We start from the raw sequence: 55,862 nt of genomic DNA, 5'->3' as shown, positions 1-55,862 counted from the left end.
TTCAAATGCGATCCAGAAAGAGAATTGGTTGTGCCAAAATCGTTATGCGAGTTACAGGTTATTCCGGATGGAACCGGTTATCACAAAAGAATGTTGATTGTCCAGAAATGGTTTTTGGATAAAAACAATGTAAAATATAAATAAAAATGGTAACACTGTATAGAAAGAAACCGGTAGTTATTGAAGCTATTCAATGGAATGGTAACAACGAGATTGAAATAATGAATTTCGTTGGTAAAACGCTAAAAGTGAGTAAGCCTCCTGAAAAAATGCATCATGATGTAGATGTTCCTGCATCAGCTTATTCATTAGTAATTCCAACACTTGAAGGAGACATGACCGCTACGCTATTTGACTTCATAATCAAAGGAGTTAATGGTGAATTCTATCCATGTAAGCCTGATATTTTCGAAAAAACGTATGAAATACCATGGTAGATGCAGCTAAAATAAAAGAAGATGTAGAAAAAGCTTTGGGTTACAAAACTGAATTTTGGTTTGGTTTTGATAACCAAAATAGGCTTTGTTTTAGTAAACATCCAAATAATTATAACGACAACATAATGAATACTCATGGTTTTCATACAGGTATTGGAGCAGAAAAAGACTACTTAAAATGTATAGATCAGATAGCGAACAGAATTAAAACAATAACATGAAATATTACTTAGGCATTGATCCAGGAAAGCAAGGTGCGTTTGTTGTAATCGACGAAAACTCAACTGTTATTGAAAAGATAGGTACACCACTTATTGGTAAGGAATATGACAGACAAGGAATAATTGCTATTCTAACAAAATATCCATATCATAAAATTGGACTTGAAAACCCATCTGTAATTTTTGGTATTGGAAAAAGTGCTGTTGCTTCATTATCACATTGCGTTGGTTTATTGGAAGGAATGATGTTAGGATTAAATTTATCTCATTTAATGATTCAACCAAAAGAATGGCAAAAAGAGTGTTGGAAGCATGTTAAAACGCAGAAAAAACCTGACGGAAAAGCAAATGATACAAAAGCTACTTCAATAATAGCTGCTGTTAATTTGTGGCCAAAAGAAAACTTCAAATTAACGAATAAAGGCGGTGTTTCTATAAACCATAATGAAGGAATGGTTGATGCTGTTTTAGTTGCAGAATATGTACGTAGAATGTTTAAATAATTGAATTTATGTCAAAGCCAACACTACAAGCAGTAAAGAGGCATTTTAAAAATGCCCAGGAAGTCCGATGCGTGAAAACCGGTATTTTGATTGACATTGGACTGGCGGCCGACCCGTATTTCCACAAAGGAATTTACACTATCGGCAATGGAGTGATTGCCTTATGGTTTGAAGATCGTTTCGCCGAAATCACCAAGCGGAAAAAAAGCGCTAAGTGCCAGTGCGAGAACTGTAATTGTGAGGAAAAGAAAAAAATTGTGAAACGCAATTTAAAGAAACAATGAAAAAACTGATTCAAACACGGATACATAATCCACCTATTACCGTTGGGAACTGTTTTCCCACCGTGATTGCTTGCTTTATGGATTTGGATTCTCCGGAAGATGCGTTCCAGGTACAGGAAATTTATAAAACGGATGAAAACTATATTGACAAGCTTCTTGAATGGCTTAACGCCAGAGGGTGGGATTTAGGCTCTTTGGGAGGACATTTGGACACGGACGAGTATTATTTGGTAAGTGGGAAAAGTCCAAGAAACCCAGACGTTTATCACATCTGTATTTATCACAAAGGTAAATTATGGCACGATCCGCATCCTGATGGAACAGGAATAACAACGGAAGAATATTTTGAATACTTAGAAAAAACATCATGAAATACTTTTTAGATACCGAATTTTTAGAAGGGCAGCAAAGAAAAAGAATCTTCGGAGTTCCTGCATTGGAATTACGTTGGGATGAAACCGGTCATGCTGAAATTTATAAGCCATACACAAAACCGACAATTGATTTAATTTCCATCGGAATTGTAGCGGAGGATGGCCGGGAGTATTATGCTATTTCGAAAGACTTCAATTTAAAAGAGGCTTGGAATAGGTTTCAATTAAAGGCAACTATCATTCCTCTTGGTAATATAAAAAAAGAAGGACCGGGAGTTGCAAAAGTCTATTGGCTTCGTGAGAATGTTTTGAAGCCAATTTTCAAAGACATGCTTCATGGTATCAATCCTGCCAAACATGATATATTTAATTCAGAATTGAAAGAATTCAATTATAGAAACTTCAACAAACTTCTTAGTTTGTATGGAAAAACCAACAAACAAATCGCTGAAGAAATTAAAGCCTTTTGTATAGTAAATAGCTGGCATACATCAACATATTCGAGAGAACAGCCGTTTGGGTTTACCAAATCAGTAAAAAAGTATTTCAATTATGAAGAGGCTTTGCAAAAAATGGAAAACATAAAAAATGATTATGTGTCTAATGGAGCTTATGATTTGAGTGCAAGGCTGATAGAAGAAAAAGATTATCCAGAATTCTACGCATACTACGCTGATTATGATTGGGTAGTGTTTTGCTGGTTGTTTGGAAAGATGATTGATTTACCAGCAGGATTCCCTATGTATTGCCGGGACTTAAAACAGGTTTTAGACGAAAAGGCTAAATTGAAAATTCAAGATTATTGTTTTGGAGATACTGAAGAAGAAAAGAATAGGATGATTGACAGAAGTATTCCTGGTCAAGTAGAAAGTTTTAAAACTTTTAAAAATTATCCACAGCAAGAAAACGAGCACAATGCTTTATCAGATGCCCGCTGGAACAAAAAACTTTACGAATTTTTAAATAATTTATAAAATATCATGGAATATACAGAGCACATGAAGAGATTATTCCTTGCAACATCTGGGATTTTGGAAGGGAATGTATTTACTTTAAACGAGAAGCATAGTGCAAAACAAGGCGATCCAATTAAAGTGACGGATGGTAGGGAGGAAACAAGTGGTTTCGTATCCAAAATTATAAGTGACAATATTATTGAAATTAAATTTTCAGGAACTATTGAACTGAATAGGAAATGCTCAATCATTATTGATTATTCTTCACGTTCAGGCAAAACAACCCGTATAGTTGATCGCTGCATCCAAGAGTTCTTCACTGCTGGTGTAACGTACGTTTATGAAGGCCGTGATGAAGAAATTAAGAAAATGAGAAATGACTATGTTTTCAGAATATTCTGCAAGCGTTTAGAAAGCGAACACCAAGGTGTTAAATATAATTTCATCTACGGGATATTCGATGGTATTTCGTGTTACAAAGTAGAGCAACATAACCTTTAAAAATCATAATTATGACACTCATTAAAAAAACAACCTGTATTTTGTCACAGGAGCAGATTGGTGAATCCAATACATCATTTCCTATAGAAAAAACTGTAAGGTATTATTTTCTTGGAATGCTTGTCTTCACTTCAACAATAAAACAACAACAAAATTAAAATCACATGGAAATAAATAAATTAGCAGAGTGTTTTTCTAAATCAGCAACTCCGATCATAATTATTTGTGATATTGAAAACGCCAGAAGAATGTTAGGGGAATTAAATGCCGCTACTATAAACAGCACCAACTATGGTGAATTCAAAAACGATAAAAAACCCGATATCAATTGTATGTCTGTTTTAGTTGACGGTAAAACCATTCATTTCGTGGACACTAAAGACACTGAAAAATTCTGTAAGCTAACATTGGAATCATGAAGGTCATAGGCAAAAGAGTATTGGTTGAGAAAATAGTTCCGGCGGAAAAAACTGCCGCCGGAATATTTATTCCCATTGCCAATCAGAAGCAAAATGAAGGTATTGTGTTGGCTGTTGGAGATAAAACGAAATACATCAAGGTTGGAGACAAAGTACGTTATTACCAGCATGCCGGTGTTTATGTAGAGCATGATGGAAAAGAATGTTTATTTTTACATGAGGAAAATGATATTGAGCTTGTGCTATGATAGAAATTGAACTGGACATACTTTGGAATACGCAGGAAACGCAGAATAAAATTCTGGCGGGTATTGAGAGCGAATTGAAAGATTGTGTTATTAAAAGACATACGTTTTATTTAATTGCCCATATTCGTCCTTTTGACGAGCAATTCTGTGAAGTTGTTTCAGATGGCCAGATATATATCGTAAATGAACCTTACGAATCGGTACAGGCTAAAATACGCGAACGATTACTTTTTAAATGGAATTAACTATGGAAACAGATAAATATTATACTCCGGAAATTGAAGAATTTCATGTTGGTTTTGAATATGAAAATCAACATGACAGGCATCATATTTTTAATTGGGAAGATAAGGTATTTAAAAAATCTTCAAAGCTATCAAAGATAAAACAAAAGCTCCTTGAAAATAAAATCCGAGTGGCATATCTTGACAAAGAAAATATCGAAAGTTTAGGATGGATTCAAAGGGATTACGATACTTATGATATTGAAGGATATGCTTTAGAACTTAACAATGAATACCATACTTATATTTATCAAACAGGACCACATAACGGGACTGTTTTCAAAGGTATAATTAAAAATAAATCGGAACTAAAACGTTTGATGCAGCAATTGAAAATACAAAATGCTTAAAAAAAAAGGATAAACTATCTTACGAAAGATGTCTCGGAGAGTTATAACCAAGAGTTAGAGCTGCTGAGACATGCTTCTGTTACGGTAGAATGTGCTTTCGTCAAGCGTTATTTTTCATCAATTCTTCTGCTTATGAAGCTGTCCAGGTCTGAACGTATTTTTTTGGATTTCGTCAGTGAGGAAATGGACGACAATAATTTAATCACCAATAGCTTTCAGATTCGTGATAGGTTCAATTTTTTACTAAAAAAAGTTGGCCAGGATTCATATTCGGATAGTACTATCCACAAATGTTTTAATGGACTTACCGAGCATCACCTGCTTTACAAAATCAAAGGCCGGGGATTGTACCAGGTAAGTCCATTATTTTTTTACAAAGGCTCGGAGGAAGATCGGGCCAAGCTAATCCGGAAAAATTTGGAATTGATCAACAAGGAGCCAATAAATAAATTCAGGCGTGATTTGATTACAGGAAAAGCTTCTTCTTTGTGGCTGGAACCTCCTGCTGATTCAACTTCTTGATTAAATCCATACTTCTTTTTTCAAGTGAGTTGGCGGTATTTTTTGCCATTGGATTGACCTGGTAACTCTCAGGTATCTTTTTCTCTCCGGATAAACAATGATAGGTGTGTTTTACGATTTCTTGGGCCGACCGGCTAAGTTTATAAAGGTGTTTTCCGCGGTTTTCTCCACTTACAGCAATTACTACATGGCCTAATTCCATTAAATGCTTCACACCACGGTAGCGAAATTGTCGCGGGGCTATTTGGTAATCCTCCCGGGTAAAATATTGCATTGGAAACAGGAATAGCAGCAATTCAAAAAGGTGATAGTCAATTTCATACCGTTTTTGGATATACTGACGGGTTACAATCAGGTTCTGCAGTATATCATACCCGTCATAGAATTGTATATACCGTTGCTTGGTGTATTTTGAAAGTTTAGCGGTACCATTATTGTTTTTATTCAGCACTAAATTTTTCTTTAGTATCAATTCTTTAGCGCCTTCCGGCAGTCTGTCTAAGAATATCGGATTGCTTTTCCTTGTATATTTTTTCGGTGCCATAGTTTATATTTAGTATAATACAAATTTATACTAAAATATAATTACTATAAATTAAAATTATATATTTGTGGTATTGAATAGTTAAAATCTATTTTGTATCCAAAAAATGGCAAAAGTTAGCAATAAAAATGTATATCCAGACGATCCGAATATATCGATGCTCGATTATTTACTCGGAACGAATGCTAATAATTCCAAGAGGACTAATAGTTATCCGGTACAGGGGTTAGCCGATTTAATACTCGCCTATGTTCAGGAAAACGTTGATGCTTTAGACCAAGACAATCACTTTAGATATGTTCGTGAGAGTTTAATCATAGGCAACAATAAGGACGAAGATTTATCTACAGTTGAAGCTATAGAAGCAGCAATATTGGTAGCCATTAACCAATATCTGGAAATTACAGACCTAGAAGTTTCAGAAAAAGATCTGATTGTTTTTGAATTTAGGATTACACAATACGGACCATTCACTACCCACTCCAGAAAATATCTGTTTCCACACATGCTTGGAAAAGGCATTTACGCACCAATGCATGACACTTTTACAGCGGAAATGTTATCACTAGTTTTCGTAGACAATCTTTTCTACCAGGCGTTGCCTGAAGATATAGAATCGAATGTGAACAACGTTGTGTTTGATTTGGGAGATATAACCGGCGAAAACTTCCTTGATTATATAAATACCGTACCCAGTCTTTATCCAGAAGGGTATCCATTGATTGACAACACCAAAATTTACTATTTCAAATGGGTTGATGATGATGTAACGTATATGTACTATTTTGATGAAGAGAACTCATTGAATAGTTACGGTACCTATGGAGTTGGTGGAGATTTTATTTTCGTAATAACTGATCTGGTATTGTTTTACAATAGCGACAACCCGGTTGCGCCGGTACCGGCTATTACTAAAACCTCACAATTGATTAATGATGGTTCAGACGGTTTAGATACTTATGTTGAAAATACAGAATTAACTACGGCTTTATCGCTTAAAGCGGATTTAGTCGGAGGGAAAGTTCCTTCAGCACAATTACCATCTTATGTTGATGATGTAATTGAAGTGGCAAATTTTGCATCGTTACCAGTTACAGGAGAAACCGGTAAAATTTATGTAACCATAGATACAAATAGGCAATATCGTTGGAGCGGGTCAGTATATGTGATTTTCAGTTCAGGAATAACAATAACTTTAAAAACTATTACTTCTGCCAATATAGCTACTCAGGATATAACAGGACTTTTACTCTATGTGAATTCAGCTGCCAGTTATTCAATAGCTTTTAATGAAACTGTTAAATACCACGTTACTGACACCGGACAAATATTTGAATTATTGGTAAATGGAGTTTCGGTTGGAAGCGGCCAACCTGCTTTAACAAGTAGTCAGGTTTTAATAATAAAAAGAGGATTCGTAGGAATTAAACAGGGTGATTTTTCCATTCTTACACACGCGACATATTTTGCTCCAAATAAAATAAATCAACCTATTGGTAATGATGTAACTATTGTTGGTACCGCTGACGATAGCGGAACAGGGCCTAATTATGGTGGAAATACTTATGTCAGATGGGTTAGAAGAAGATATGCTTCGTCTGCGTCTGCAGGATCAAATGTTTCAATTTCTACAGGATCTTATAAACCGGTTGATTTAACTTCTTCTGGACAATTCTTTGTAAGCCTTCATGTTGGAAATGAAGATGCCTCAGCTGTAAGTAATGGAAGAACATTTTTTGGCTGTTACTCTACAGGATCGTCTATTGGAAATGTTGATCCTTCAACAGCAACAGATTTGTTTGGACTTGGGAATGATGGAGCAGATGCAAATATGCAAATAATGCATAATGATAGTTCAGCAGGTTCTACAAAAATAAATCTTGGCGCCAGTTTTCCTGCCAATACAGTGAGTTCAGATCATTATTTGTTTCAATTCTGGAAATATTCAGGAAGCACAACTATAAATTATAGGGTTCTTAATATACATAATAGTGCCGAAGTTTTTGGTTCTGTAAATATAAATATGCCTGTATCCGGATATTATTTTGTTGTGATTCAAAGAAACAATAATTCAACAGCCGCTGCAGTAAGGTTGTCAGCTTCTCATATAATAGTATCAGAAAACAGGTAAGCTATGTATAAGGTAAGTAGATGCTCTAATAAAATATTGAATACTCAAACAAATGAAATTTTTGAGTATGATGATTCCATTCTGGAATATATTGAATATTCTATTTGGTTTAATCAAGGGAATCTTCCTGAATATGTTGATTTTTTTGATGGAGAATCAGATTTTGAAAAAGCCAAAATCAAGATGCAACAACTTCAACAGGTTGTTACAGATTTACGCATAAAAGCAAAAGGCGCAGCCATTGGGAAGAAAGGAACAAATGCTTATATAATTGCGCAGGTTGAGTTTTACGAGATTAAAAATGAGCAATGCTTAAACCCAAATAATTCTGAAGAAGTAGAGGATTTATTACAAAATGAAGCAGATGAATTTGGCATTACGTTAGAGCAATTTAAAGCCCTGGTGATTTACAGATATAATGAGGCTAAAGAAAAATACAACCTTTTTATGAGAATGATTGAGCGTTGCCGAACAAAAATTCAGACGCTTATTGAAAATCATAATTGGGAAAATGTTGAAACAGCATTCGAATTTGTTTCGACATTGAATAATGCCGATCAGGCCCAAGGAATTATGGACGACATTTTAAATTTATAAACCATGTTAGGAAGCCATACAAAAATATTTAATGAACTCACGGATTTACAACTTGATAATCTACGAAGCCGAATGGATATGCTTTTAATAGCCAAAGGATATAATGAGTGTGAAATTGATGTTTATAAAAAAGCTTTTGATTATTTCACTGCATTCAAGCAGAATTTCGATGGTGCCACAATTGTTAAAGATTTGAAAGATGTTGGTCCTCTGGATATTGATGCTATGCTACATGATTACCAATACTTGGTTTACAATGTGTCCTCAAATTTTTACACAAAATGGAAAGCAGACTGGCTATACGCTAAAGGGCAGGAGAGAAAAGGAAAAGGACAATACAGTGCATTCAGCCGGTTCATTGGATTAACTATCATCGGAATAGGCTTTGTTCCTTATTCCAACTTGAAGCACGGGAATGTACAATCAATACAAGAGAATGAATTTTTAAAGGATTATAGAACTTTAATAAACAACTAAACAAAATACAGTCATGAGCCTTAAACAACGTAGAGAAATAGCATATTGGTTTATGCTTTTAGTAGGAATTGTATTAATGACAATACAATTGATAAAGTATTACAACGACGAGCTGCAGTACACAACCGGAGAAATGATAATTAATGTCATTTCTGTTGCATTGATGCTGTTTCCTCGCTTCATTTTAAATATGGCGGAGAAATTTATTAATTCCAAAAAAGATGAAAACGATGCATAATTTATTTCACCTAATAGATTTGAAATTATCCATTTTCGGAGCATTGTTCCTATTGATAAATGTTTCAGGAATGGAAATTTCGCTAAAAATAATAGGGTCGGTGTTATTCATAGGATATACGGCCAGACGTTGGTATTTGATGGAAAGAAAGGTGAAGGAGTTTAAAAATAAAAACGAAGATGATGAATAAGCTGACAGATTTAGAATTCAAGGAAATCGCTGCTGAATTTGGATTGACCTATGCCCAGGTGAAAGCAGTCGATTCAGTTGAGAGCGGAGGTAAAGGTTTCGATGAAACTACTGGTAAAATCCTGATCCAGTTTGAACCATCATGGTTTAAGAGAAAATCTCCGTATACACCTTCTGGGAAGTGGTCGTTGAATGGAGTTGAACGCCAGAAGCAAGAATGGGAAGCTTTCAATGATGCGTTTTCCAAAAATGCAGATGCAGCCATGGAGAGCACTTCCATCGGTCGTATGCAGGTAATGGGATTCCATTGGAAGTTACTTGGATTTGAATCAGTTGGAGCTATGTGGGATTACGCCAAAGAGTCCGAGGCAAATCAATTGCGCCTGGGCTTGATGTTCATCAAATCGAATATCAAAATGTACAAGGCATTGAAAGCAGGTATATGGTGGCAATTCGCTTACTACTACAACGGAGAACAGTATGCGAAATTCAAATACGATAGCCGATTGAAAAAGGCTTATGATTTGAACAACAGAGCTTATATGCAATAGAGATAAGGTGTCGAATTCGACACCTTAAAATATGTTTCCCTTATTCATAAGGTGAACATATTTAAATCACAGTAAAAACAGGAGATTAATCGACTTAAAAATAAAATCATGCAGATCAATTTATCAACATTAAAAGACCGGGCAGTAAGAGTTATCCCTTCCATACTATTGATAGTAGCATTATGCTACCTATTTCAAACCTGTGAAAGCAATAAATCTTACAAGGCAGCTTTGTCAGCTTCCCAGGAAGAAACCAAGCACTTAAAAAATCAATTGGGAAGAATAACCGCTTCACACGAAGTAATTGTTTTCCAGAACAAGGCCCAGCAAAAACAACTTATTGAAAAGGATGCCGAACTAAAGGCAATGGCTAATGAGTTTGCCAACGTAAAATCTACAGTGAAAATAATGACCATTACCAAATTTGACACAATACGTCAAACCTTTGAGGTACCGGTTCCTTTTGATTTTGAACGTATAGGATCAATTGAAAACGAGTGGTACAACCTTGGATATAAAATAAACCAAAACGGACTTGAAATCGAACCGTTTCAAACATGGACTGATATTAATGTGGTTACCGGCTTCAAGAAGAAATGGTTTTTGGGTAAAAAATACTATACAACCGATGTTACTGCCACAAATCCTTTTATAGCAATTCCTGAAGTTAAAAGCACAGAGGTCCAGATACCGGTTAAATGGTACGAAACCACTTTGTTTAAAATCGGTGTTGGAGTTATTGGCGGTTATCTAATTGCAAAGTAATATGAAAGGAATAAACGATTTCATCATCCAGATTAAGGAGCCTTTCAAGGAAAAATTCAAAACCGAAAGCGGGGTTGAATTTTATGGCGATAAACGCTGGATGCCACAGCAGCTGTCAAACCGAATAGGAATTGTAGTAAATGTTCCTTTCGCTTTTAAAACAGAAATAAAGCCGGGCCATGAAGTATTGGTTGATCCTACAATTTTGTATGAGCAGGATTACCATTTGACAGGCGGCGCACAGGAAAGCATATTCCTGGTTGACAAAGCAGAAATGTTGTTCAAAATAAAGCCAAATCTTATTGTGCTGCACCGGGAAAACAACTCGGCTCCATGGAAAGGGCACTTGAATAATGGATTGTTTGAGCAGGTTGAGGCTGCCAAAACAGAACCGGTCAGTTCTTTTTTGATCATTCAGGAAAGCGTTCAAAAGGAATTTGAACATGGAAAAGCCAGAGTAGCTATTGTGAATGATGAATTGAAAGCAGAACCCGGTCAGGTTGTTTTTGTAAAAGAAGAACATGGAATAGAATTTTTCCTTGATGGGAAAAGCTATTGGTGGTACAGAAATGAAGATGTTTTAGCAGCAATAAATTAGGATATGGAACCAAATAAAAGATTACAGGAAACCAGGAGAAAAGAAATTCCTGAAACTATTGCAAAGTACAAGACTTTGATTGATGGTATTTTCACAGAGGTAGCCAAGCCATTTCCGACATTCAAGGATATTAATCTCAAAGACGATGATGGTGATGTTATAAAAGCTATCACTGCAGAGGAACAATTATACAGCTTCATGTTAATGCGGGAAAAAGCAATTGACCATGCCGACAGAATGCTGAATAAGATCAATGAATTGGAATTGGAGCTTTATGCTCCTGAATTATTCCAAGCATTAAAAAATGAAAAGGTTGAGGAAACCACCTTAAAACAAGAGCCTCCTAAAAGAAGAAATATTGCCAAAGAAAAAGCTGAAGCTAATAAACAACAATGATATTTTATTTAGGACATAAGGTAGATGAAGTTATAGACAATAAAACCAGGATTATGCGAAACAAAGCAAAATCTTGGAAGTATGGCTATGACCAATCTATTGACACAGTCATAATTTCCAAAGATGGTACATTAGGAGAAGTGTACTATATGAACGGATTAAATGTAGGGTTACCGGAAAAACCGGACCATAAAGAAATAGTAAATTGGGATAAAACAAGAGTTAATCAAAAGTTCGAAAGAGAGCCTCTTCCAGAAGGATTGAATGAAGACACCCAATATAATGCGGAATACGAAGATTATATTAATCTCCAATGGAAACGAAGAAATGAAGGAATTTGGATTTATTTAAATGGAATTCCTCTTTATATAACCAACACATATTGGTTTTTTATCCAATGGTTTAATGAAACTGGAAGATATCCAAGATTCAGGGTAATCCAGAGTGAATTGATGATTTATTGGGCAGCATGTGTAGCAGATGATCGTTCATACGGAATACAGTATACTAAAAACAGACGTTTTGGATGGTCGGCCCTTTGTATAAATGATGATTTAGAAGAGGGGACTAAAAATGAAAACAAAAATATTGGTATGATTTCCAAGAAAGGAAAGGATGCTAAGAAAATGTTCAACAGAATGGTTCGTGCTTTTAAGAGATTACCGTGCTTTTTTATGCCTGTATTTGACGGACAGACAACTCCAAAAACAGAACTCATACTATCTGAACCTTCCAAAAAGCGTAAAGCCGGAGAAAAAATATCTCAAGGAGAAGGTCTTGATACTGTAATTAGCTGGCACAATACCGAAATGAATGCGATGGATGGGGAAGAAATATTCCGTTCAGATTTGGATGAAACAGGAAAATTTCCGCCAGATGTACCTTTTGATGAATATTGGCCGATTGTAAAAACCTCTCACAGGTTAGGAAGCAATATCGTTGGAAAATCAAAGGTCGGGTCTACTGTCAACGCTATGAAGAAAGGTGGAAAAGGCTTTAAAATGGTATGGGATGATAGTAATCCATTGGAAAGGAATAAAAATGGTCAAACAAAATCAGGACTTTATAGGATTTTTATTGCGGCTAAGTATTGTCTTGAAGGGTTCTTTGATGTTTATGGATTCTCAATTGTGGAAGACCCAATAGAGCCTGTAATTAATGATTTGGGTAAGCCTGTTAAAATTGGAGCTGCTACATTCCTGAAAAATGAATTAGAAGCATTAAAAAACGAACCTGAAAAAGCCTACGAGTTCCAGCGTCAGTTTCCGGAAACAGAGCGTGATGCTTTTAGGGATGAATCAAGTGATTGCTCGTTTAACTTAACGAAGATTACAGAGCAATTGGACCACAACGAAGAAGAATTAGACGACAATGAAATTGAGACAGGAAATTTCACATGGAAAGATGGAATGCAGGATACAGAAGTTATTTGGAGACCAGATCCTAAGGGTCGCTTTTGGATAGCTAAAGGATGCCATCCTTCACCTGATTTTCGAAATAAAAAAGAAATGAAAATGATTAATGGTGTTTTGGCTTGGGCACCTTTAGCTGGAAATATAGGCGCTGGTGGCGTTGACCCTTACAATAGAAGCAAAACGGTAGACGGAAGAGGGTCGCTAGGATCAATACATATTTCAACAAAAACGAATACTAGTCATTTGCCTAATGAAGCGTTTATTGTAGAATATATTGATAGACCTGCAAAGGTTGAATTATTTTATGAAGACGTATTAATGTGCCATGTGTATTTTAGTATGCCTTTTTTACCAGAGTTATCCAGCGAAAAATTTTCTACATTTTTTGTTGAAAGAAAATACAGACACTTTGTTTTGAACAACCCTTTCAAAAGATGGGACGAATTAAGTGACACAGAAAAGACATACGGTGGTGTTCCACCTCAAGACGCTAAAATTGGAGAACAACAGTTTTATGCCATTGAGTCTTATATTGAAGATTATCTTGGCGTTTCTCGCGATGAAAGTAAACGCCCTATTGGAGAAATGGGATATATGGTCTTTTGCAGGACAATAACCCAATGGAAAGACGTAGATCCTCAAGCTAGAACAAAGTTTGATGCTTATATATCTTCTTCATTATCCAGAATTGCTAATCAAAGAAGAGCTTTTACTCCGCCGCCGCCGCCTGCAGAAAAATTAATACCATTTGATACATTTAATAACGAAGGTTCAATTTCATCAAGATAAACACTATGGAAACTACAAAGAAAAAAGTCAGACCAAATCCTTTAGCAACTTTTGAAGAAAAAAAGGAGCCTTCGTATGGGCTACAAATAGCCGAATACATTTCAAGGGAATGGTTCAACGGGACCTTTATTGGCAGCGGATGCCAATTTATGGGCCGAAGAAATTGGGTTGAAAATAAAAGACTGTATGCCCGTGGCGAACAGGATACAAAGCAGTATAAAAATGTTGTGGCCAGACAGCAATCCGACTTAAGTTACTTGAACCTGGATTGGCGGCCAATAAATGTTTGTGAGAAATTCTGTAACATTGTTTCCAATGGTATAAGCGAGGAAAATTATCGTTTGGATATCCGTGCTACTGACCGTTTCTCTTTGTTGGAGAGAAAGAAAAAAGTTGACGAGCATATAAAAAACATGATTTCCATAAATATTGTTGAGAAGGCTAAAAAAGAATTAAATCTTGATATAGCGCCAAAAGGATTTGTTCCGGAAGACGAAGAGGAATTAAAATTTGTCACTGAAATTAAAGACCGGCCAAAAGCGGAAATAGCCGAAGAAATCACAATCGATTATGTAAAAAAAATAAACGACTGGAAAAACATTAAAGACCAATGCGATAAGGATATTGTTGAGGTAGGATTGATGTGTGCCCAGGTTTATACAGATCCGTTAAACGGAATTTCTTTACGATATGTTGACCCGGAAGAAGCTATTCACAGTTATGTAAAGAAAAACGATTTTTCTGATTGTTTCTACTATGGTTATGTTGATTCAATCACATTGTCCGATATCAGACGAGAAGGTAATTATGATGATGTGAAATTGCGTGAAATTGCCAAAGCGTATGGCCCATCAAATAACATGAATGATATTGATTTCGCAAGATGTGTGATGGACGATATTATAGACATAAAGCTCAATGTATTGCGATTTGCTTGGAAAACTACCAAAACATTATCTTATAAAAAATATATGCCGAAGGGTAATCCTGATGGAAAACCAATAAAAGTAGCAAGACGTTCAGATAATTGGGAAGTTCCGGAAGAAGGAGCAAAAAGCAAGTTATCAAAAACATACGATACCTGGTTGGAAGGAGTGCATATTATTGGTACCCAAGAAATATATGGGTATAAGGAATGTGAGAATATCGTAAAAGATGAAATGAATAAGGTAAAGCCACCTTTTGTTTTCAGAGCTTCTGCTATTTATAAAAACAGGCTTCATTCTTTTTTGAGCAATATTGAAGCTTTATGCGACCAAATGCAATATGCCCATTTAAAAATACAACATTTGATGGCTGAGTTAACGCCAGATATGAAGACTGTAGATTTAGACCAATTAGCCGATTTGTCCTCTGATACTAAAGGAGAAGCTAAACAAGAAACATGGAAAACAGCCTTAACAATTATGGCAGTAAAAGGAGTAATATTTACCAAGCGTGTAGATATGGGAGAAATGGGTATAAAAGATGGAACAGCTGCCCGACCTATGCCAATTGCCCAAGGATCTTCTTTGGGAGCATTACTAAATGTTTGGGCCCATTATTACAATCTGCTTCGAGAAACTACAGGTATTAACCCGGCACGTGACGGTTCTCTTCCTGCAGATGCTCTTCTTGGTGTTAATCAAATGGCCCAGCTGGCATCCAATACTGTTACAAAACATATTGTTGATGCCGCAAAAGACTTTGATAAAACCATTTGTGAGATTATATCTATCCGATTGAAATCTATATTCACATACAAAGGCGGTGAAAATATTGTGGAAATGTATAAAAGATCTGTTGGAAAACACAATATCGAAGCTATGGAAACCATGAAAAACCGTCACTTGTATGATTTCGGTTTTACAATTGAAATGGTTCCAACTAAAGAAGAAATGGCAGAGTTCAAAGAAGATTTGGCTCTTGCAATGAAAGAAGGCACAATTGATGTTGAAGATAAAATTGAAGCACAAAGCCTTGCCAAGGTAAATGTTAAATTGGCAACCGAGTACTTGAAGTTTATCAGAAAAATACGCATCAAACGCCAGATGAAGGAAAAACAGGATCTTATTGCTGCACAAACCCAAGCCAATATCCAGTCTTCCGAAGCTAATTCTGTAGGAAAAGTTAAGGCTTACGGCCTTCAAAAACAAATTGATATGGATGTTGAATCAAGAATGTCCCAAATCAGGGTTGCCGAGAAAGCAGCAATGCAACAAATTGAAGCTCCTGTTAAAGATAAAGAGTTCCAGCAAGATGTTTACATAAAGCAATTGGAAACAGCCACTGCGTTTAATTTAAAAAAGTATACTGAAGACGCAAAAGATTTGAGGATTGACCAGCAAAGTACAAATCAAAGTAAAATACTGGATCAGAGAACTAAAGATACTGGACCTATTGACTTTAAAAATCAATTTGAATTTGATGATATCAATGTATAATGTAATTTGTATTTTAGTATAAATTTGTTTATATTTGATTTTTATTAATTAACACTTAATTTTTGTATTATGAAAAAAGCTTTGTTAGCCTTCTTATTGTTGGCGTTTATTTCGGTTGGTTTCTCGGCTACGGTCAAAGCACCTGTTGAAAAACAGGTGAAAAAGGAGTTTGTAAAAGTATCTGAAAACATTGTTTGCCCTGTGGTATTCGTCCAATTCAGCGAAGGTGTTTTTAAGGACAAAAGTCCTGTTTTGTCAAGGTATGTCAAGGAAAAAACCCAGGATAAATTTGATAAAACACTCGCTAAAAATGGGATTTACAAATACGGCCGCTATTGGAACCGGTTTAATCACAACAGTATGTTGCTTAGGAAGAAAAATAGGGTTTCTGTATAAAAATATTGAACCCCAGAAATATGAAAGACCGGACTTAAAATCCGGTCTTTTTTATGCAAAAAATATTATACCAAATTTATACTTAATATAAATAATATTTATACATTTGTACAAATCAATAAATATTATTTATCATGGAGATTGGGGAAAACTATTTATCATTAATCAATTCCGAAGGAAGCGGTGAAGGAGCTGGTGCAGCCAATGAAGGAGGCGATAACAATAATGGCGAAGGCGGAGCTGGTGACAATAATCAAGGTGGAGAAGGAGCCGGAGGTTCCGCGTCAGAAGGCGGTGAAGCCGGTGATGGTTCTGGAACTGGTGGAGAAGGAGGTGCTGCTTCCGGACAAGCTACAGGTGATGATGGCGCTTCTGGTGAAGGAGCAGGTGCTGGTACGGTTGCTTCTGATGATTATGACGATTCCAAAGTATTAGATTTCTTTCTTAAAAAAGGAAAAACAATAGCCTCAATTGATGATTTATTTAAGGAACCTGAACCAAAAACAGTAAATCCTTACGAGAATATTTCTGCTAAAGCAAAAGGATTCTTGGATTACCATACTGAAACCGGCCGGGATATTGAGGACTATCAAAAATTACAGCAAGATATTTCAAAAATATCTGACCTTGATTTAGCCAGAGAACGTGTTAGACAAGATACAGGAAATACTTTCACAAACGAACAGATTGATTCGTATTTGGAGAAAAAACTGCAAATAGATTTATCTGATTTGGAAAATCTTGATATAGCAGATCAAATTGAATTACAAGCTTATGCAAAATCTGTAAGAGAACATAAAATTGCAGAGCAAGAAAAATATAAGGAACCTATTGTTTCAAATAATCCTGGTAAAGAAGCCCCTATCATCGGTGATGATATGATTCGATTAGAATCAGGAGAGGTTATGAAAAAAGAGGTTTATGAAAAAATATTGTCTGACCGACAAAATTATTTGGATGGATTAAAGAATTCTGCGGATAAAATCACGGGTTCTTCATTCGAAATAAAGGTTGATGATAATGGAACTGAAAAAGTGTTGGCTTACAGTTATGATTTTTCGAAAGAAGACAAGCAGGAAATGTTGGCTTCCGCAGAAGATTTGTCAAATACTGTGAAAACGTTGTTTCAGACCGAAGAAGGATTTAACCACCCAGAACTTGTAGAAGGAATGTTTTGGTTGAATCGAGCAAAAAGGGAAAAAGCCATTGCGGCCATAGTTCACAAAGCGTTAGCAGAACGCACAGAAGAACTAATGAAAGTAGAAGGCAACATTAATTTAGGTGCGAATCCGGATCTTCCAAAAGGAAAAGATGGAAAGAAAATTGTACCTATTCTACAAAATGACGGATTTGGTGTTACAGGTAATTTTTAATTAACACTAAATTTTTTTCAAGATGGCTTTTGATTTAAGAACAAACAATCTTACTGGCGTATCTGTTATAGATCAGCCAGGTGGTGTTACTGCCCAGAACGAAAACTTTATCGAGTTATACGACTATGCGCAGCAATACCAGCCGGAATTAATCCCACAGTTACACATGCGTAACGGATTGGGTAAAATTACCGGATTTATACGTTTGACAGGTTCTGAAAGCACTTACAAAGCAGATACTATCAATCACATGGAACAAGGACGTTTACACAACGTACTTAAAAATGTGGTTGTAACAACACCTGCTGGAAGTACTTCAGTATTTACCTCTCCAACGGCTCACGGACTAAGGGTTAAAGACGTTATCAAAATTTCCGATGGAATTGTTGAGCGTCAGGCGACTGTTAGTGCTATTGGTTCAACAACTGTGTTTACAGCAACGAATGATGCTACAGGTAACTACGGATTTGCGGCCAATGTAACAGTATTGGCTAACTTCTCTAACCGTCACGCCAAAGGTAGTGATCAGTTTGATGAAGGAAGAAACTGGAACCCAACACAGTATATCAACTACACTCATATCCTTAAAGAAACATACGATGTTTCTAAATCGAATATGGTGCATAATTCATGGGTAGAGACTCCAAGTGGACCAAGATGGTTCAACTTTGAAATGGAGAGAACTTCTACTTTGTTTGACAACTTAGCCGAGTTGACACATATTTTCCATGAAAGAGCTACTGCTGCTTCTGCTTCTGTAGGTGCCGGTTTCGAAAAAGGTATGAAAGGTGTTGTACAGCAAATTGAGGAAAGAGGTAATATTGGTAATGAGTACATTACTACATTGGATCACTTGTCTTCAATTGCGAGACGTGCAAAACAACAAGGAACCTGTCGTGCCTTTACTGTGTGGTCAGACCACACACAAATGGCATATTTCCGTGTTATGATGGCCGGATTAAATGCAGGATATGTGAATGGTGCCAACTATGGTGTATTCCAGAATTCAGCTGATATGGCGTTGAAACTTGATTTCCACTCTGTTTTGGTTGATGGTGTTACTTTTCACTTCACTCCTTGGGCATTGTTGGAAGATCCAACTCTTATGGGAGCAACAAACTTCTTGTCAACTTCTATCGCTTGTTTGATTGTTCCAACAGGAAACACTTACGCAATGGAAGAAGGAAACACAGTAACTAAACCTTACTTGACTTTCCGTAACAGAAGTGAAGGGCAGCTGAACCGTAAAAAAGAGATTACCATTTATGGTATTCCTGGTACACCACACCCACAGCGTAAAGATAAAATGACTGCGGATTACTTATGTGAAATCACAAATCAGGTAATCGGAGCCAACAATTTCTTTGCTGTAAGAAGAGGGGTTTTCTATACCTAAAATATAGCAGTAGAGGGTCTAACGGCCCTCTACTTTTTTAATTTAATAAAAACAGTTATGCAATCAAAGAATTTAGTTTTTAGAATGACTGAAGGAAGAAAACCAATCTCTTGGCAACTTCCACTCAGTAATGTAATGCTTCCTAGACTTGATGAAAAAACGAATCAATGGATTGATAAATTAGTTCATTATTTACCAGGATCTGCTTCTATTTTTATGGAAGATTACAAAGGAGACAAAAAAGGGGAAGACATTTGGTTTGAAGACGGGGAAATAGAAGTAAGACCAACAGATGCTTTGAAAATTGAAATTTTGAAAAGGCATCCATGGTTTAATATTCATTTTGAATTAGTTGACGATGATTCCAGTGCGGAAAAAGAACTTCAAGGTTTTGAACTTCAGGAGAAAGCATTATCACTTATTGAAGAAAGCGATCCTCTTAAACAACAAGCTATTGCCTTGGTATTGATAGGGCAGCAAGCTTTCACATGGTCGTCAATAAAATGTAAGGCAGAATTGAAGAAAAAAGCTTTTGCCGAGCCAAAAGAAGTTATGTCCGAGTTCAATAAGCCTAATTTTCAGGCCAGATACATTGTTGGATTGGCTATGTTGAAAAAAATCATCACAACAGACCGATCAAACACTGCAGTTGTATGGGCAGACACCCAGCAAACGATTTTACGTATCGCTGTAGGAGAAAGTGCCGTAGACAAACTATCTGATTTCCTTTCTGTAAATACAGAGGAATCAATCATTACTTTCCAGCGCTTAAGCGAATTGGCCGAGAATACTAAAGATAATTTTGATAGTGAACCGGTGGCGGCAAAAGTAATTCAATTAGAAGGTAATTCTGCGACTTTGTTAGCTGATAAGGATAAGGAAATTGAAAATCTTAAAGCTCTGTTAGCATCCAAATCCACACAGGAAGATGCCGTTAAGACATTTGTTATTCCTGACACTTTAAAAGAAGAAGGGAATAATGAAGGTGATGGAGAAGATAATGATCCAGGAGAGCCATTAACTCTTGCACAACTTCAAGAGAAGTATGTAGCTTTATTCGCGAATCCTGTTCCAAATCTTAAAAAGAATGATGCGAAATGGCTCTTAAATAAAATAGAAGAGTTCCAAAACGCTCAAAAATAAACCATATCCGTCGATATGTTTTGACTTTCCCAGTCACAAGAAACCACCTAGCAATAGGTGGTTTTTTAGTTATTATAATATTGTCTTTCTTTAATTCACATTTTTGAATGTAACTGGACTATTTCCATAAAGTGGAGTAGAACCATTCCACTTTTCAATAAATTGCTGTTGAATTAATAAAGGAGTTAAAGACTGTTGTCTAAGTTCATTGGCTTTTTTTTCTGTCTCAGCTTCAACAATTTTAATTTTTGCTTTAGCTTCAGCAAGTCTTAACTTATTTTCCATTGCCATTGCATCTTGAATAGCCTGATTTTTTTTGTTTACTGCCTGGACAATTGTATTTGGATATTTTAATCCGCTAGTCAGCTGCTCTAAAAAGAAACCTTCTTTATCTAAAACCTTTTGAAGAGTACTTTGTACATCTGTCTCAAACTTTTCACGATTACTTACAATTTCATCAGTTGTGTATTTATTCATTTGAAGCCTGAAAGCATCTTTTACATAATTCAAAATAGTTGCAGCCGTAACCTCTTCCAAATCTTTTCTATATTTTTGGAATATTCGTGGTCCATTTCCTCTAACCACTCCAAAAGATAAAGTAGGATCTACTGTGAATGAACTACCATCCTTTGCGTTTACTGTAAATGATGTGTAATCTACCGTTTGCACAAATGTTGGGTACTGTTCGACATCTTCGGTCCACGGATTATACCATACACGGCCAGTTACCAGTGAAACATCTTGTACTCCTTTGTCTGTTCCGTATTGTTTGATAAGGATTCCATCATACCCAGCATCAATTCTTGTGCAGGATACTGGCGCTAAAAACAGTAATACTGTGATGATTACTGGAATTAAAATTTTCTTTTTCATGTTACTTGTTTTTAAATTGTTTGTTAATAAATTGAATTAATAAAGCGTTTATTAAAATTGTAATCCAAATAATGAATACACCGGCGAATACGGCTGTATCATTTGGCTGTCTGATTAAGTCTAAAGCAGCATTCACAATTAATATGTCAATGAATACTATTATGGGTCTACCGAATAAAATTACCTTTTTCATTATTTTGGTTTTCTATATTTTACATCACCAGACATTGTGGATATATTCCCTGAAACTTCTTGGCAATCTACATCACCAGACATTGTTTTAATTGAACCTCCAACATTTCCGGAAACACCTACATCGCCACTTTGTGTTTCAACACTTTTAACATCACCAGTAATTGTAATTTTATTACAGGCATCTACCTTTAGATATTCTATGTTTCCTGTTACAACCACATTGATTTCCTTAGAATCAAATTCATTGGTTACATCTTTTCCGTCTACAAAAACTTTGTTGCCGGAAATTCGAATATTTCCGCCATCTGTTGTAATGGATTTACCATTGATACTTACTGTTACCATAATTATAATTTAGGTTTTATAAAGCCCTCCAAAGGCTGATTTATTATTCTTCAAAATTGCTTGTGAAATTTTCAGGAACTGTTTTTACGTCTTCTGCAGCCTGGCTCATTGTCATACGGTCTATCCTTTGTATTTTAAACCGTATTTCGTTAATTTCGTCAAGAAGTTTTAATTTTTCTTTATTGGTTTCACACAGAGGCAGGAAGCTCATGTATGAATACATTAGCTTCTCGATCCTATTTCTATGTGTTATGAAATTCATTTGCTATTCTTTACTTAAATTATAATAATGGGCCCATGTATTTAATAACGTAGCTAAATTTTCATTTCCAGAAACATTAGAAAAATCAACTCCTTTAATATTGATTTTTTTTAAGGCATTTTTCCAGGCCTCGTTTTTTTCTTCTTCAGATACTAAGGCAACCAATTGATCTAAATTTAAAAAAATAGGAGAAGGATATAAATTGCTTATCAAGTGCCCTATTTTTATTTCCAAATGTCTTAATTGCTGTTTAAAAATAAGCCTCGTTCGAAGTCTATCTATTTTGAATAAAATATTTTTTTCAATATTTTCGGGTCCAAAAAAATGTTCAAATTGTCTAATTAAAATTTTTACATCTGCAAGTTCTTCATGAAGATTATTCAATCTTTTGGCTGTTGGATTACGTTTGTATTTTGAGAAAGCCAAAAGAAGTTCTCCTATTTCCTCATGGATCATATCTTTCTGGTTATCGTAACCATAAAATTCGATAGCTTCTTTTAAAATTGCGTCTTGTTTCGAGCTAAATTCCATGTTCTTTTCGTATTAATTCGTTAATAATTTTCTTGTTGACTTTTGTTGGATTAGCCTGGCCGGACCATTTCTGATAGCCAATTGTATGGGCTATTTTCAAATTGTCCTGGATAAATTTTACATTCGCCTTTTGAGCGGTAACAATCTGGCTTGTTTTCGACAAATCTTTAAATGCCGTTGTGTTCTGGATAGCGTCTCGTATATTCATTATGCTGCGTTTTTATATTTTCGTTTTGATTTTTTATTTATGTAAATCACATCGGAATACTCCGGGGCGTTTAATGCACTGAAAAGGGATTCTACAAGAATTTTTGCCATATCAGGAGGTACCGAATTTCCTATAAACTTTTTAGCTTGGGTGTCTGTAGCTCCCATTACGAAATATTGATCCCCGAAACTTTGAAGCCTTAATTGTTCCGGAACACTTAACATTCGAATAGTAACATCTTTTATTAGGTGTAAAATCATGAACTCTTTAATCTGTCGAACAATTGGAATATCATCATCAGAAATAAAATTCTCAGGATATCCCAATTCAGCCTGAAGAACATAAATAGGTAATTTGTCTTGTCTGGCTATCATTGTGTACATTGGATCATCTACACTATGGCTTGTTCTGGAATATTGAAAATCCATTATCCATTCTAATGTCATTATTTCGTGTTTAGGATTACAAGTCATTGTTCCGACCGGTTCGTTTATAGAGGTTGTATGACTGTTTCCATATTGGTATTGAATGTAGTGTAGAGCATATCTGTCTTTTGTGGTCAGTGTATTTATAGGGTTTTCAATTGAATGATGCCGTCCATTACCATAATAACCAGTCATGAAATGCAATTTTCCCACATTGTCTTTTAAACCTTTGAAAAATCGAACCCATGTGTTATAAGCTCTTGGTTTACAAAAAATAGAATCACCTTTTATATGTAAGTCCAGGAAAGGTCTTGCAGGTTCCCATTTTTTTAATCCATTTCGCCCTAATTTATCATGTGTTTTTTCAGGCCATTTCATAGGTAATCCACATTTTGCAAACAAGCCCCAATATCTTAATCTTGAGGTTCTCAGTCCGAAATCTGCTACATTAAAAAGTTTATAATCGTACTTATACCCAAGAAGCATCATTTTATCCCTCCAAATACGATAATAAAGAGTGTCGTATTTTTTGTCTGGAACTATGATATAAGGATCTTTTCTTCCTTTGGCTAAAACTGAATAGTTTTCACAACTACTTATACCTTCTCTTAATCGAGTAGGACCCCATTTCAAAAATTCTTTTACATTTTCAAGTTGCAAATATGATGGATTTATAGCTTCGGTATATGTTGGAATGAAGTCTGCAAGACAGCGGCTGTCTGGATTTCTTGACTGTCCGCCTTTTGCGCCAGTATGACTTGTACAATCAGGAGATAACCAAAAACAAATGAATGCTTTAGGATATTTCTTTTTCCAGATTTCAACTATCTTTTTAAGTTTTAATACAACAGTATCAACATCTGTTATATCTTCTTGCAAATGGTCACAGTCTGGATGATTTACAGCATGCAGCTGTATAGCCATTTCATCATGATTCACACATGCGATAACTTTTGCATTAGCTTCCGCTCTTCTAATACCTTCAGTGGCTCCACCCCACCCGCAAAAAAAATCAATATAAAGCATCATAGTTCCTAATAGCAAAGCTTTAAATAGAGGAATTTGTTTGTTTTTCATAAATTATCGGGATGATTTAAATATTAGAATTCCGTTTATACCATTTCTGATTTTGATTTTTTTTCCAACGAACATTTCATTTAATGTTGGCTTTAAAGTTTTGTATTCCACACTTAACTCACGCATTATTTCATTCACAGCCAGCCCACAACTTCCGTTTGTTTCTTCGTGGTAGTTTGATACCATTTCCAAAATTTTGTATGTGTAATCCAATTTGTGTTTATATTACGGTACAAACAAATTTATACTAAAATTTATATTAAAGTATAATTATGTTTATACTAAATATCTATTATCTTTGTATTTAGTATAAACAAAACTTATCATGTACATAGATAGAATTTTCCAATCTGTTAAGGCTTTGGCCAATACGGACGGCCGGGGAAACTTTAAGCCATCTACTTTTAATTTGCATCTGTACAACTCAATTCTTGAAAAGTTTGAAGGATACGTGTATGATATAAATCAGGAAGTTAACCGGGAAAATCGGGGTTTAATCAATGGAGGTTTAGAGAACATTCCTGATAAGATACGGCAGAAGGTCGCCCATTTCCTAAAATCTGGAACTATCACACATGCATCCGGATTATATGCGCTTCCAGAAGACTTGAGATATTTTGATACCATTGTTGATGGTACCGACAATATGTTTGAGACGTGCAAGGATATGAATGAGTTCAATATCATTAAGTCAGTGAACGCTGCAGCACAATACCCAATTTATATTAAAATAGGTACCAATATAAAAGTTGCTCCAAGTACCATTACCGGCAATTTGATCATTTACTACTTGCGAAACCCTTTATATCCAAAATGGACATTCACTGTCGTTGATAACGCAGAATTATTCAATCCTTCCGCTGGTGATTTTCAAGATGTTGATATGCATCCAAGCGAGGAAGATGATTTGGTAATAAGGGTTTGCCAGAAATTTGGTATTAGCCTTAAAGAACCTGATTTACAAGCTTCAATGCAGAACCAGGAACAAATAGAGTTTAATCAAAATAAATCTACTTAATCATGGCAGATACTCCCGAACAATATTACGGCGATGAAAATAAGTGGGGTAATTACCAATTTACCTCCTTAAAGGAAATCATGGACCAGATGCTGTTGGAAGCCACGGACGATGATAGTTATTTGAAGAACACCAAGCGTAGCAAGATTCTCATGCACGCAAAACAAGGGATAAAAAAACTTACCAAAGAAGCGGCCAAGAATTATTTGGCAATCGAAATGACTGTTAGCCAGGATCTATTCCTGCCTTTGCCACAAGATTATTCTGATTACGAAATGATTTGTGTGGTTACTCCCGATTTCAAATTAATGCCGTTGAACATTAATAGAAATATGAGCCTTTCTATTGGTTATTTACAGGATAATGATGGTCAAATACTTTTTGATGAAGACGGACTGATTTTAACCTCAGACAGTAGTAATGCCTATGCAAAACCATTCAAGAAATATGATTTCTGTGATGATTACAGGGGAGGCCAGTTCGAAACTGATACTTCTCAGTTGAGCCGTTGGGGGGAAGTTAACATCGATGAAAATAGGGGAACAATGGTATTCAGCTCAAATTTAATGGAGCGTGAAATTGTATTGATTTATTCCTCTGATGGATTGCAAATGGAGAAACTCCTTGAGCAGGAAATCACAATTCATAAAGACCTGGAAGAACCTTTGAAAGACTGGATATATTTTGCGTGTATTGAGCGTAAAAGGGGAGTTCCAGACAGCGAGAAGAACCGCGCATTGAGACGATATAAAACCACATTGCATAAAGCCAAAATACACCGAAGCAATTTCGATCTCAATGAAGTAGTAAAAGTCATGCGTTCAAGCTCTAAAATGCTATAATTATGCCAATATTCAACCTAAATTTTATCAAGGGTTCAATGAACAAAGACATTGACGAAAGAATGCTTGAAAAAGGCAGGTATCGTCATGCGGAAAATGTTATAATTCTCCATTCAGAAGGTTCAGATGTTGGATCGGTTCAAAACTCATACTCAAATAAACAGTTAACTGATTTTGATTTTGGTGAAAATGTACAATGTTTTCTTGGATATCCGGATGAAGCCGAAGACAAGCTGTATTGGTTTGTGAAATCGGATAATGGTTGTTATTTGATGGAGTGGAATGCCGTAAATGAAGTATTATCAGTTGTATTGGCAGATGAAAGACCTGAGGGTTCAAGAGTATTAGAACTTACGGAAGGATTTTTAATAACCGGTATTGAGAAAATAATCAGCGAAGACAATAGGGAAGATCTTCTGCTTTGGACCGATGATAATATGGAGCCTTGCTGCATTAATATTGAACGGGCTAAAACCTGGTTGGTTAACGGTTTTGAAAAAGAGGATATTTTTCTGGTAAAGAAGCCACCAAAATATGCTCCGGTACTAACTCCAACATACAAAAACGACTTAACGAACAACCTGGAAGAAAAATTCATTACGATTTGCTACCGATACAAATATCTCGATGGGGAATACAGTGCGCTTTCTTCTTATACCAACTACTTTTTTACGCCAAAACTGTTTGAGCTTGATTATTACACCTTGGATAATAAGGGAATGATTAATGCTTTCAACGCTGTACGCGTTTCTTTTGATACCGGAGAAAAACAGGTTACAGATATTCAATTATGTGTGAAGGAAAGCAACTCCCTCAACATATATGTTGTTGAAACTTTCAATAAATACAATGAAGGCTGGTCTGATGATCAAATTAAGAATTATACCTTTTCAAACAGTAAACTTTATTCCCTGTTGCCTCCGAAAGAATTATTCAGGGCTTCCGACAATGTTCCGTTAAAAGCTAAAGCTTTGGCTTTAATTGGCAATAGACCAGTTTTCGGAAACTATTTGGAAGGAAGGGATATTGTTGATGAAAAAGGAAATAGGATATTTGTCAATTATGACTTATCACTTATCACTGAACCTATTGAATTTGGTGAGGATTTTGAAAAAGAATTCACACCAACAAATACCATGGGTATTACCAATCCGGATAACTTCCCACTTAAAAAAGGCAGCAAACTTAATTTTTATTTCAATCTGCTGATTAACGTTGACATTCCAACGTATTCGAAGAACTTCTTTTACATATTGCCAGATGATTTTACTTCATTGGATGATATTTTTGTTACTGAAGATTTCATGTTATTCCTGGCAATTGTCAACAACGATTTTGTAAATAGCTATACATGGGATATTCCTGATGGATGGGTAGTTTCTGTAGACCCGAGTATTACCTATTCATTAGTTGGCGGAGTTCCTACATTTACTGTAACTCCTGTTACATTTATTGATACTTTTGATGGTGATGCACCACACACTATAAATTTCAGCTATATCAGCACTTCGTTTGTTGGTATTTCAGAAAGTTCCAATTCCACAAGCTGTAAAACCAATAGGGATTATGAAGTGGGAATTGTGTATGAAGATGATTTTGCCAGAAAAACTACCGTGCTAACAACTCCATACAATACAATTTATGTTCCACAAGCATATTCTATTTTTAAAAATAGGATAAAAGTTGCCATTAACCACAAAGCTCCGTTTTGGGCAAAAAGGTATAAGTTGGTGGTTAAAGCCCAGCCACTGCAATATCAAACGATTTACGTGAACATTTTCTTTAATGAAGATTTCTTTGTTTGGTGTAAGCTTGAGGCAGAGAACAAAGACAAAGTAAAGGTTGGTGATGTTCTTATAGTAAAGAAAGCTGCCGATGCCATTTTATCTACTCCAATAAAGGTAAAGGTACTTGAAATCAAAGAACAGGAAAAAGATTTCATAGACGGCAATGTAGATAGTGAGGGTAACGCAATCAATGAACCAGCCGGGGTTTACATGAAAATACGTCCAGACCAATTCACAATGGACGTTACTAAATTCGATGTGCACCAAAGTAAGATTTCTTCTCAAAGTAATTCCGGAAGACCGGTAGCTCACCTTGATTTGTTTTCTACTGAAGTAGCTGGCCCGGCAATTGAGGAAATTGAAATTCCAGCTGGTTCCTCAATACTACTTTATTTGCATTCAGCCCGGGAGTATAGCGACGGATGGAAAAATAATGATTATACCCATCTATATTATGCCCAGAGAAATTACGATACCATTGAAGAATTTTTCAATGAAAATATAATGAACCGTAACATTCCTGGAAGTGAGGAAAACTATCAGGATAGTATTGAGCTTATCCGTGGTTTTATGGTTCCTGGTCCATTCAATACTCAGGAATTCGAAGAAGATCCGGCTGGCAAATTATTTTTAAAGATTACAGGAACTTATGCTGGGGATGATCGTGGCGGTTTTGGCGGCGCTTCTAAGTTTGGATACCTTGATGCCGAAGTGACTGTTAGGACCAATACCGGTTTTTATGTCTTTGAAACTGAGCCAAAACAAAGAGACAACGATATTTATTATGAAACAGAACAAACTTTTGATATCATAGATGGCAATCACCAAGGGAATTTGGAATCACAGGATTTTGATACCTTCAGCCCGGCAGTGATCGACTTGAATTTTTTCAATTGCTATACTCAAGGAAACGGGGTGGAAAGCTACCGGGTAAAGGATGGTTTCAATAAAAACTATTTAAACGTTGATTTACGTCCTTCAACCACTTCAACAGAAGAATATAAGGCTGTTCGTAGATATGCCGATTTAACGTACGGAGAACCGTTTGTGGAGAGCACAAACATGAATGGATTGAATGAGTTCAATTTGTCTACTGCAAATTATAAGGAGCTGGACAAACAGTATGGTAGCATTCAGAAACTTCATAGCCGTGATGGTGATATCGTTGTGCTGCAGGAGGAAAAAGCGTCAAAGGTTTTATTTGGAAAAGATGCTTTGTATAATGCCGATGGCACGTCTAATATTACCTCTATTCCTGAAGTGCTTGGGCAACAAGAATTTTATTTGGGAGAAAACGGAATCAGTAAAAACCCCGAAAGTTTTTCGGTCGATGATTTCAGATTGTTTTATTCCAACGCCAAAAGGGGAGTAATGCACCGATTATCAATTGATGGAATTACAGACCTGGTTGATGGAATGGTCGATTTCTTCCGGGATTTATCAATAAGAAAACCATTTGCCAAAAGAATTGGTGGTTTTGATCCTTATCATAAGCAATATTTCATATCCGTAAATGAAGAGCCGGACCGTATTTACAATTTAGAATGTGGGAATAGTATAGCCCGGGCAAATCAAACCGAACCATTCACATACACTTTGAACCTGAATGACCTGGTTGGTGATATAGTATTGAATTACAACATCACGGTTGGAAACGCTACAATAACTGCGATATTCGATGGGGATATATTTGTTGCTTCCAATGTAACCGGCATTGGAAATATTACAATTCCAAGGGAAGATTTGGACGTGCATACTGTTGAGGTTACAATTACGCCGGTTTCAGATGTTATTAGCTATGAAATTTCAAATGTTTGTCCGCTGGGGACACCTATGAAAATCGTTTCTATTGTGTTGAATGATACTTCGGATTTGGATAAAAATATCATCAATAGGTACCGTTGGGGGTCCAGTCCATTCTATTCAGAAAATCAATTGTTTGAGGAAGAATATTTAAGCCGATTCAGCGAGGAAATTGGTATAGAAGGACAGGGGCGCTTCCCATACAGAGGCAACATAGTAAATATTCAATCATTCAAGGATGCTTCAAGCACAGCCAATTTCGAACCGGCCCGGGAAAACAAAATTGGTTATTTGGTAACAGATACTGTTTACACGGAATCTGATATAGAAACAATACGATCACTGGCCACATTCTTAACTGTCACCGAAATTATAGATGGCTTGGTGAATAAGATTTATTCCGGAAACTTCCTGTTTAACCGTACTACGGAAGACGAAATATTATACCTTATTTGGGATTATTGCTCAATGCCTTATAATTTCAGGATTGACAACTATTCCAGCGACGAGATATTGGTGAAATGGGATGGAAACAAAAAATGTATTTTAACCATTAAGAACTTGGTTACAATGGTTGAAACCAATATAGCTACAAACTTCAACGAATACTTATTCACAGGTTTGGATGCATATACTGATTACGAAATAACATTGAAACCTCTTTGTTGTGAAAATTTATTAACCTTAAATATTAAAACCATGATAACTAGAAAATATGGTTCATTCGATATTGGTGATGTTTCAACAGCGTCTAATTTCCAAGGAGATATTGCCTCAGTTACAACGACAGCTGTAGCAGATTGGGCTGCCGGGCATTCTAAATATGCTATCACATTTGGTTCTCTTGTTGAAACTGCTGATTATGTGCCGTTGGTGATGGCTGAAAACATTACTACCGATAACAATTCTTCTTTTGCTTATGCTATAGAGAATAAAACAACAGCTGGATTCACTTTAGATGTTAGGGACGTAGCTGTTTCTTCCATTGCCTATGGATTGGTTCAAGATGCCAGGATTCTTGTTCAAATATCTTAATTGAAATGTCAGAAACAATTTCATATAGCGATAAGGCAAAGGGGTGGACTTCTTTCCATTCCTTTATTCCTGATTGGATGGCCAAGTTGAATAACCGCATGTATTCAATTAAGGATGGCCAATTGTGGCTGCACAATGACGAAAGTAATCCTGTGCGCAATAACTTCTATGGAGAGCAATACAATTCCAAAATTATTGCTATTTTCAATGAAGCGCCAAGCGACGATAAAATATTCAAGACAATTAACCTTGAAGGAAATCTTCCTTGGGACGTAACCGTTAGGACAAACTATACCGAAAGCACTATTACCAAAGAGGAATTTAACCACCGGGAAAGCCGATGGTTTGCCTATACCCGTAAAAATGAGAATCAAAACGATCTTACTGGGCACACAGCTCAAGGAATTGGTGTTATTCTTTCTTCAGTTGGTCTTACGATTACGTTTGGTAACATTTCCAACATGATCAGCGAGGGTGATATACTTTACCAGGTCAATGGCTCTGTCAATGAAATAATAGGGACTATTACCTCAATTGCTGGAAATGTAATTACTGTGGATTCCGTAGCTACTCCGCCGGTTCCCGGCTATTTCTCTTTTGCTAAAAAGAACGCCAGAATAGAAGGAAGTGAAATCCGAGGGTACTATATGGAAGTTGAACTTGAAAATGACGATACTGTGCCGGTGGAATTGTTTGCGATTAACACAAACGCTGTAAAATCTTATGTTTAAAGTCAGAAACCTTATAGATAGCGACTACGATAATTTTTTGGTCGGGTGGTGGAAGCAATGGCGATGGACACCACCGCCAAGAGATTTCCTTCCACAAAACGGAACCGGCGGAGTTATGGTTGAGAAAGAAGGAATACCTATTGTAGCCGGGTTTGTTTACCTGACGAACTCCGCCGTGGCATGGAGTGAATTCATTATTTCCAATTTCGAATACAAGGAACCAGACCGGAAGCAAGCTATAAAAATTATAATCCAGGAATTATCTGAAATTTCCAGGCAGTGCGGCGCAAAATATATCTACACAGTAGTAAAAAACCCAAGCCTTCAAAAAATGTATGAAGAAATGGGTTTTACAAATGGCAGTCAAAAAGCTAATGAAATGTTTTTAATCCTCTAAGGAGCATAGATCAATTTCTATGCAACCTTCAGGAACTATGAATTTTAAATGTAATGATTCACAATTATTTACAAATGCTTCTTCTGAATTTTCAAAAGTTTCGTATCCTCTACCTCTTGTACCAATACTTGGAAATTTACTTAATGTTGGTATTTTTACCTCTACAATATCAAATATTGGTTTTTCAAATTTATCTGAATATAATATCCAAGCAGGTATTCTATAGCCTCTTTTTATTAAGTCGTAAAGCTTAACGTAATCCTTTGATAAATTGAATCCTTTCATTTTTTTAGATTTTGATCAATAGTTATTTTAATTTTTATACACTTCCAGCCAACATTTAAATACTGCCACCATTTTTTATTATAGGTTTTTTCGAAATCTCGAACACAGTCAGTTCTTTTAATCCGGATTGTATTCAGATACACATTATCATCTGGATCAATAATTACATAGGCTTTTGTTGCTTTCATATTTAGAATAACGACAGTTGGTCTTTTTCTTGTGGAACTATCTTGGCGCTATCTGTGACCAGGTGGGGAAACATTTCAGCATATTTTTCTATGTAGTCAACAGCTGCCTGAGACAAAACATCATAATCCGGAAATTTCTGGATCAATAATAAAACCGGTTTTCCTTCATGATTACTATCATCAAGACAATGCTCATATACGACATTTTTTAAACGGCTGAAATGGCTGTGGTTTATGTTTTTCTGTAGAATCATGGAATAGATTTAGTAAAAAATCCGGTTCTTACGCGACCGGATTTACGGTAGTCTTTCCCACTGTCCCCTTTCATTAAGTTTGTAGCGTGTCGAGGACTCGAACCTCCCCTTCGAAATATGAACCCGAAATGCAGCCATTTACACCTTCACGCGCTGTGATCTGTCTTTCCAGATTGTCAAGCCACCTAAACCGAATTGGAAGGCTCGCTATCAATGGCTAATGAAGCATAACCTTGTGGAGAAGGAAGGATTCGAACCTCCGGAGCAACGATACTAAACTATTCCTAGATTTCACGCCAACATTACCTCTTTGTTACTTCCCCTGTCTTCAGTCTATTCCTGAAAGTCAAGCTGTCTGGCTAATGATTTCACCCCATTCTGGAAATTTGTTTTTCCGCCATAAACCGTTAGGGCTTGGTACTGACATTTACCTGATTATTGTCAGCGGTCCGCGTAATGCAGGGGACTATGTTTTTAGTGGGGTGTACAGGATTCGAACCTATACGAGGCACCTTAACCGGATCATTTATGTGCACCACCGGTGGCGTAATCCCCATCTGCCTCAAAGCAGACCTGTCTACCGTTTCAGCAACTCCCCTGTTCCTTGTCTTTCCAAGGTGTCATTCGGCTACATCTTTTAAGCTTTCCGACAACTCGCCAAGTCCTTGATGCTAGGTCAGTACATTAAATTCACGTCTATACTGCGTTCTCTTTTTCAATGAGAGGTGAATGAGAAGCTTCTTAAATATTTTTATCTTTTTGTTTCAATGAACTTATACAAAAGTATAAATATTTTTATACTAAATACAAAGTAATTTATACTAAATTTCTATTATATTTGTACTAATAATAGATTTTATTTATACTAACGTAAAATACACTACCATGGCGGCCGTCACCACTACAGCAATTGGCCTTGGAATGTCTGGATATATGGCATACCAAGGTGCACAGAAAAAAAAAGAAGCCCAAGGTTTGTTGGATAATTACGATCGTACTGATTTGACAAATCCTTATGAAGACGTGAAGATTTCTACTATTGGTAGTGATTTGTTGCGTGAGGAAAATCAGCGTACCGCAGCCGGGCTAATTGATGCTTCAAGAGGTGCTGGCATACGGGGCATTATGGGAGCTATCCCAAAAATACAGGCCCAAACAAATTTACAAAACAAAGAAGCTCAGAAATACCTTGATGATCAGGTTAATCGTAGGGAATATGCTATTGCCGGTGACGAAACAAATATCAGGGCCATGAAGGAAAACCGAGATAACGCAAATATTTCGGCATTATCATCACAGGTAGAAGCTGGGAACCAGGATATGTGGAATGGTATTTCAGGAGTAGCCAAAAGCGCTATATACGGAGCCAATAATATTGACTTTACTGGTGATGGTGCCGAAAATCCTGATGTTGAACCTGTTTCAGGTAATTTAATACCAGTTGGAATAAATACAATGGATAGGCTTAAAACTAAAAGTCCATGGGCATTTGATCCTATATTTTCATCTATAAAATAATTCACAATGGCTAATAACACCAATGCTTTTTCAACTGTTTCGCCTATAAAACAAGATATGGCGGGCTTTGTTACTGATGTAGAAAATCAGGATTTCAAGTACCGTGCAGAAAAAGCAGCACAAGAAAAATTAAAACTTGAGCAGAAGGAAAAAGCGGAAGCTAAGCAAGAAAAATTAAGAGAGCGTATTCTTAAAACGCCAACTCTTAATTCTACAGGCGTTCAGTCTTTAGACGAGCTTAACGGCCGTGTTTTAAGACAGGCCATTGACCGAAAATTTGATATTTTCAAAAAGCTTTCGGAAGGCGGATTATCTATTGAGGAACAAACTGCGTTGGAAGTAGAAAACAAAAATATTGACAATCTTCCGGAAAACCTAAAATTAGGTAACGACAATATTCAAAAATGGTTTGCAGATTATGACCAAAAGGTTGGAGCGGGCACTGCTTGGCAAGAGGACAAAATAGACAAACGCAGAAAAAACGGATATGATGCCTTTGTACCTACTCTTGATGAAAGGGGGTTACCGTTGATTGGTTTCCGGGATTTGGATGGTGATGGTAAAATAGATCCTATTCCATGGGAAAACATCAAAGATGGTACCGTATTGGGTAATCTTCAGCCAAAAATAAACTACAACACTACCATGGATAATGCAGCCAAAGCATTAGGTACTGAAGAAACAGCTGATGTCAATGGGTATAAAACCATTACAAAAAAGAAAGTTCCATTAAAAAATATCGAACAATATGCTGATAGTATGATGTTTGAAAACGGTATTGTTTCTCCTTTCACTTTATCCAGGGCCAGAGAATTGGGATTAGGATTTAACAAAGAAGAATTAAGCCCGGAAGAATTACAGAAAATCAGAAAAGATGTAATAAACGATATTTTCATCAGGACTGACAGTATGGAGAAAGAAGATGTAGATTTTGGTGCCGCTAATGCAGATGCTTCATTAAGAGAAAATAAACGTCAGTTTGATGCCAAGCAAAAAGCAGAAAAGCCAAAAACTCCTTCTTCCAAAGATTTCAACAACTATACTGTCATTACTTCTGAAAACAGCAATGACAAAAATGATCCAAGATATGGTCTTCCAAAAGGCACAAAGGGCTATAGTTTTGAAGGCTACAATGTGAGAAGGGTACCTGCAAAAGATGTTGAAGAAATAGTGGAAACTATTTACAAAACTCCTAGCGGCGAAATAGTGTTGGTAGGAAAAAGATATGTGGGCACGGAGGAAAGTGTTGGTGAAGATGGTGTTTCAAAAACGAAAGGAGCCAAAACGGAAAACTTCACGTATCGTTCCGATAAAGATGCCAATGCAGTTGCTGATTTTCTTTCCAAAGTCAAAAATGAGGAAACTGGCGATTATTTCAATTCCATTGGGGAATTTAAAGCGGTAGCTGATAAAAAAGAAAGAGGTACTCCATCCAAACAAAAAATTGACTATTAATCATGCCAGATCCAAGAAATAAATTATACGTAGCCCTATCAGGAAAATTTGATTTAGGTTCTTATGAAGAATTTAATACAAAAATGGATAATCCGCAATCCCGTCAGAAACTTTACAATGCTGTTTCCAAAGATTTTGATTTGGGTTCCTATGAGGAATTTGAAGGTAAAATTTCCCCTCAAAAAAAAAAGGCTGTACCTACTTCGTCTGGACCAAATCAAAAATTGGATTCGAATGGGGATCAGGGAACTTTTTCGGGTGGTGTAGGCAAGAGCCCTCTTAAATACGAATCCCCTTTCAAACAAAAAAAACAAGAGCAAATTCCATCGAATACCGAATCTTCCCAATATGAAGAAGGTACAATGGCATGGAATCTTGACAAACTTTCAAAAACCAAAGATTTTATCGAACTCGATAACCGGGTAAAACAGGCAACCGATATTCCAGAGGAACGCGCCAATGAAATTAAGAAGGAAGTAGAGGATGAAGCCAACAATGTTGGTGTACTGAACAAACTCAATAAGTTCGGTAATGAATTCTTCAATAAGGTTCCTAAAATTTTCGGCGGTTTCGGTGGCGAAAAAGAACTGGACCCGCTGCATAAAGAAAAACGTGAAGCCGTTGATTTGTTGACTAAAAAAGGATACAAGCAAGCGGATATAACCAATGATTTAGTTAAAAGAACAGCTATTGACATTAAAGCACAGAAACGTATAAATTCTGAAAGGGATAGTAAAATGCGTGATTTCTTAAGCGATGCCGAAGATGTGTATGATGGTAACATGCAATCTTCTTTAAAAGACAAGTTAAAATTTCAGGAAAATATAAAAGTTGCCGGGAAAAATCAGCAAAAATCCTTTTTAGAAAAAAAGGTAGATCTTAAAGACCAGGTAATTTTAAGCAGGAGGGAAAACTTGGAAAAATTAAATCAGGAGATTACTGATTTACATAAAAAAGGTGAGGATATCCCACCTGATTTATTAATGCAGCACAATGAAGAATTGAAAAATTTCCAATCTTCCATAAAAGAAGCTATTTCCGCCCGGGAAGAATTTGCCGAGAAAGACACTGATTTGAAGGATGCCCAAAGCAATCTGGATTACTTTAAAAGGGATTACGGAAAAATTAAAAACTTTTTTGGCAACGCCGTTTTGGGATTTGAGAAAATAACCACCGGACTTATGGGTGCGGCTGATTATGGACTTGAACTAAAACAATCGGTTTTAGGGGAAAGCGCTGTAGATGAATCCATGCAAAATATCATCCATGGTGAGATAAAGTCTACGGATAAATTTTACAACGAGAATGTGGCCGATAAGATAATGAAACCAATGGCCGTTGAGGATATCCATTCCATGAATGATTTAGGAAGATGGGTTGGAAATACAGCTGTCGCTTCCCAGGTTCCTATTTATATGGCTATTGCTTCGGGTGCCGGAGGAATAGGTGCAATTGGCGCTGAATCTACTGGGGCCAAATATGAAAGTATGGTTTCTGAAATGAATCCTGAAAATGCAGAGCCAGGTCAAGGTGTCCCTCAATATTCTGAAGCGCAGCTGTTAGGTGTTCCTGCCGGTTATGGTCTGGCAGAAACCGCCAGTGCCATGATTACCCGTATCAATATGGGAAATGCCGCCAAAATTATTAAATCAGCTTCCGGTCCGGAAAGAACAATGATTGCCCAAGGGTTTTGGAAAGAGATAGCCGGTAAGGGTGGCGATGTTGTAAAAGGTGGAGCCATGGAATATGCCGACGAAGCTGCCACGCAAATAATCGAAAACTATTTAGATAAAAACGTTTTGGGAAAAGATGTTTCTCTTCTTGATGGAGTTAATGATGCAGGTATGGCCGGGTTGGTTATGGGAGCAGCTATGCCAGCGGCATCACATATAGTAAATCAGGCTACCAAGCCATTCAGCGTGGATAATAAAGTTCAGAATATATCCAAAGAAATATTGGAACTACAGACACAGTTGGATAAAGCGGCTCCGGAAACAAAAGACATTATCAAAAAACAGATAAAAGATAAAGAGAATCAAGTTTCCTCATTATTGAAAAAACGTATATCAAATATGGAATCGTTGTCAGACCAACAATTTCAGGAAGTTATCCGTTTAGAAAAAGCGCAACAAACCATCAAGAACCAAGCTAAGGAAATCAAATCTGATACCAATATTGATGATGAAATGACTGATAAGATATTGGGTGATTTGGAATCAGAATTCAGGGCCAATGATCAACGTAGGCTTGAATTATTAAACGGTGGTGCCACCGTCGCTTTGGAAAAAATGGTCGATGATGAAAAAGAAGTTTCCAAATTAAAAGAAACTGCAGAAAAACAACTGGTTAAGGAATTAAACCCAGACGGCACTAAAGATGTAAAAATTGAAGAAGAGCAAATTGCAAAAAAAGCAATTCAAATTTTCAATAAAAAAAATACAGAATCTAAAATAAAAGAGGGTTCTAAAGGAGTATTAAATAATAACATTTATACTTTAAAAAATGGTGAAGAATATGCTATTAAAATATTTGATGGAATTAATGGAGAGGTAAAATCTTTTAATGACCGAGAAAACAAAGATAGATTATCTTTTTCAGTGCAAAATAAAAATGGTGAAAATATTGCTAATATAACCTTTTGGCAAGATAAAGATGGTAAGTTTTATTCTAATAATACAAATGTAAACGAACAATATAGAAGAAAAGGAATTGCCACTGCAGTATATAATTTTGCTGAATCATTAGGAATAGATATTAAGCCTTCAAATACTCAAACAAAAATGGGAGAGTCTTTCTATAATACTAGAGAAAAAAGGAAAGATGATGCCACTTACAATCCTACAGATATTATTAAGAAAGAGAATTTTGACTATAAAACAGGGGAATCATCCGTTGTTTTAGAAAATAACCCAACCCCCGATGAAGAAGTACAGAAATCAGATATTTCTCCTGATATAATCCTTCAATCTGAACCAAGTGAGGAAGAAATTCAAGTAGCTGAAAAAGCCAAGATAAAAGCTGAAAACTTCAAGGATTTGTACAATGTCAATAGAAAAGTTTTTGGACAAAACAAGGTAAAATCTTTTGCTTCCGCTGTTGTAATGGATAGAATTGTAGGAACAATGGCTGACAGGGCTAATACCACCAAAGAAGACATTTATAGTAAGCTTGAATTCAAAAAAAGCAGTGAAGATGAAATAAAAAATCTTTCCGACAAGGGTAAAGTATTATACCAAATCGCCGGTAAAAATGCTAAACTTTCCAAAGAAATAAAAGACAATCTATCCATTGCCAGAAAAATGGAAACGTCCGGAGCCGACACTAAAAATATTCGGGTTGCCACCGGATGGGAAAAAGGAGCAGACGGCAAATGGGGTTATGAAATAGATGATTCGAAAACATCTTTGAACCAAGACATTGATGATTTAACCAGAGGTAGTTTGAGTGATTTATTGAATCATAAAGAGCTATTCGAATTATATCCGGATTTGGCAAAAGTTGAAGTTGTTCCAAATTACAATATGGAATCAAGCGCTATCGCTAGCCCAAGTAAAAACAGGATAATGGTAAATCCTGATAATATAAAAGGTAACCAAGATTTACTCACCACCATCCTACATGAAGTTCAGCATTTCATTCAGGAAAAAGAAGGGTTTTCCAAAGGAGGTTCCGAAGAAACTGTACGTCAAATTTTAGAGGAAAATATTTCCAATAAAACTACATTGAAAAGGATAACAGATAAATTGTTTGGGAAAAAGTCAAAGGTAACATTAGGTGCCAGCAAGCAATCTAATCCCCAGGAGATTTTAAATCAGGATGATTATAAATTATACGAAAGCTTGGTAGGAGAGGTTCAGGCAAGAAACGTGGAAACAAGGCAATCCATGAGCCCGGAGGACCGTAAAAATACCCTTTTGTCGGAAACCGAAGATATAAGCCGGGAATCCCAAATAATTTTATTCCAGGATTCCAAAGGAGCTGCCCAAATAGGAGAGGATGGGAAAGCGGTAATTCATGCTTTGACAGATCCCGATGTTTCTACTCCTTTGCATGAGCTCGCCCATGTTTATGAGCATTATCTTACTGATGATGAAAGAAACCATATTTTGGATTTAGCCGGCACAAAAGAATGGAATACGGAAACCAGTGAATTTTTTGCCAGGGGGTTTGAAAAATATTTGGCCGATGGTACCGCGCCGGATCCTAAGATGCAAAAAATATTCGATAAATTCAAAGAATGGCTTACCGATATATACAACGGTATTAAGGATTCTGAAATCGACATCAAGCTGAATAAGGAAATGAATGATATCTATTCCAAAATGCTTGGCGTTGAGCCAAAGTCTGAAAGTAAAAATTCATTCAAGGCTTCTGAAAACGGTAAAGCTTATTCTTCAACATTCAAAGATGGTGTTCTAACATTCAAGGATGAAAAGGGTAATGAGCCATCGGCTCCCACCCGAAGAAAGCTACAGGATGAATGGGCTAATAAATTTGATTTTACTTCCGGAAGGACTATTTCCCAACGGGAAGATGTTGAAGGATTTAATGAATTTGAATATGAAAGCATGGTTGCCGAATATTCAGAAAACCCAGTTGAGGTAGCCGAAGCGCTGCTGAATTTGGATATTCTGGATTATATGGGAGGAATTGGCCACAAAGAAAAAGTCATTGCCGAAAACATTGGTTCAAAATCCATCGATAGACAAAGTTTTATTGACAATTCGGATGCAAATAACATCACTCAAGGAATTGCCATGCAATATTTCGCCAAAAAAGGACAGGGAGCGCCATTGGATACTATGGCACAGGAAATGTCCGAGCAAGCTGGTGTAGATATTACCGAGCAGGATATTGTTGATTTTATTTTGGATAATCCCCGTGGTACCGAAAACTTCATGAACCAGGTCAAGAATGAAAAAACAGGACCACTGAAAGATCGTTTCATGGAACTGACTGGCTTACCGGCAAATGATAAATATCTGGACAAGGCTATAAGCCAAATGCTGGAAAAACAGGAACAACTTGAAAATGCTTCTTCTTTAGACTTTATGTCTGATGAAGATTTCATATCTTTATACAATCAAATTCAACAGTCTGAAAATGAAAGCAATGAACCAACCGAAAAAACAGAAACTGACAAAGATGCAAAAGGAGTTTCTGAAACTAAAAATAACCCAGCACGCAAACCAAAATCCGGAGTACAAGGAAAAAGTGGAAGCAAAGCTGACGGAGATACAAGAAAACCAAAACCAGTAAAGAAAACCGATTCAGAATTTGATAATTCTGATTTGGAGGATGATACTGAGGTCCAACAGCAGGGAATGTTTAGCGGAAACAAGCAAAACCAAAGGGATTTGTTATTGTCAAGTAACGGGCCGGTAAAACTTCGATTTCCATTCCAAAAAATGTTCAAGCGTGTATTCGCCCAAACATTTAAAGCAAATGCCGGGCTTGATACACAAACCGGTGAAGTAGTTCGTTCCAGGAATAGAACTCTTTCTGCGTTCACTGATCACCTGGAACATGAATCAAACGAATTCAATAAAATAATTCGTGATATCAAAAAGAACTTCCCGAAAAAAGTAAACGAAAACTTATTGGCTATAAATGATTATCTATCCGGAGAGAAATCGGCCGATGTTTCATTTTTAAATCCGGACCAAAAAAAACAGTTGGATTATTTCAGGGAAAGAATCGATTCTCTATCGGAGTCTGTTATTCAAAACCTAAAAAACAAGGTTTCTGATTTGGAAGAGAAGGTAAAAAAGCAACCGAAAGGGAGTATTGGCATTGAATCTATAAATGGTGCCATAGAAAGAACGAAAAACCTTATTGACACCATTGAATCAAACAAAGAGAAATATATCAACAGAAGCTACCAAATCTTCTCAGATGATGCTTATCGCGATAATATCACAGGAGATTTTGAGAACTTAAATAAAGAAGGGCAGTTAAGAATCCGAAACGCCATAAATTTCTTGATACGGGAAGATGGAATGACTAAGGCTGAAGCTACAAAAGCAGTGGCTGAATATTTAAGTGAGATCCGCAGAAGCAAATCTGATTTCCCATTTTCTTCAAATGGAAGCGCTGCAGCACCATTCCTTAAAAAAAGGAAAACAATACCAAAAGAATTCCGTGAATTACTTGGAGAATCCAAAGATCCGATTTACAATTATGTGAATACGGTTTACAAGTTGAGTCAATACATCGGGAACCTGGAATATCAATCCAAATTGCGTGAGCATTTATTGGATAATAATATTGGTAAGTTGGAGCCGGCTCTTGGCTACGTAAAATTAACCAGTGATGGAGAAGGTTGGGGAATATTAAGTGATATCTACGTGCCGGTTGATTTTAAGGATGCTATGGATGATATGCAGCCTCTACAGAAAATAGAGAGTGGATTTTACAAAGCCTGGATAAAAACCGCTGGGCTGGTAAAAATCAATAAAACCATATTGTCTCCAACAACCATGGCCAGAAACTTAATAAGCGGGGTATTCCTTGGCGTTAATGCCGGGCATTTCTTTTTGAGTAATCCAAAAGCGATGGCTATTGCCTGGAATAATGCTTGGACCACAAATAAATCCCAAAAAGAATTGTTTGCCGAAAGACAGAAATTATTGAAATCAGGAGTTCTTGGTGACGGTTCTAATTCTGGCGAACTTTTGGCCATCCTTAATGATTTCAGTAAGGAAGTTGATAGGATGATCAGTAAAAATGCCTTTGAGAAGTTTTTTGATATTGCCAAAAAAGCCTATGCTTTCGGGGATGATTTCTATAAGGTAACCGGGTTTTATATTGAGAAAAGTCGATTAATGAGCTATGGATTATCGGAAACCGAAGCCGAAGAAAAAGCTGCTTTCCGGGTAAATAATGGTTATCCAACCTATTCATATTTGCCGAAAAACATGCAGCGCTTGAGAAGATTACCGCTGATTGGTACTTTCGTCTCATTTCCATACGAGTCGATTCGCTCCACCAAAAACAATCTGCTTATCGCCCGGGAAGATTTGAAGGAAGGCCGCACAAAATTAGCTTACCAAAGATTAGCCGGTATGTTGGCGGCCAATGCCACTTTGAATGGATTGAGTGCCTTGACCATGGCCATGGTTGGAATGTCAGACGACGACGACGATGCTATCCGTGATATGCTTCCGGAATGGCAGAGAAATTCCAAATTGATTTACCTGGGCACCAAAAACGGTAAACCTATTTTTGTCGATGGAACGGCATTGTTCCCGTCTGAAACTATTTTCAAACCGATATCCACGTTATTGGAACAACGTGAAGGCAGGAAATTCGATGATAAATTACAGGAATCATTGAACGAGCTGCTGTCTCCTTATATTTCAAAGGATATTACCTTCAAAACATTGATGGAAGTTTCAGAGAATGAGGACCAGTTTAACGATAAAATCTACCTTTCAGATAATCTAATGAGTGGAATCGCCAACGAACCGGCCAAAATCGCCAATTATTTAATGAAACAGGCCGGGCCAGGAGCGTACAATAATGTGACGGAGTTCCTTCGCGCCAATGAAATTGCGCCGCAATATTTTGGCGACAAATTTAGTGCGTATGGAAAAGAGTATACCAATCAGGAGGCCCTTATGGGTTTGCTTGGTATGAGGATTTCCACCATTAATTACAACTCGGCAATGTCCAGCTTCGCTTTTCAGGTAAAAGACGCTGAGAAGTCAGATAAAAGCAGTGCGTCTAAATTGGTTAAGACTTCCAAAGTTCTGTCTGAAAATGAAATTGAAAATATCGTAGAAGATTACAGCAAATATCACGATCAGAATTTTGAGAAGATGATCAACATTGTCAACTCCGGAAAGAAAATGGGAATGAGTGACGGCGATATCAGAAGCAGCTTAAAAGTTTCAAAATTATCCAATAGCGATATCAGTGCTTTGATTCAGGGTAAGGTACCAATATTAAAACCGTTATCCGAACAATCCATTAAAAGTTACAAGGAAAAACTGACCATCAACTACAAAGGAAAGGATATTCAGGAAATCAAGAAAAACTTTGATAAAAATGTACAGATGCTAGCGAAGAAAATCGCAGAATTCAACAAAGAGAACAAAACTAAAAAACGCCCAGAGTAGGGCGTTTTTTTATTGTTTGATGTAATAGTTGGTAACTTGGCTACCAGTCGGTATTATCACTGGTGTGGGGCTTCCAGAAGTCAATGTTGAATATTTTGTAATCCATAAACTTCCTCCGGATTTCTTCAGGTAGTATTTTGTTTCGGTACCGCTTCGTATTAATACCAGCTGGCCGCTGGCAATACTTGCACTACTGTAAGTATAGGACTGGTCCGAGCATCCGGAAACATCGGAAAAGCCTCTGTTTTCCACAACACTTGCGCTAAACACAAACTTACCATATTGCAAATCACATGCTGTGGCCGTATTGGTAGAGCTGCCAGAATTTGTTTTTGCATTAAGTTTCCAGGTGCCGGCTAATTGATCTATGTTAGTTATGGTTTCGTATTCGGTTTCTGAACTTGGATTATCGTCTTTAGAACACGAGGCAAAAAGTGATATCGCCGCTAAAAGTAAAAACAATTTTTTCATACAAAAGGGTTTAAGGTTGAACCAAATGTAATAAAAAAACTACTCTTCCGAGTAGTTTTGTGTTAAATTACGATTTTAGTTGATCTCACTGAATTTCAAAATCTTCTTTTCTTTCAAAAGAATATGGTGCTTTTTCAAAGATTTCCTATAGGCATCAATGCTGACATATTCTGTAGGATAATTCATTTTATAAGCTTTTTCAGTGTCCCAATTGGCCATGATTAAAGCTGAAATAAGCAATCTCCTTTCGTTTAAAATCAGATTTAATTCCGGTTTGCCTCTAAGGTATTCTTGTTTTTGATATCCTTTATATTTAGCCATTTTTGGTCATATTTTTGATTGGGGAATATTTCGATCAACATTTCTTTCTTGCATTTCCCAATTATAATCCAACAGATAGTTATGGCTATTCCCAACTAAATTATATTTATCAGTAGAAAATGAAATTTTTATAAACGCTCTCATTCCGGCTTCAGTAACATCAGCCACCCTATGAACATTATATTGATTTAGTCTAATAAGGGTATTTTCAGGATAAATAAAATTATTCTCTGGATTTGCCTGAATTTCCATTTCTTTAATGGAAATGGAATCATTTTGTGTTAAAATAAATTCAGAAAAATTAAAAACAGTCGGGTTCTTGTCGCTCCAAATGTAATTGATGTCATTTGTCATGAAACCATCACAATGCCAACCTGGTCTATTAAATGGTTCTTTTACAGGTTGAAACAGATGTTTTACAGATAAATAAACATAAGTGTTTATGTATTGCTCTATTCCATATATTTTAATGAAATCATCAATAGCAGCCAATATAATTTCATTAAAAACAGAAATTCTATCTTCATAAAGAGGTGTTGAATACCTTTTCATTTTTATCGGCATATCCTGGTAAAACATCATTTCTGTTGGCTGTACTTGATAAGTCCCTATCGGCTTTGGCAATTGCCCGTATCTGTTTTTCATGATTATTCTACTTTAAATTTTACTTCTTCTCCATGATGGTATAAATGTCCTCTGTGCTCACATACACCTCTGCCGCTTTTTGATTCGTATGATTCACATTGTGATTTTTTACATCTACTTCTTTCTACACATTCTCCATCTGCTGTACACCAAATATGATCAGAAGTATTATTATCAGGAACAGCTTCTATTAATGTTATTTCTGTTAATTCTTCAAGTTTAGCATCATGAATAAAAAAATCTAATTCTTGACACATAGTATCATCTATGCTTTTAAAATATAGTTTTGACTTTTCCATGTTATTTAATTTCTTTGTTGAAATACACCAGGTAGTAATACATTTGTTTTTCCTCGTCCCAACCTTTTTCAATGAATTTTTCGGCGCTTTCCGGGTTGACAAAATCCATTTTTATTTGAATATTGGTATCAAGGTTAATGACGTTTTTGAAAGCCTTCCTCATGTCGTTCACTGCAGTATTGGAAATAGGGAAGGTGGTTAAATCTTCAATACTGTATTTCTCACCTTTGTCTACTTTGTAGCTTTTGAACTCAGAAATCAGATCCGGATTATCGATTACCTCATTCAAGAAATTACTTTCTTCAAACTGATCGTTTTTGGCGAAGTGGTTCACGGCCCGGTTCATAAACATTACTTCCTCTTTTTTGTCTTCGGCCGGCAACACTACTTCCTTGGCAAAGTCCTGGCAGAACTTCAAGTATTTTTTAGTCATGAAGTTTTCGTCCTGAAATGCATCAACAGAAAGGAAGTGCTCCAACCAATAGCGCGCATCGTAGCGGTTGCTGTCAATTGTAAGTATCTTGTAACCTTCTTCTTTTTTGTAATTGAAGATTATACAACCTTTATCAAGCTTATCAAGTGAAATACCTTGCTTCAAAATCATTTCAAGGTTGTTGTCGTGTTCATCAATCTCTAAGAAATCACTTTTGATTTCACTTTTAAAAATTCCGATACCATCAACTACATTGTTGTCGATTGATAGGTTTCTTAAATAAACCATGTAAACTTCACCGTTTTTAATATGCGGGTGGTTTGATTGTTGAAATAGGTGACCTGTAATAAGTCTAGAAATTGCATGAGCTTTCTCTGGATTATCGAAAATATCAGTTGCCCATCTGAACATATCATTATACTCTAAATCTACTTCGTGGGCGAATTGGAAGTAATTTTCTTCTTTATCACGAAATGGTTTAAAGAAAAATTCTTTAATAAGTGGTAGAATTTCATCGTTTAAGCGATATGGTTCATCGCTTAAAACCATATTCTCGTTTCTGGATTTGTTGCCAATTTTGTGAAGTGACAATGTTTCGATGGTAGTATTATATAAATTTATCATATTCGTTTAAAATTTGACTTTCCCAGTCGGTTACTATTGTTTTGAATTTTGCCAGTTTCTAAAATCAGCATCATAAACAGATGTTAATTTTTCTTCTATTGAAATTTTTTCATCTGGATTGTGGCATTCTATAATTCTTCTGGTTCTTTGACCTGAAACCATATAAAACCCAAAATCAGTAAGCTCTTTTTCTGAGTATTTTTTTTCAGCAACATAATCGTCTGATAATACAACCCAATCATTGGATAGCATATCTGTTTGGGAAGCCAGCCAGCCTGGTTGCATTTCCTGTGCAGCGGTGAACATCGTAATACTCGAATTGAATACTACATCTTTCTTCAACGTTGTTAAATGATCTTTTACACTGTCAGGAAGTGATTTAAAATTTGGGATGAAATTTTTGGCAACAGTATTTCCTACTTGCATAAATAAATACATTGCTTTGCCGTTCCAGCCTTCTCTTGCTACTTTATGTCCTTTTTTTAAGGCCTCAATAGCTTGTCCAAAATTTAAGTTATTGTTCATAATAAAAAACGATTAACCTTATAGCATCGTGAGGTTCAAAAATGTGTTTGAATTAAATTTGCGGTTTGAATTTGACTACTGTTTTCGCCGGAATTTCAATCGGTTGACCGGTTTGTGGATTTCTTCCAGTTCTGGCTTTTCGAGTTACTGTATTAAAGGTTCCAAACCCAGCGAACACCGCACGGCCATCTTCCTTAACTCCTTTTTCAATTGCAGCAAAAGTGGCATCGATGATTTCTTTTGCTTGTACCTTTGACACGTTTGTGTTTTCGGAAACTCTACTGATTAAATCTGATTTATTCATAATTGATATTAGCGATTCCCTTTACTTCGCGAGGTTCTGATTATTTTTGAATTTTTTGATGCTCCGATTCGAAGGCGCATAGTTTTTGTATTTTCATTAAACCATTGGCAGAATCGTATACTAAATAATCTCCGATTTGAAGTATGTCTCCACTAATGACGTGAATCAAGTGAGAATAAATGGGAGATTGTTTTAATTGTCCTTTTGAAAAAAGTATAACTTCATCCGCATTTTTTCCAGTGTATTGTATAGCTTCCACCATTATATTTTTAGAATACAGTGCCATAGTTTTATTTTTTAGAGTAGAAAGCAACCAACACCACTCGGCGGCCGTGATCAATGTTTTTTGGCCATTTGGAATGGAAAGTATTACTGTTGTATGTCAATAGCCGGTTTGGTTTTGATTTTACATAGCCGGTTTGTTCCCATAAATCAAGATTATTGGCATCTTCGGTAAGCATTCTGTCAAATTCTTCATTTGTAACATCTTCTGGTAATTCCAGCCCATGAAGAGGGTGTTTCCAAAAAGAGGTCCCGTTTTCAGTAACGCCTTGTGTGTTGTTGATGTATAATACTTTGGCAACAGCACATTTTTTATGGATAACATCATCATCGACAGTAGTGGTGATAATACCGTCAGCATGAATGTTTAAATCATTATCAAAACCATCGTAAGCTTCCCGAATGAAACTTAATATCAATTCGTGACCTTCTTCATGGATACACTCAACTATTTCTTGTGGTGTTTCTAAAACAGAGAAAAATTTATCACCAGCCTGGACAATCCTAAAATCGTTTTTATTGCAGTAGTACTGCAGGCCTTTAAAAAATTCCTCTGGTAAAAAATCATCTTCTATTCTCATAACTGACTATTTAGTTTTTTTGCTGCACTCGCAGAATTCGCAAGTACCGTTACATTCCTTTTTTTCCATTATTTCCTAAAACTTTTTCCTTTAAACTCTATGATGTTGAACATTTTGAAAAGACGATCGTAAATATGCCCGCCGTATTTTTCTCCAAATTCAAGTAGTGCTTTGCTTAAATCATTTGGATGATTTTCTGGATAGTTACACGTTGCGAAGGTTATTTTGTTGCCATCATGTCTTTTCTCAAGTATTGCTTGCATGATATTTATCAAACCATAGTTGCTAGCGATTTTCTCTTTTTTTAAATCATCAAAAGAATATCGGAAGCCGCTGTATTTCTCGAAAAATAATTTCTTAGCTTCCGGATTGGACAGCCCTTCGTATTCTGAAATCAGGTTATGGCAATTTGCTATTGAAAAACGGATTCTTTTCCATTCGTGGGCATTATCCCATTTTTTATCAATTGCTATTTTGAAGTTATGATTGATGAAAATTTCGAAGCATTTCATTGTTGTTGACTTTCCGTTTCCGTAATTACCAACAATCAAAAGGCCTTTATCAAAACTTGGAACCACAGCCACACCATCGATGTTTTTTATCAGGGTTGAACAGTTGAAAAAATCAGGGTCTTTAGCGAAGTATTTTACAACAGCTTCAATATTTTTTAGTGATTCCGGGGTTTCTATGTACTGATATCCGTTCAATTCAAAGAAAACCTGTTTAAAAGCCACGTAAAGTGTTTTTTTATTGATTTCAACACCTTTGGTCGTTTCATATACTTTCGGTTCGTTAGACCTCACGGATTTTAAATACTCGGCCTGTCTGATTATGGCTGCTTCATCAGTTATTGCTTTGTCTTTTTCAAATTCGGTAATTTGATTTTCTTCTTCTTTAGTTAGAAACAGGTGATTTCTTAAATCATTAGTTTCATTATGAAGATCAAACCGTTTTTGTTTTTCTTTCAAGGAAATGTATTTGTGAATTCCAATTCCCCCGGTATTTACAAGAAGTTTATCCTTTACGGTTATAAAATCAATATCCTCTTTGGAAAGATGGCTGTATTTCTCTTTTAACTGTTCTGGTGTCAAGTTTGCAAATTCCTGTTGTTTGACTTGTTTTGCCATAATTACCTGTTTGTTGTGAATGTTTGATCTTTATCAGACGTTTTTTGCACTTTTTTAATTTCCTGGGGCAACCATCTTGAAAAATGGGAAGCATAGTCTTGTTTGGAAAATTTAGTATCTAATTCTGAAATTAATTTCTTATTGAATTCAGAAATCCATGTTGGAACATCTTCAATGGAAATTTTGTTTTGCATAGCAATAGTTTCTATCCAGCTCTGACTTAATAAAACTTCTTTCCCATAAATTTCGTTTTTTGAAATTTTTTGATTTTCCGCTTTAATATCTATATCTATACTTTTATCTATATCTACATCTTTATCTATATATAGGTTAAGCAAATGCTTAACCATTTGCTTTAACAAATGCTTGTTTTTTAATTTTTCAATTTCTTCAGATGAAATATTATATAGATAGTTTTTAAGTTTTTCAATAATAGAATCGTCAATAAAATCAAAGGTTTTAGCCATTTTTATTATCACTCCAATATTTCCGGATTGCGATCTTTTTTCTTTAAAGTCATTTCTGCTTTTCAAGACAGAATTCATGACATCATTCACAAGCCCCACCTCGGTTTGCTTAAACTTTTGCTTAAGCACTTGGTTAAGCATTTGCTTAAACTCTTGGTATTCACTTGGTCGAACTCTGCATATTCCATAAATGGTATCTTCGTCTTCCGGAATGGTACCATGATCGTATTGATAAAGCAATAAATCAAAATACCATGCCCTCCATGATGCTTTTAAATCATTTGTTGAGGCAATCCATTTATCAATATAAATTAATACTGCAGGATCTTTGCTCATAGTTTTTTGGTTTAGAATGGTAAATCGTCGTGTTCTTCTTCGTTAAAATTTGTGGCCGGAGCAAATGTTTCGGCCGGAGGAACAGCTGGTGTTGATGCAGCAGTTTGTTGGCTACGTTGATTCATGTTTTCAATTTTCCAACCTTGAATAGAGTTGAAATATTTTGTTTCTCCTTGAGGATTCACCCATTCCCGGCCTCTTAAATTGATGTGTACTTTTACATTCCAGCCTATTTCATATTGATTTAGTAAATCACATTTGTCCTGGTGAAATTCTATTAGGATCTGCTGAGGGTATTGCTCGTCAGTTGTTACAATTAATTCCCGTTTTTTGAAGTTAGCTGATACTTGTTGCTCCTGTAATATATCTTTGATTTTTCCTGAAACTTCCATTTTATGTGTAAATTATGGTTTGTAATAAGCTTGAAATCTGACTAATTCTTGATAATCCGGAGATTTTATAAGACCATCGCCCATACCGGCTAAACTTTCAGCTCCTGGTTCGTCTAAAACAACACGGCTGTCAATTTCTTTTGGTACACGGAAGCAAATCTGGACAGGAAAGTTTGCTTTTGCATCGCCAGTTATAATCTTTGCAGAGGCTCTTTGTGTGGCTGCACAAATTCTATAGTTTACAGAACGCCCCTTTTGAAGAAGGATACGAAGATTTTCTTCAAGTGATTTTAATTGTCCTACAAGAACCCTTTCAACTTTTGCTTGTGGTTCAGCACCAGCTAAAATAGCTGCCGTAGACAATTTGTAATATCCAACTTCTTTGTTTTCATAAAGATCCAGCTCTTTTCCTGAACGGGCCTGAGCCTGAGCATCGGCAAACTCGTCGAAAATGATAGTTTTAAATGGGTGTTTTCCACCTTTCTTAACACGCTCATTCATTTCTTCTACAGCGGAAATCATAAATTCTTCAATTTCCAAAATGTCGCTTATGACTTTTACACCTGAAATATTCATCTGGGTAAATTCATATTTTGGATCTAGGATGATTATATCCTTTATTTTTGCCAGTTTCATGTATTCAACCATAGAAAGTAGTTCAACTGATTTTCCTGAACCAGTAGAGCCGCAAACCAAGGCATGTGGAGAAGAGTGATTTTCAAGATCCCAATAGATGATATTATCGAAGTTGTCCTTACCAATTGGAATTTTATACCCAACCAAGTCTTTTTTATTGAAAAGCAAATCCTTTTCCCTTTTTTTAGATACTTCAATAGCTAAATAAGCTCGGCCTTCCCATACTTTCAATGTTTGGGATATACGGACTGTATTTACATTAAGAGCGTTGGCTAAATCAAGTTTATGGCCCTGAATAGATGAAATTTTCGTGCCGGCATCAATTGAAAGTAAATAGGTATCGGATGAATAACCGTTAAATTTTTTGGCAACTTTTACAATGGTACCAAAACCACGTAATACATGCTCTATTTTTTCTTCTTGTGTCATGTCTTTATTGGAATAATCGTACTGTATAAATTCAGCAGCTTTTTTACGAAATTGTTTAATGACGTTAGGATTAATGGTTTTAATACCTGTGTCTTTTATTTTTTTCAGTCTTTTGGAAATCAGTTCTTTTTTTGATGGATCTACATCGAAGTCTTCAATTTCTGATAACAGGGTTTTGTTCCAGAACTCATAGATTTCAGCCAGGTCAATCAGGTTATCACTATCGTTGATTATGTAAATGTAATCGGGATCATTAACCGCATAAATCAATCCACGAACACTTTCGTATAGCATTGCTTCAAAATATCTTCTTTCGTTGATGTCACTAACGGGAATAATAAATTTGACTAACTGCGGGGATTTATCCCGGTTTTGAGAGTATTTGTTTTCAACAAACCAAACTTCATCTATTTTAATGCCGGTAGCTGATTCATATCCTATTGCGTAGGTGATGGCTTGTTTACCTGCAGCTAGTTTTATATCTGCTTCATTGGTATAGGTTCCTTTGGATTTATGGTCAATTACAACTACTTTTCCTGATTTTAATCTGGCAACAACATCTGTACGAAAACTCATAGGTAAAGGAATGTCTACCCCATTAAGTGTAATAAATTGGTTTTTACCAAAATATTCAACATCTAATATTTCTTCGATATCATCTGTATAAACAGAAATATCTTTGAGGAAATTTATTAATAGGTCAGATACCGTTGAAGTTGCTTTTGTAACACAATCGGCTATCGATGGAGTTGTCTTTTGGAGTTTCCAATCCCGGGCATCTACATCTTCGATATAGTCAAAAGCAATTTGTTCAAGAGTTACTAAATCCGGAAGTACTTCATTCTGCTTCATCATAGCAAAATACATTTCTAAGGCTTTATGATATGCTTGACCTGCTATTGTAGTTGCAGAGGATTTGGCCCGGTAACCATAGATGTATTGCATTTCATACGCCTTTGGATTGCGGGCAAAAGCTGACGCAGAAGAGTAGGACCAATTGCTTACAAGAAATTGAGATAGATGGTTCTCTAATTGATCGTTTGAATATGTTTTATAGATACTCATGGCTATACCATTTTTTCTTTAGCATTGAATAAATCACCGCTTGGTGGATTAGACAACTCTCTTTTCTTATTGTCTAAGGCTATCGCTAAATCAAAGTCGTCAGATGGAATTTCTTTAGCTAAGAGACTTAGTTCGGGAAGGGTTTTACAAGCGGAAATCCTAACATACATATCTTGTTCGTTTTCTGGTGAAGTTTCTCCGGAAGGCGGTTCTTGGTTTTTAGTATCTTCTTTTTTGGCTGCCGCTTCTTTTTTTTCTTTCATGGCTAGTTTTTTATCATCAACTTTCTCTTCTTTGGTTTGTTCCTGGTTATCTGCATATTCAGTTTCTATGCAAATCGTTTCAGGATCATCAAGGAAGGAATCAGATTTAATTACTGCCTGGTCAACCAAAACTGCTCTTTGAAGTTCGATTGATAAAGGTCCATTTTTAGATAAATTCAATTTTGTAACGGTTTTTAGTGCCATCATTGGAAATTTGTCTTTCCAAAGACCTTTGCCGTCTTTTTTGAAGGTTTGAGAATATTCTTTTGCGTGAGCTAACATTTCATCACTTGTCATGTAAAATGAATGTTCAAATCCATTAGTAAGTTGGAAGTAACTTACATATCCTATTATTTCTTTTGAAAGTCTTTCAGCGGGATTTTGTATAAATTCAAAAACCATTTCTCCTGTCAGCCTATTGAAGTGTTTTAGTTCTCCTTCTCTTACATCGGTTGAGTTTATTAAGGAATATTGTCCAGAACGTTGAGCAAGTTGAACAAAACCTTTGTATCCCATTTGAAATTGAGCAACTTGTCTTTTTTTCCAAGCACCATTTTCTAAATAACTTTCATTGTAAGGAACAATATAAGCGAAGCCAAGATTTGGATTTATTGGAAGGTCTAAAGAAGCAGCTATTAATGCGGCGGTATAAATACTATTTTGGTCAGCATTTTTTAATAGGTTATTGGAATTAACAACAGTTAAAACTGAAGAAATGAAACCGACTCCTTTTTGTCCTAATATTTCGGTGAACTTATTTTTTATTGAATCCGAATTTAGGAAAGTGGATAGTGATTTTACGCCGGTGGGAGCTGTGCTTCGTTGCTGGTTTATTTCTGCCATGATTGGATGATTTTTAAGGTTGCTTGCTGGATTGTTTCTTCAAGATGGAATTTGACAATTGATTTATTATTTTTCATACAATCATCATTGCAGTACCAGAAAATCTTATTTACTGTATCTATGAAAAGATTGTTTGTATCGCCGCAAGGTTCTTGTTCGATGAAGCCTTGGCGGATCAGCTCAGCAGTTATTTCTTTAACTTCTGAAGTGTTGGTAGTAGTGAAGAATTTACTCATTGTTTAGGTATTTTTGAAGATTAGAGTGACTTATTAGAAATGATTTTCCTGTTTTTGAAGCAACGAGAAATCCTTTCTTTATGTGGCTGTATAGCGTTAATCGTCCTTTTTTAGTTTTTGCAACAACTTCCTTGATTGTATATTGCTTCTCATTTCCATCAGAATCGAAACCAATTGCGGTTTCTTCTTTTTTGGAAATAAGATCTACAACACATTTTGCAATAGATTTTATTGTTTCCGGAGATAGTTCAACTTGAAGTGTATCTGCCATTTTATATGATATTTAGGTTTAATTCAATTTTTTGTATAAAAAAGTCTAATTGTGGTATTTGCAGATTATAGGCCAAGACAGCAATCTCAACCAATCTTTCGTAGGAGTTACTTTTTTTCAAATACTCAGAAATAAGTTTTTCCCCAACTTTTTCCTTTGTGAGGTCGTTGGACAGTTGAGTATTGGATAGTTTGTGTATTAAATTTTTCCCAGCCATAATACAGTTGTTAGATTTTGTATATATTTGTATTGTAAGTATATGCTAATGAATAGCAATATTAATTACAAAAACTTACAAAAACAAACATAATATAACAAAACGCATGGAATCTATTATAATTTATAATAGTTCTAAATAATTTTTATGGAGAATATATTGGACACAGTTGGCAAAAGATTGAATTATGCCAAAAAACAAGCAGGAATAACTTATACAGAATTAGCCAAGTTGATAGGAGAAGGTGCAACTGGTGCAGCATTAAATACAGCGTTTACCAGGAATACTACAAAAGATGTATACATAAATTTGATTTGTGAAAAATTAGGATTAGATAGGGACTGGGTTCTTTCGGGAGAGGGGAAGTTTAAGTTTACCAAGAAGAACTCTGGTTATAGTAAGGAAGTAGTGCAGGTTCCTTTTGGGGAATTTATGGAGGCCAAATATTTACCGGTTGCGGCCCAGGCAGGATATCTTAGCAGTCTTGAAGGAGTAAATGGTATTGATCTTCAAACAATATTGGTTCCGAAGGAATTCGAAAAAGGAAATTTTACAGTAGTGGAGATTACCGGAACAAGTATGGATGATGGGACCAACCGGTCGATATGTGATGGTGATAAGTTATTGGTTAAGGAATGGGAATCCAATTCCAAATTACCTTATCTTCAATATTTATTTGTAATAGTTTCCCGGGAAGGATTAGTGTGTAAGCAAATAATAAAAGAGGATTCTCAAAACAGGATTCTTTCCTGCAGATCGTTCAACTCGGCATATAGGGATTATGATATCAGCATGGATGATGTGCTGCAATTGTTTATTGTAAAGAAGATTGTGGAGCGTAGAATAAAGTTCTAAACAGGTTGTGCGGAATGTTGTGCGCCAGGTTAGTATAAACCTCCAAAATTACTTATTAATAAAGGAGGTTATAAAATTTTAAAGTGACCACGGTGGGATTTGAACCCACACGCCCTTTCGAGCACCACCCCCTCAAGATGGCAAGTCTACCGTTTCTCCACGTGGCCGTAAATGAAAAAAGTCAAACATTGCTGTTCGACTTTTCTGTGACCTGGCTGGGGCTCGAACCCAGGACCCCATCATTAAAAGTGATGTGCTCTACCAACTGAGCTACCAAGTCGTGCTTTCAGGAAATAAATTGTAGTCTTTTTTTGTGACCTGGCTGGGGCTCGAACCCAGGACCCCATCATTAAAAGTGATGTGCTCTACCA

64 protein-coding genes and 4 tRNA genes (1 of these 68 running past the window's edge) are annotated in these 55,862 nt (G+C 36.0%); 37 read left to right on the top strand and 31 right to left on the bottom strand.

Annotated elements, in window-relative coordinates; all coding sequences use genetic code 11:
* The 13 genes in view from ACRDEC_RS09710 to ACRDEC_RS09650 are tightly spaced (at most 11 nt apart) and all read left to right on the top strand, a layout consistent with a single transcriptional unit that may run on beyond the window.
* On the top strand, positions 1 to 144 hold the 3' portion of the coding sequence (locus tag ACRDEC_RS09710; protein ID WP_431498142.1) for a hypothetical protein. Its footprint begins 111 nt before the window's first position; the window shows 144 of its 255 coding nt (coding positions 112-255); its start codon lies beyond the left edge, outside the window; the stop codon is at positions 142 to 144.
* Between the two features lie 2 nt (positions 145 to 146).
* The gene (locus ACRDEC_RS09705) at positions 147 to 437 is read left to right on the top strand and encodes a hypothetical protein (RefSeq protein ID WP_431498141.1); all 291 of its coding nucleotides are present in this window, start codon (positions 147 to 149) and stop codon (positions 435 to 437) included.
* The gene (locus ACRDEC_RS09700; RefSeq protein ID WP_431498140.1) at positions 431 to 658 is read left to right on the top strand and encodes a hypothetical protein; all 228 of its coding nucleotides are present in this window, start codon (positions 431 to 433) and stop codon (positions 656 to 658) included. The genes ACRDEC_RS09705 and ACRDEC_RS09700 overlap by 7 nt, the downstream gene beginning before the upstream one ends.
* Positions 655 to 1,161, top strand: coding sequence for a hypothetical protein (locus ACRDEC_RS09695; protein ID WP_431498139.1), 507 nt, complete (start codon positions 655 to 657; stop codon positions 1,159 to 1,161). Before ACRDEC_RS09700 ends, ACRDEC_RS09695 begins: the two co-directional genes overlap by 4 nt.
* Before the next feature lie 8 nt (positions 1,162 to 1,169).
* Positions 1,170 to 1,445: a hypothetical protein gene (locus ACRDEC_RS09690; protein ID WP_431498138.1), complete on the top strand. Its 276-nt coding sequence runs from the start codon at positions 1,170 to 1,172 to the stop codon at positions 1,443 to 1,445.
* Positions 1,442 to 1,816 carry a hypothetical protein gene (locus ACRDEC_RS09685; RefSeq protein WP_431498137.1) on the top strand — a complete coding sequence of 125 codons (375 nt, stop codon included), beginning with the start codon at positions 1,442 to 1,444 and terminating at the stop codon, positions 1,814 to 1,816. Before ACRDEC_RS09690 ends, ACRDEC_RS09685 begins: the two co-directional genes overlap by 4 nt.
* Entirely contained in the window at positions 1,813 to 2,793 is a 981-nt protein-coding gene (locus ACRDEC_RS09680; RefSeq protein ID WP_431498136.1) for a hypothetical protein, read from the top strand. The genes ACRDEC_RS09685 and ACRDEC_RS09680 overlap by 4 nt, the downstream gene beginning before the upstream one ends.
* 6 nt (positions 2,794 to 2,799) lie before the next feature.
* Entirely contained in the window at positions 2,800 to 3,276 is a 477-nt protein-coding gene (locus ACRDEC_RS09675; RefSeq protein WP_431498135.1) for a hypothetical protein, read from the top strand.
* 11 nt (positions 3,277 to 3,287) lie between these two features.
* Positions 3,288 to 3,434, top strand: a complete 147-nt coding sequence (locus ACRDEC_RS09670) for a hypothetical protein (protein WP_431498134.1) — start codon at positions 3,288 to 3,290, stop codon at positions 3,432 to 3,434.
* Positions 3,435 to 3,440: 6 nt separating this feature from the next.
* Positions 3,441 to 3,695 (top strand): hypothetical protein, encoded by a 255-nt coding sequence (locus ACRDEC_RS09665; RefSeq protein ID WP_431498133.1) that lies wholly within the window; start codon positions 3,441 to 3,443, stop codon positions 3,693 to 3,695.
* The gene (locus tag ACRDEC_RS09660; protein ID WP_431498132.1) at positions 3,692 to 3,943 is read left to right on the top strand and encodes a GroES family chaperonin; all 252 of its coding nucleotides are present in this window, start codon (positions 3,692 to 3,694) and stop codon (positions 3,941 to 3,943) included. Before ACRDEC_RS09665 ends, ACRDEC_RS09660 begins: the two co-directional genes overlap by 4 nt.
* Entirely contained in the window at positions 3,940 to 4,188 is a 249-nt protein-coding gene (locus ACRDEC_RS09655; RefSeq protein WP_431498131.1) for a hypothetical protein, read from the top strand. Before ACRDEC_RS09660 ends, ACRDEC_RS09655 begins: the two co-directional genes overlap by 4 nt.
* Before the next feature lie 2 nt (positions 4,189 to 4,190).
* On the top strand, positions 4,191 to 4,577 hold the full coding sequence (locus tag ACRDEC_RS09650; RefSeq protein WP_431498130.1) for a hypothetical protein: 387 nt from the start codon (positions 4,191 to 4,193) through the stop codon (positions 4,575 to 4,577).
* A gap of 466 nt (positions 4,578 to 5,043) precedes the next feature.
* Here ACRDEC_RS09650 and ACRDEC_RS09645 read toward each other — a convergent pair whose 3' ends face one another.
* The gene (locus ACRDEC_RS09645; RefSeq protein WP_431498129.1) at positions 5,044 to 5,643 is read right to left on the bottom strand and encodes a hypothetical protein; all 600 of its coding nucleotides are present in this window, start codon (positions 5,641 to 5,643) and stop codon (positions 5,044 to 5,046) included.
* A 106-nt stretch (positions 5,644 to 5,749) separates the two neighbouring features.
* On the opposite strand from ACRDEC_RS09645, the gene ACRDEC_RS09640 reads away from it, so the two are divergent.
* The 15 genes from ACRDEC_RS09640 to ACRDEC_RS09570 all read left to right on the top strand — a co-directional run bounded on the left by ACRDEC_RS09640 (position 5,750) and on the right by ACRDEC_RS09570 (position 20,520).
* A complete protein-coding gene (locus ACRDEC_RS09640; protein WP_431498128.1) occupies positions 5,750 to 7,774 on the top strand; it encodes a hypothetical protein in 2,025 nt (674 codons plus the stop codon).
* Positions 7,775 to 7,810: 36 nt separating this feature from the next.
* A complete protein-coding gene (locus ACRDEC_RS09635) occupies positions 7,811 to 8,371 on the top strand; it encodes a hypothetical protein (RefSeq protein ID WP_431498127.1) in 561 nt (186 codons plus the stop codon).
* Positions 8,372 to 8,374: 3 nt separating this feature from the next.
* A complete protein-coding gene (locus ACRDEC_RS09630) occupies positions 8,375 to 8,848 on the top strand; it encodes a hypothetical protein (RefSeq protein WP_431498126.1) in 474 nt (157 codons plus the stop codon).
* A gap of 13 nt (positions 8,849 to 8,861) precedes the next feature.
* Positions 8,862 to 9,086, top strand: a complete 225-nt coding sequence (locus ACRDEC_RS09625) for a hypothetical protein (RefSeq protein WP_431498125.1) — start codon at positions 8,862 to 8,864, stop codon at positions 9,084 to 9,086.
* Entirely contained in the window at positions 9,079 to 9,276 is a 198-nt protein-coding gene (locus ACRDEC_RS09620) for a hypothetical protein (RefSeq protein ID WP_431498124.1), read from the top strand. The genes ACRDEC_RS09625 and ACRDEC_RS09620 overlap by 8 nt, the downstream gene beginning before the upstream one ends.
* Entirely contained in the window at positions 9,266 to 9,826 is a 561-nt protein-coding gene (locus ACRDEC_RS09615) for an N-acetylmuramidase domain-containing protein (protein WP_431498123.1), read from the top strand. The genes ACRDEC_RS09620 and ACRDEC_RS09615 overlap by 11 nt, the downstream gene beginning before the upstream one ends.
* Positions 9,827 to 9,934: 108 nt before the next feature.
* A complete protein-coding gene (locus tag ACRDEC_RS09610) occupies positions 9,935 to 10,591 on the top strand; it encodes a DUF6549 family protein (RefSeq protein WP_431498122.1) in 657 nt (218 codons plus the stop codon).
* Between the two features lies 1 nt (position 10,592).
* On the top strand, positions 10,593 to 11,189 hold the full coding sequence (locus ACRDEC_RS09605) for a hypothetical protein (protein ID WP_431498121.1): 597 nt from the start codon (positions 10,593 to 10,595) through the stop codon (positions 11,187 to 11,189).
* Positions 11,190 to 11,192: 3 nt separating this feature from the next.
* Entirely contained in the window at positions 11,193 to 11,585 is a 393-nt protein-coding gene (locus ACRDEC_RS09600) for a hypothetical protein (RefSeq protein ID WP_431498120.1), read from the top strand.
* Positions 11,582 to 13,789, top strand: a complete 2,208-nt coding sequence (locus tag ACRDEC_RS09595) for a hypothetical protein (RefSeq protein WP_431498119.1) — start codon at positions 11,582 to 11,584, stop codon at positions 13,787 to 13,789. The genes ACRDEC_RS09600 and ACRDEC_RS09595 overlap by 4 nt, the downstream gene beginning before the upstream one ends.
* Positions 13,790 to 13,794: 5 nt before the next feature.
* Entirely contained in the window at positions 13,795 to 16,212 is a 2,418-nt protein-coding gene (locus ACRDEC_RS09590) for a hypothetical protein (protein WP_431498118.1), read from the top strand.
* A gap of 69 nt (positions 16,213 to 16,281) precedes the next feature.
* On the top strand, positions 16,282 to 16,608 hold the full coding sequence (locus ACRDEC_RS09585) for a hypothetical protein (RefSeq protein WP_431498117.1): 327 nt from the start codon (positions 16,282 to 16,284) through the stop codon (positions 16,606 to 16,608).
* Positions 16,609 to 16,742: 134 nt separating this feature from the next.
* A complete protein-coding gene (locus ACRDEC_RS09580; RefSeq protein ID WP_431498116.1) occupies positions 16,743 to 17,981 on the top strand; it encodes a hypothetical protein in 1,239 nt (412 codons plus the stop codon).
* Positions 17,982 to 18,003: 22 nt separating this feature from the next.
* Positions 18,004 to 19,377, top strand: a complete 1,374-nt coding sequence (locus ACRDEC_RS09575; RefSeq protein WP_431498115.1) for a hypothetical protein — start codon at positions 18,004 to 18,006, stop codon at positions 19,375 to 19,377.
* A gap of 57 nt (positions 19,378 to 19,434) precedes the next feature.
* On the top strand, positions 19,435 to 20,520 hold the full coding sequence (locus ACRDEC_RS09570) for a hypothetical protein (protein WP_431498114.1): 1,086 nt from the start codon (positions 19,435 to 19,437) through the stop codon (positions 20,518 to 20,520).
* A 90-nt stretch (positions 20,521 to 20,610) separates the two neighbouring features.
* Here ACRDEC_RS09570 and ACRDEC_RS09565 read toward each other — a convergent pair whose 3' ends face one another.
* From ACRDEC_RS09565 to ACRDEC_RS09535, 7 genes are all read right to left on the bottom strand, one after another.
* Positions 20,611 to 21,393 (bottom strand): SPFH domain-containing protein, encoded by a 783-nt coding sequence (locus ACRDEC_RS09565; RefSeq protein WP_431498113.1) that lies wholly within the window; start codon positions 21,391 to 21,393, stop codon positions 20,611 to 20,613.
* Positions 21,394 to 21,585: 192 nt separating this feature from the next.
* Positions 21,586 to 21,933, bottom strand: a complete 348-nt coding sequence (locus ACRDEC_RS09560) for a hypothetical protein (RefSeq protein WP_431498112.1) — start codon at positions 21,931 to 21,933, stop codon at positions 21,586 to 21,588.
* A 43-nt stretch (positions 21,934 to 21,976) separates the two neighbouring features.
* The gene (locus ACRDEC_RS09555) at positions 21,977 to 22,195 is read right to left on the bottom strand and encodes a hypothetical protein (RefSeq protein WP_431498111.1); all 219 of its coding nucleotides are present in this window, start codon (positions 22,193 to 22,195) and stop codon (positions 21,977 to 21,979) included.
* A 3-nt stretch (positions 22,196 to 22,198) separates the two neighbouring features.
* On the bottom strand, positions 22,199 to 22,726 hold the full coding sequence (locus ACRDEC_RS09550) for a hypothetical protein (protein WP_431498110.1): 528 nt from the start codon (positions 22,724 to 22,726) through the stop codon (positions 22,199 to 22,201).
* Positions 22,716 to 22,934, bottom strand: coding sequence for a hypothetical protein (locus tag ACRDEC_RS09545; RefSeq protein ID WP_431498109.1), 219 nt, complete (start codon positions 22,932 to 22,934; stop codon positions 22,716 to 22,718). Before ACRDEC_RS09545 ends, ACRDEC_RS09550 begins: the two co-directional genes overlap by 11 nt.
* Positions 22,934 to 24,436, bottom strand: a complete 1,503-nt coding sequence (locus tag ACRDEC_RS09540) for a DNA cytosine methyltransferase (RefSeq protein ID WP_431498108.1) — start codon at positions 24,434 to 24,436, stop codon at positions 22,934 to 22,936. Before ACRDEC_RS09540 ends, ACRDEC_RS09545 begins: the two co-directional genes overlap by 1 nt.
* A gap of 3 nt (positions 24,437 to 24,439) precedes the next feature.
* Positions 24,440 to 24,622: a hypothetical protein gene (locus ACRDEC_RS09535; RefSeq protein ID WP_431498107.1), complete on the bottom strand. Its 183-nt coding sequence runs from the start codon at positions 24,620 to 24,622 to the stop codon at positions 24,440 to 24,442.
* 139 nt (positions 24,623 to 24,761) lie between these two features.
* Here ACRDEC_RS09535 and ACRDEC_RS09530 point away from each other — a divergent pair, with 139 nt between their 5' ends.
* From ACRDEC_RS09530 to ACRDEC_RS09510, 5 genes are read left to right on the top strand one after another with little or no spacing between them, the layout of a single operon-like run.
* Complete coding sequence (locus ACRDEC_RS09530) at positions 24,762 to 25,454, top strand: hypothetical protein (RefSeq protein WP_431498106.1); 693 nt, start codon at positions 24,762 to 24,764, stop codon at positions 25,452 to 25,454.
* 2 nt (positions 25,455 to 25,456) lie between these two features.
* Complete coding sequence (locus tag ACRDEC_RS09525; RefSeq protein WP_431498105.1) at positions 25,457 to 26,296, top strand: hypothetical protein; 840 nt, start codon at positions 25,457 to 25,459, stop codon at positions 26,294 to 26,296.
* A gap of 2 nt (positions 26,297 to 26,298) precedes the next feature.
* Complete coding sequence (locus tag ACRDEC_RS09520) at positions 26,299 to 30,921, top strand: hypothetical protein (RefSeq protein WP_431498104.1); 4,623 nt, start codon at positions 26,299 to 26,301, stop codon at positions 30,919 to 30,921.
* A 5-nt stretch (positions 30,922 to 30,926) separates the two neighbouring features.
* Complete coding sequence (locus ACRDEC_RS09515; protein WP_431498103.1) at positions 30,927 to 31,652, top strand: hypothetical protein; 726 nt, start codon at positions 30,927 to 30,929, stop codon at positions 31,650 to 31,652.
* Complete coding sequence (locus tag ACRDEC_RS09510; RefSeq protein WP_431498102.1) at positions 31,645 to 32,049, top strand: hypothetical protein; 405 nt, start codon at positions 31,645 to 31,647, stop codon at positions 32,047 to 32,049. The genes ACRDEC_RS09515 and ACRDEC_RS09510 overlap by 8 nt, the downstream gene beginning before the upstream one ends.
* Here ACRDEC_RS09510 and ACRDEC_RS09505 read toward each other — a convergent pair.
* The 5 genes from ACRDEC_RS09505 to ACRDEC_RS09485 all read right to left on the bottom strand — a co-directional run bounded on the left by ACRDEC_RS09505 (position 32,038) and on the right by ACRDEC_RS09485 (position 33,374).
* Entirely contained in the window at positions 32,038 to 32,334 is a 297-nt protein-coding gene (locus tag ACRDEC_RS09505) for a hypothetical protein (protein WP_431498101.1), read from the bottom strand. The two genes, ACRDEC_RS09510 and ACRDEC_RS09505, sit on opposite strands and share 12 nt — an antisense overlap.
* A complete protein-coding gene (locus tag ACRDEC_RS09500) occupies positions 32,331 to 32,522 on the bottom strand; it encodes a hypothetical protein (RefSeq protein ID WP_431498100.1) in 192 nt (63 codons plus the stop codon). The genes ACRDEC_RS09505 and ACRDEC_RS09500 overlap by 4 nt, the downstream gene beginning before the upstream one ends.
* Before the next feature lie 2 nt (positions 32,523 to 32,524).
* The gene (locus ACRDEC_RS09495; protein ID WP_431498099.1) at positions 32,525 to 32,776 is read right to left on the bottom strand and encodes a hypothetical protein; all 252 of its coding nucleotides are present in this window, start codon (positions 32,774 to 32,776) and stop codon (positions 32,525 to 32,527) included.
* 236 nt (positions 32,777 to 33,012) lie between these two features.
* Positions 33,013 to 33,099 (bottom strand) — tRNA-OTHER (locus ACRDEC_RS09490).
* 155 nt (positions 33,100 to 33,254) lie between these two features.
* Positions 33,255 to 33,374, bottom strand: a tRNA-OTHER gene (locus tag ACRDEC_RS09485).
* 287 nt (positions 33,375 to 33,661) lie between these two features.
* Between ACRDEC_RS09485 and ACRDEC_RS09480 the strand changes: the two genes are divergently transcribed.
* The 3 genes from ACRDEC_RS09480 to ACRDEC_RS09470 are packed head-to-tail and all read left to right on the top strand — an operon-like array spanning position 33,662 to position 43,869.
* Positions 33,662 to 34,294 carry a hypothetical protein gene (locus tag ACRDEC_RS09480; protein WP_431498098.1) on the top strand — a complete coding sequence of 211 codons (633 nt, stop codon included), beginning with the start codon at positions 33,662 to 33,664 and terminating at the stop codon, positions 34,292 to 34,294.
* A 6-nt stretch (positions 34,295 to 34,300) separates the two neighbouring features.
* Positions 34,301 to 35,749 (top strand): hypothetical protein, encoded by a 1,449-nt coding sequence (locus tag ACRDEC_RS09475; RefSeq protein ID WP_431498097.1) that lies wholly within the window; start codon positions 34,301 to 34,303, stop codon positions 35,747 to 35,749.
* 2 nt (positions 35,750 to 35,751) lie between these two features.
* Positions 35,752 to 43,869, top strand: coding sequence for an LPD23 domain-containing protein (locus ACRDEC_RS09470; RefSeq protein WP_431498096.1), 8,118 nt, complete (start codon positions 35,752 to 35,754; stop codon positions 43,867 to 43,869).
* Between the two features lie 9 nt (positions 43,870 to 43,878).
* Here ACRDEC_RS09470 and ACRDEC_RS09465 read toward each other — a convergent pair whose 3' ends face one another.
* The 16 genes from ACRDEC_RS09465 to ACRDEC_RS09390 form a co-directional block, all read right to left on the bottom strand.
* Positions 43,879 to 44,340, bottom strand: coding sequence for a hypothetical protein (locus tag ACRDEC_RS09465; RefSeq protein ID WP_431498095.1), 462 nt, complete (start codon positions 44,338 to 44,340; stop codon positions 43,879 to 43,881).
* Positions 44,341 to 44,415: 75 nt separating this feature from the next.
* On the bottom strand, positions 44,416 to 44,661 hold the full coding sequence (locus tag ACRDEC_RS09460) for a hypothetical protein (protein WP_431498094.1): 246 nt from the start codon (positions 44,659 to 44,661) through the stop codon (positions 44,416 to 44,418).
* Between the two features lie 6 nt (positions 44,662 to 44,667).
* Positions 44,668 to 45,306, bottom strand: coding sequence for a hypothetical protein (locus ACRDEC_RS09455; protein ID WP_431498093.1), 639 nt, complete (start codon positions 45,304 to 45,306; stop codon positions 44,668 to 44,670).
* 2 nt (positions 45,307 to 45,308) lie between these two features.
* The gene (locus ACRDEC_RS09450; protein ID WP_431498092.1) at positions 45,309 to 45,605 is read right to left on the bottom strand and encodes a hypothetical protein; all 297 of its coding nucleotides are present in this window, start codon (positions 45,603 to 45,605) and stop codon (positions 45,309 to 45,311) included.
* Position 45,606: 1 nt separating this feature from the next.
* A complete protein-coding gene (locus tag ACRDEC_RS09445) occupies positions 45,607 to 46,662 on the bottom strand; it encodes a nucleoid-associated protein (RefSeq protein ID WP_431498091.1) in 1,056 nt (351 codons plus the stop codon).
* A 33-nt stretch (positions 46,663 to 46,695) separates the two neighbouring features.
* Positions 46,696 to 47,187, bottom strand: coding sequence for a DUF2829 domain-containing protein (locus tag ACRDEC_RS09440; protein WP_431498090.1), 492 nt, complete (start codon positions 47,185 to 47,187; stop codon positions 46,696 to 46,698).
* Positions 47,188 to 47,239: 52 nt separating this feature from the next.
* Positions 47,240 to 47,491 carry an HU family DNA-binding protein gene (locus tag ACRDEC_RS09435; RefSeq protein WP_431498089.1) on the bottom strand — a complete coding sequence of 84 codons (252 nt, stop codon included), beginning with the start codon at positions 47,489 to 47,491 and terminating at the stop codon, positions 47,240 to 47,242.
* 40 nt (positions 47,492 to 47,531) lie between these two features.
* Positions 47,532 to 47,777: a hypothetical protein gene (locus tag ACRDEC_RS09430; protein ID WP_431498088.1), complete on the bottom strand. Its 246-nt coding sequence runs from the start codon at positions 47,775 to 47,777 to the stop codon at positions 47,532 to 47,534.
* Positions 47,778 to 47,781: 4 nt separating this feature from the next.
* On the bottom strand, positions 47,782 to 48,354 hold the full coding sequence (locus ACRDEC_RS09425; RefSeq protein WP_431498087.1) for a DUF6445 family protein: 573 nt from the start codon (positions 48,352 to 48,354) through the stop codon (positions 47,782 to 47,784).
* Positions 48,355 to 48,422: 68 nt separating this feature from the next.
* Positions 48,423 to 49,481 carry a hypothetical protein gene (locus ACRDEC_RS09420; RefSeq protein ID WP_431498086.1) on the bottom strand — a complete coding sequence of 353 codons (1,059 nt, stop codon included), beginning with the start codon at positions 49,479 to 49,481 and terminating at the stop codon, positions 48,423 to 48,425.
* A gap of 2 nt (positions 49,482 to 49,483) precedes the next feature.
* Positions 49,484 to 50,284, bottom strand: a complete 801-nt coding sequence (locus ACRDEC_RS09415; RefSeq protein WP_431498085.1) for a DUF1376 domain-containing protein — start codon at positions 50,282 to 50,284, stop codon at positions 49,484 to 49,486.
* Between the two features lie 11 nt (positions 50,285 to 50,295).
* The gene (locus ACRDEC_RS09410; RefSeq protein ID WP_431498084.1) at positions 50,296 to 50,676 is read right to left on the bottom strand and encodes a DUF3127 domain-containing protein; all 381 of its coding nucleotides are present in this window, start codon (positions 50,674 to 50,676) and stop codon (positions 50,296 to 50,298) included.
* A gap of 12 nt (positions 50,677 to 50,688) precedes the next feature.
* A complete protein-coding gene (locus tag ACRDEC_RS09405; protein ID WP_431498083.1) occupies positions 50,689 to 52,806 on the bottom strand; it encodes a DNA translocase FtsK in 2,118 nt (705 codons plus the stop codon).
* A 2-nt stretch (positions 52,807 to 52,808) separates the two neighbouring features.
* Positions 52,809 to 53,912, bottom strand: a complete 1,104-nt coding sequence (locus tag ACRDEC_RS09400; RefSeq protein ID WP_431498082.1) for a recombinase RecT — start codon at positions 53,910 to 53,912, stop codon at positions 52,809 to 52,811.
* On the bottom strand, positions 53,900 to 54,148 hold the full coding sequence (locus ACRDEC_RS09395; protein ID WP_431498081.1) for a hypothetical protein: 249 nt from the start codon (positions 54,146 to 54,148) through the stop codon (positions 53,900 to 53,902). Before ACRDEC_RS09395 ends, ACRDEC_RS09400 begins: the two co-directional genes overlap by 13 nt.
* Positions 54,141 to 54,419 carry a helix-turn-helix domain-containing protein gene (locus tag ACRDEC_RS09390; RefSeq protein WP_431498080.1) on the bottom strand — a complete coding sequence of 93 codons (279 nt, stop codon included), beginning with the start codon at positions 54,417 to 54,419 and terminating at the stop codon, positions 54,141 to 54,143. Before ACRDEC_RS09390 ends, ACRDEC_RS09395 begins: the two co-directional genes overlap by 8 nt.
* Before the next feature lie 364 nt (positions 54,420 to 54,783).
* Here ACRDEC_RS09390 and ACRDEC_RS09385 point away from each other — a divergent pair, with 364 nt between their 5' ends.
* Complete coding sequence (locus ACRDEC_RS09385; RefSeq protein ID WP_431498079.1) at positions 54,784 to 55,491, top strand: S24 family peptidase; 708 nt, start codon at positions 54,784 to 54,786, stop codon at positions 55,489 to 55,491.
* A gap of 84 nt (positions 55,492 to 55,575) precedes the next feature.
* Here the strand turns inward: ACRDEC_RS09385 and ACRDEC_RS09380 are convergent.
* Together ACRDEC_RS09380 and ACRDEC_RS09375 are read right to left on the bottom strand one after the other, a co-directional pair.
* Positions 55,576 to 55,658, bottom strand: a tRNA-Leu gene (locus ACRDEC_RS09380).
* A gap of 40 nt (positions 55,659 to 55,698) precedes the next feature.
* Positions 55,699 to 55,771, bottom strand: a tRNA-Lys gene (locus tag ACRDEC_RS09375).
* Between the last annotated feature and the right edge of the window lie 91 nt (positions 55,772 to 55,862).

Origin of the sequence: Flavobacterium sp. (assembly GCF_050696275.1) — a bacterium.
In the GTDB taxonomy this organism is placed as follows: domain Bacteria; phylum Bacteroidota; class Bacteroidia; order Flavobacteriales; family Flavobacteriaceae; genus Flavobacterium.
The sequence above is the reverse complement of the archived record's forward strand: the minus strand, read 5'-3'. Positions and strand labels throughout refer to the sequence as shown.

What these genes read in the sequence shown, in the direction of transcription:
- ACRDEC_RS09705 (WP_431498141.1), top strand. Translation starts at nt 147, where the DNA reads ATGGTAACACTGTATAGAAAGAAACCGGTAGTTATTGAAGCTATTCAA.
- ACRDEC_RS09700 (WP_431498140.1), top strand. Translation starts at nt 431, where the DNA reads ATGGTAGATGCAGCTAAAATAAAAGAAGATGTAGAAAAAGCTTTGGGT.
- ACRDEC_RS09695 (WP_431498139.1), top strand. Translation starts at nt 655, where the DNA reads ATGAAATATTACTTAGGCATTGATCCAGGAAAGCAAGGTGCGTTTGTT.
- ACRDEC_RS09690 (WP_431498138.1), top strand. Translation starts at nt 1,170, where the DNA reads ATGTCAAAGCCAACACTACAAGCAGTAAAGAGGCATTTTAAAAATGCC.
- ACRDEC_RS09685 (WP_431498137.1), top strand. Translation starts at nt 1,442, where the DNA reads ATGAAAAAACTGATTCAAACACGGATACATAATCCACCTATTACCGTT.
- ACRDEC_RS09680 (WP_431498136.1), top strand. Translation starts at nt 1,813, where the DNA reads ATGAAATACTTTTTAGATACCGAATTTTTAGAAGGGCAGCAAAGAAAA.
- ACRDEC_RS09675 (WP_431498135.1), top strand. Translation starts at nt 2,800, where the DNA reads ATGGAATATACAGAGCACATGAAGAGATTATTCCTTGCAACATCTGGG.
- ACRDEC_RS09670 (WP_431498134.1), top strand. Translation starts at nt 3,288, where the DNA reads ATGACACTCATTAAAAAAACAACCTGTATTTTGTCACAGGAGCAGATT.
- ACRDEC_RS09665 (WP_431498133.1), top strand. Translation starts at nt 3,441, where the DNA reads ATGGAAATAAATAAATTAGCAGAGTGTTTTTCTAAATCAGCAACTCCG.
- ACRDEC_RS09660 (WP_431498132.1), top strand. Translation starts at nt 3,692, where the DNA reads ATGAAGGTCATAGGCAAAAGAGTATTGGTTGAGAAAATAGTTCCGGCG.
- ACRDEC_RS09655 (WP_431498131.1), top strand. Translation starts at nt 3,940, where the DNA reads ATGATAGAAATTGAACTGGACATACTTTGGAATACGCAGGAAACGCAG.
- ACRDEC_RS09650 (WP_431498130.1), top strand. Translation starts at nt 4,191, where the DNA reads ATGGAAACAGATAAATATTATACTCCGGAAATTGAAGAATTTCATGTT.
- ACRDEC_RS09645 (WP_431498129.1), bottom strand. Translation starts at nt 5,643, where the DNA reads ATGGCACCGAAAAAATATACAAGGAAAAGCAATCCGATATTCTTAGAC.
- ACRDEC_RS09640 (WP_431498128.1), top strand. Translation starts at nt 5,750, where the DNA reads ATGGCAAAAGTTAGCAATAAAAATGTATATCCAGACGATCCGAATATA.
- ACRDEC_RS09630 (WP_431498126.1), top strand. Translation starts at nt 8,375, where the DNA reads ATGTTAGGAAGCCATACAAAAATATTTAATGAACTCACGGATTTACAA.
- ACRDEC_RS09625 (WP_431498125.1), top strand. Translation starts at nt 8,862, where the DNA reads ATGAGCCTTAAACAACGTAGAGAAATAGCATATTGGTTTATGCTTTTA.
- ACRDEC_RS09620 (WP_431498124.1), top strand. Translation starts at nt 9,079, where the DNA reads ATGCATAATTTATTTCACCTAATAGATTTGAAATTATCCATTTTCGGA.
- ACRDEC_RS09615 (WP_431498123.1), top strand. Translation starts at nt 9,266, where the DNA reads ATGATGAATAAGCTGACAGATTTAGAATTCAAGGAAATCGCTGCTGAA.
- ACRDEC_RS09610 (WP_431498122.1), top strand. Translation starts at nt 9,935, where the DNA reads ATGCAGATCAATTTATCAACATTAAAAGACCGGGCAGTAAGAGTTATC.
- ACRDEC_RS09605 (WP_431498121.1), top strand. Translation starts at nt 10,593, where the DNA reads ATGAAAGGAATAAACGATTTCATCATCCAGATTAAGGAGCCTTTCAAG.
- ACRDEC_RS09600 (WP_431498120.1), top strand. Translation starts at nt 11,193, where the DNA reads ATGGAACCAAATAAAAGATTACAGGAAACCAGGAGAAAAGAAATTCCT.
- ACRDEC_RS09595 (WP_431498119.1), top strand. Translation starts at nt 11,582, where the DNA reads ATGATATTTTATTTAGGACATAAGGTAGATGAAGTTATAGACAATAAA.
- ACRDEC_RS09590 (WP_431498118.1), top strand. Translation starts at nt 13,795, where the DNA reads ATGGAAACTACAAAGAAAAAAGTCAGACCAAATCCTTTAGCAACTTTT.
- ACRDEC_RS09585 (WP_431498117.1), top strand. Translation starts at nt 16,282, where the DNA reads ATGAAAAAAGCTTTGTTAGCCTTCTTATTGTTGGCGTTTATTTCGGTT.
- ACRDEC_RS09580 (WP_431498116.1), top strand. Translation starts at nt 16,743, where the DNA reads ATGGAGATTGGGGAAAACTATTTATCATTAATCAATTCCGAAGGAAGC.
- ACRDEC_RS09575 (WP_431498115.1), top strand. Translation starts at nt 18,004, where the DNA reads ATGGCTTTTGATTTAAGAACAAACAATCTTACTGGCGTATCTGTTATA.
- ACRDEC_RS09570 (WP_431498114.1), top strand. Translation starts at nt 19,435, where the DNA reads ATGCAATCAAAGAATTTAGTTTTTAGAATGACTGAAGGAAGAAAACCA.
- ACRDEC_RS09565 (WP_431498113.1), bottom strand. Translation starts at nt 21,393, where the DNA reads ATGAAAAAGAAAATTTTAATTCCAGTAATCATCACAGTATTACTGTTT.
- ACRDEC_RS09560 (WP_431498112.1), bottom strand. Translation starts at nt 21,933, where the DNA reads ATGGTAACAGTAAGTATCAATGGTAAATCCATTACAACAGATGGCGGA.
- ACRDEC_RS09555 (WP_431498111.1), bottom strand. Translation starts at nt 22,195, where the DNA reads ATGAATTTCATAACACATAGAAATAGGATCGAGAAGCTAATGTATTCA.
- ACRDEC_RS09550 (WP_431498110.1), bottom strand. Translation starts at nt 22,726, where the DNA reads ATGGAATTTAGCTCGAAACAAGACGCAATTTTAAAAGAAGCTATCGAA.
- ACRDEC_RS09545 (WP_431498109.1), bottom strand. Translation starts at nt 22,934, where the DNA reads ATGAATATACGAGACGCTATCCAGAACACAACGGCATTTAAAGATTTG.
- ACRDEC_RS09540 (WP_431498108.1), bottom strand. Translation starts at nt 24,436, where the DNA reads ATGAAAAACAAACAAATTCCTCTATTTAAAGCTTTGCTATTAGGAACT.
- ACRDEC_RS09535 (WP_431498107.1), bottom strand. Translation starts at nt 24,622, where the DNA reads ATGGTATCAAACTACCACGAAGAAACAAACGGAAGTTGTGGGCTGGCT.
- ACRDEC_RS09530 (WP_431498106.1), top strand. Translation starts at nt 24,762, where the DNA reads ATGTACATAGATAGAATTTTCCAATCTGTTAAGGCTTTGGCCAATACG.
- ACRDEC_RS09525 (WP_431498105.1), top strand. Translation starts at nt 25,457, where the DNA reads ATGGCAGATACTCCCGAACAATATTACGGCGATGAAAATAAGTGGGGT.
- ACRDEC_RS09520 (WP_431498104.1), top strand. Translation starts at nt 26,299, where the DNA reads ATGCCAATATTCAACCTAAATTTTATCAAGGGTTCAATGAACAAAGAC.
- ACRDEC_RS09515 (WP_431498103.1), top strand. Translation starts at nt 30,927, where the DNA reads ATGTCAGAAACAATTTCATATAGCGATAAGGCAAAGGGGTGGACTTCT.
- ACRDEC_RS09510 (WP_431498102.1), top strand. Translation starts at nt 31,645, where the DNA reads ATGTTTAAAGTCAGAAACCTTATAGATAGCGACTACGATAATTTTTTG.
- ACRDEC_RS09505 (WP_431498101.1), bottom strand. Translation starts at nt 32,334, where the DNA reads ATGAAAGGATTCAATTTATCAAAGGATTACGTTAAGCTTTACGACTTA.
- ACRDEC_RS09500 (WP_431498100.1), bottom strand. Translation starts at nt 32,522, where the DNA reads ATGAAAGCAACAAAAGCCTATGTAATTATTGATCCAGATGATAATGTG.
- ACRDEC_RS09495 (WP_431498099.1), bottom strand. Translation starts at nt 32,776, where the DNA reads ATGATTCTACAGAAAAACATAAACCACAGCCATTTCAGCCGTTTAAAA.
- ACRDEC_RS09480 (WP_431498098.1), top strand. Translation starts at nt 33,662, where the DNA reads ATGGCGGCCGTCACCACTACAGCAATTGGCCTTGGAATGTCTGGATAT.
- ACRDEC_RS09475 (WP_431498097.1), top strand. Translation starts at nt 34,301, where the DNA reads ATGGCTAATAACACCAATGCTTTTTCAACTGTTTCGCCTATAAAACAA.
- ACRDEC_RS09470 (WP_431498096.1), top strand. Translation starts at nt 35,752, where the DNA reads ATGCCAGATCCAAGAAATAAATTATACGTAGCCCTATCAGGAAAATTT.
- ACRDEC_RS09465 (WP_431498095.1), bottom strand. Translation starts at nt 44,340, where the DNA reads ATGAAAAAATTGTTTTTACTTTTAGCGGCGATATCACTTTTTGCCTCG.
- ACRDEC_RS09460 (WP_431498094.1), bottom strand. Translation starts at nt 44,661, where the DNA reads ATGGCTAAATATAAAGGATATCAAAAACAAGAATACCTTAGAGGCAAA.
- ACRDEC_RS09455 (WP_431498093.1), bottom strand. Translation starts at nt 45,306, where the DNA reads ATGAAAAACAGATACGGGCAATTGCCAAAGCCGATAGGGACTTATCAA.
- ACRDEC_RS09450 (WP_431498092.1), bottom strand. Translation starts at nt 45,605, where the DNA reads ATGGAAAAGTCAAAACTATATTTTAAAAGCATAGATGATACTATGTGT.
- ACRDEC_RS09445 (WP_431498091.1), bottom strand. Translation starts at nt 46,662, where the DNA reads ATGATAAATTTATATAATACTACCATCGAAACATTGTCACTTCACAAA.
- ACRDEC_RS09440 (WP_431498090.1), bottom strand. Translation starts at nt 47,187, where the DNA reads ATGAACAATAACTTAAATTTTGGACAAGCTATTGAGGCCTTAAAAAAA.
- ACRDEC_RS09435 (WP_431498089.1), bottom strand. Translation starts at nt 47,491, where the DNA reads ATGAATAAATCAGATTTAATCAGTAGAGTTTCCGAAAACACAAACGTG.
- ACRDEC_RS09430 (WP_431498088.1), bottom strand. Translation starts at nt 47,777, where the DNA reads ATGGCACTGTATTCTAAAAATATAATGGTGGAAGCTATACAATACACT.
- ACRDEC_RS09425 (WP_431498087.1), bottom strand. Translation starts at nt 48,354, where the DNA reads ATGAGAATAGAAGATGATTTTTTACCAGAGGAATTTTTTAAAGGCCTG.
- ACRDEC_RS09420 (WP_431498086.1), bottom strand. Translation starts at nt 49,481, where the DNA reads ATGGCAAAACAAGTCAAACAACAGGAATTTGCAAACTTGACACCAGAA.
- ACRDEC_RS09415 (WP_431498085.1), bottom strand. Translation starts at nt 50,284, where the DNA reads ATGAGCAAAGATCCTGCAGTATTAATTTATATTGATAAATGGATTGCC.
- ACRDEC_RS09410 (WP_431498084.1), bottom strand. Translation starts at nt 50,676, where the DNA reads ATGGAAGTTTCAGGAAAAATCAAAGATATATTACAGGAGCAACAAGTA.
- ACRDEC_RS09405 (WP_431498083.1), bottom strand. Translation starts at nt 52,806, where the DNA reads ATGAGTATCTATAAAACATATTCAAACGATCAATTAGAGAACCATCTA.
- ACRDEC_RS09400 (WP_431498082.1), bottom strand. Translation starts at nt 53,912, where the DNA reads ATGGCAGAAATAAACCAGCAACGAAGCACAGCTCCCACCGGCGTAAAA.
- ACRDEC_RS09395 (WP_431498081.1), bottom strand. Translation starts at nt 54,148, where the DNA reads ATGAGTAAATTCTTCACTACTACCAACACTTCAGAAGTTAAAGAAATA.
- ACRDEC_RS09390 (WP_431498080.1), bottom strand. Translation starts at nt 54,419, where the DNA reads ATGGCAGATACACTTCAAGTTGAACTATCTCCGGAAACAATAAAATCT.
- ACRDEC_RS09385 (WP_431498079.1), top strand. Translation starts at nt 54,784, where the DNA reads ATGGAGAATATATTGGACACAGTTGGCAAAAGATTGAATTATGCCAAA.